The 48,700-nt window shown below is 61.5% G+C and carries 40 protein-coding genes, 1 tRNA gene and 2 pseudogenes; 30 read left to right on the top strand and 13 right to left on the bottom strand.

The window, feature by feature from the left end; translation table 11 throughout:
• The first annotated feature begins 122 nt into the window (after window positions 1-122).
• The 5 genes from ACWGTI_RS29510 (at window position 123) to ACWGTI_RS29490 (ending at window position 4,290) form a co-directional block, all read left to right on the top strand.
• Window positions 123-452 (top strand): hypothetical protein, encoded by a 330-nt coding sequence (locus tag ACWGTI_RS29510; RefSeq protein WP_454590308.1) that lies wholly within the window; start codon window positions 123-125, stop codon window positions 450-452.
• 81 nt (window positions 453-533) lie between these two features.
• On the top strand, window positions 534-1,244 hold the full coding sequence (locus ACWGTI_RS29505) for a lytic transglycosylase domain-containing protein (RefSeq protein WP_454590307.1): 711 nt from the start codon (window positions 534-536) through the stop codon (window positions 1,242-1,244).
• A gap of 200 nt (window positions 1,245-1,444) precedes the next feature.
• Window positions 1,445-2,638 (top strand): ABC transporter substrate-binding protein, encoded by a 1,194-nt coding sequence (locus tag ACWGTI_RS29500; RefSeq protein WP_454590306.1) that lies wholly within the window; start codon window positions 1,445-1,447, stop codon window positions 2,636-2,638.
• A gap of 32 nt (window positions 2,639-2,670) precedes the next feature.
• Window positions 2,671-3,375: a thermonuclease family protein gene (locus ACWGTI_RS29495; protein WP_454590305.1), complete on the top strand. Its 705-nt coding sequence runs from the start codon at window positions 2,671-2,673 to the stop codon at window positions 3,373-3,375.
• Between the two features lie 162 nt (window positions 3,376-3,537).
• Complete coding sequence (locus tag ACWGTI_RS29490) at window positions 3,538-4,290, top strand: GGDEF domain-containing protein (protein ID WP_454590304.1); 753 nt, start codon at window positions 3,538-3,540, stop codon at window positions 4,288-4,290.
• A 48-nt stretch (window positions 4,291-4,338) separates the two neighbouring features.
• Here ACWGTI_RS29490 and ACWGTI_RS29485 read toward each other — a convergent pair whose 3' ends face one another.
• Window positions 4,339-5,235: a LysR family transcriptional regulator gene (locus ACWGTI_RS29485; RefSeq protein WP_454590303.1), complete on the bottom strand. Its 897-nt coding sequence runs from the start codon at window positions 5,233-5,235 to the stop codon at window positions 4,339-4,341.
• Window positions 5,236-5,519: 284 nt separating this feature from the next.
• Between ACWGTI_RS29485 and ACWGTI_RS29480 the strand changes: the two genes are divergently transcribed.
• The 6 genes from ACWGTI_RS29480 to ACWGTI_RS29455 all read left to right on the top strand — a co-directional run bounded on the left by ACWGTI_RS29480 (window position 5,520) and on the right by ACWGTI_RS29455 (window position 9,287).
• Window positions 5,520-6,254: an SDR family NAD(P)-dependent oxidoreductase gene (locus tag ACWGTI_RS29480; protein WP_454590302.1), complete on the top strand. Its 735-nt coding sequence runs from the start codon at window positions 5,520-5,522 to the stop codon at window positions 6,252-6,254.
• A 41-nt stretch (window positions 6,255-6,295) separates the two neighbouring features.
• Window positions 6,296-6,895 (top strand): NADPH-dependent F420 reductase, encoded by a 600-nt coding sequence (locus ACWGTI_RS29475; protein ID WP_454590301.1) that lies wholly within the window; start codon window positions 6,296-6,298, stop codon window positions 6,893-6,895.
• Window positions 6,896-6,898: 3 nt separating this feature from the next.
• On the top strand, window positions 6,899-7,177 hold the full coding sequence (locus ACWGTI_RS29470) for an SRPBCC family protein (RefSeq protein WP_454590300.1): 279 nt from the start codon (window positions 6,899-6,901) through the stop codon (window positions 7,175-7,177).
• Between the two features lie 394 nt (window positions 7,178-7,571).
• Window positions 7,572-7,796 (top strand): hypothetical protein, encoded by a 225-nt coding sequence (locus ACWGTI_RS29465; protein ID WP_454590299.1) that lies wholly within the window; start codon window positions 7,572-7,574, stop codon window positions 7,794-7,796.
• 541 nt (window positions 7,797-8,337) lie between these two features.
• A complete protein-coding gene (locus tag ACWGTI_RS29460; protein ID WP_454590298.1) occupies window positions 8,338-9,090 on the top strand; it encodes a LuxR C-terminal-related transcriptional regulator in 753 nt (250 codons plus the stop codon).
• On the top strand, window positions 9,087-9,287 hold the full coding sequence (locus ACWGTI_RS29455; protein WP_454590297.1) for a hypothetical protein: 201 nt from the start codon (window positions 9,087-9,089) through the stop codon (window positions 9,285-9,287). The genes ACWGTI_RS29460 and ACWGTI_RS29455 overlap by 4 nt, the downstream gene beginning before the upstream one ends.
• A 66-nt stretch (window positions 9,288-9,353) precedes the next feature.
• On the opposite strand, the gene ACWGTI_RS29450 is transcribed toward ACWGTI_RS29455, so the two are convergent.
• Both ACWGTI_RS29450 and ACWGTI_RS29445 read right to left on the bottom strand, forming a co-directional pair.
• Window positions 9,354-9,632, bottom strand: coding sequence for a hypothetical protein (locus tag ACWGTI_RS29450; RefSeq protein WP_454590296.1), 279 nt, complete (start codon window positions 9,630-9,632; stop codon window positions 9,354-9,356).
• Between the two features lie 210 nt (window positions 9,633-9,842).
• Window positions 9,843-10,091, bottom strand: a pseudogene (locus ACWGTI_RS29445) (PIG-L family deacetylase); the annotation flags it as partial.
• Between the two features lie 14 nt (window positions 10,092-10,105).
• On the opposite strand from ACWGTI_RS29445, the pseudogene ACWGTI_RS29440 reads away from it, so the two are divergent.
• From ACWGTI_RS29440 to ACWGTI_RS29430, 3 genes and pseudogenes are all read left to right on the top strand, one after another.
• Window positions 10,106-10,429, top strand: a pseudogene (locus ACWGTI_RS29440) (AGE family epimerase/isomerase); the annotation flags it as partial.
• 263 nt (window positions 10,430-10,692) lie between these two features.
• Window positions 10,693-10,974: a hypothetical protein gene (locus ACWGTI_RS29435; protein ID WP_454590295.1), complete on the top strand. Its 282-nt coding sequence runs from the start codon at window positions 10,693-10,695 to the stop codon at window positions 10,972-10,974.
• A 250-nt stretch (window positions 10,975-11,224) separates the two neighbouring features.
• A complete protein-coding gene (locus tag ACWGTI_RS29430) occupies window positions 11,225-11,869 on the top strand; it encodes a Crp/Fnr family transcriptional regulator (protein ID WP_454590294.1) in 645 nt (214 codons plus the stop codon).
• 226 nt (window positions 11,870-12,095) lie between these two features.
• Here ACWGTI_RS29430 and ACWGTI_RS29425 read toward each other — a convergent pair whose 3' ends face one another.
• Complete coding sequence (locus tag ACWGTI_RS29425; RefSeq protein WP_454590293.1) at window positions 12,096-12,914, bottom strand: LuxR C-terminal-related transcriptional regulator; 819 nt, start codon at window positions 12,912-12,914, stop codon at window positions 12,096-12,098.
• A gap of 681 nt (window positions 12,915-13,595) precedes the next feature.
• On the opposite strand from ACWGTI_RS29425, the gene ACWGTI_RS29420 reads away from it, so the two are divergent.
• From ACWGTI_RS29420 to ACWGTI_RS29385, 8 genes are all read left to right on the top strand, one after another.
• Complete coding sequence (locus tag ACWGTI_RS29420) at window positions 13,596-15,335, top strand: polysaccharide biosynthesis/export family protein (protein ID WP_454590292.1); 1,740 nt, start codon at window positions 13,596-13,598, stop codon at window positions 15,333-15,335.
• Window positions 15,336-15,578: 243 nt separating this feature from the next.
• Window positions 15,579-16,814, top strand: a complete 1,236-nt coding sequence (locus ACWGTI_RS29415; RefSeq protein WP_454590291.1) for a GNAT family N-acetyltransferase — start codon at window positions 15,579-15,581, stop codon at window positions 16,812-16,814.
• A gap of 126 nt (window positions 16,815-16,940) precedes the next feature.
• Window positions 16,941-17,025 (top strand) — tRNA-Asn (locus ACWGTI_RS29410).
• Between the two features lie 59 nt (window positions 17,026-17,084).
• Window positions 17,085-17,699, top strand: a complete 615-nt coding sequence (locus ACWGTI_RS29405) for a 4'-phosphopantetheinyl transferase family protein (protein WP_454590290.1) — start codon at window positions 17,085-17,087, stop codon at window positions 17,697-17,699.
• Between the two features lie 201 nt (window positions 17,700-17,900).
• On the top strand, window positions 17,901-18,929 hold the full coding sequence (locus ACWGTI_RS29400; protein ID WP_454590289.1) for a TubC N-terminal docking domain-related protein: 1,029 nt from the start codon (window positions 17,901-17,903) through the stop codon (window positions 18,927-18,929).
• A 33-nt stretch (window positions 18,930-18,962) separates the two neighbouring features.
• Window positions 18,963-20,981, top strand: a complete 2,019-nt coding sequence (locus ACWGTI_RS29395) for a non-ribosomal peptide synthetase (RefSeq protein WP_454590288.1) — start codon at window positions 18,963-18,965, stop codon at window positions 20,979-20,981.
• A gap of 41 nt (window positions 20,982-21,022) precedes the next feature.
• Window positions 21,023-22,195: an acyl-CoA dehydrogenase family protein gene (locus tag ACWGTI_RS29390; RefSeq protein ID WP_454590287.1), complete on the top strand. Its 1,173-nt coding sequence runs from the start codon at window positions 21,023-21,025 to the stop codon at window positions 22,193-22,195.
• Window positions 22,196-22,297: 102 nt separating this feature from the next.
• Window positions 22,298-22,516, top strand: a complete 219-nt coding sequence (locus ACWGTI_RS29385; RefSeq protein WP_454590286.1) for a hypothetical protein — start codon at window positions 22,298-22,300, stop codon at window positions 22,514-22,516.
• A 172-nt stretch (window positions 22,517-22,688) separates the two neighbouring features.
• Here ACWGTI_RS29385 and ACWGTI_RS29380 read toward each other — a convergent pair whose 3' ends face one another.
• The 9 genes from ACWGTI_RS29380 to ACWGTI_RS29340 form a co-directional block, all read right to left on the bottom strand.
• Entirely contained in the window at window positions 22,689-23,837 is a 1,149-nt protein-coding gene (locus ACWGTI_RS29380; protein ID WP_454590285.1) for an acyltransferase family protein, read from the bottom strand.
• A 259-nt stretch (window positions 23,838-24,096) separates the two neighbouring features.
• Window positions 24,097-24,936, bottom strand: a complete 840-nt coding sequence (locus ACWGTI_RS29375; RefSeq protein ID WP_454590284.1) for a class I SAM-dependent methyltransferase — start codon at window positions 24,934-24,936, stop codon at window positions 24,097-24,099.
• Between the two features lie 13 nt (window positions 24,937-24,949).
• Window positions 24,950-26,287 carry a lipopolysaccharide biosynthesis protein gene (locus ACWGTI_RS29370; RefSeq protein ID WP_454590283.1) on the bottom strand — a complete coding sequence of 446 codons (1,338 nt, stop codon included), beginning with the start codon at window positions 26,285-26,287 and terminating at the stop codon, window positions 24,950-24,952.
• Window positions 26,278-27,555, bottom strand: coding sequence for a glycosyltransferase family 4 protein (locus ACWGTI_RS29365; RefSeq protein ID WP_454590282.1), 1,278 nt, complete (start codon window positions 27,553-27,555; stop codon window positions 26,278-26,280). The genes ACWGTI_RS29370 and ACWGTI_RS29365 overlap by 10 nt, the downstream gene beginning before the upstream one ends.
• Before the next feature lie 14 nt (window positions 27,556-27,569).
• Window positions 27,570-28,328, bottom strand: a complete 759-nt coding sequence (locus ACWGTI_RS29360; RefSeq protein WP_454590281.1) for a hypothetical protein — start codon at window positions 28,326-28,328, stop codon at window positions 27,570-27,572.
• Window positions 28,315-30,279 carry a hypothetical protein gene (locus ACWGTI_RS29355; protein ID WP_454590280.1) on the bottom strand — a complete coding sequence of 655 codons (1,965 nt, stop codon included), beginning with the start codon at window positions 30,277-30,279 and terminating at the stop codon, window positions 28,315-28,317. The genes ACWGTI_RS29360 and ACWGTI_RS29355 overlap by 14 nt, the downstream gene beginning before the upstream one ends.
• A 5-nt stretch (window positions 30,280-30,284) precedes the next feature.
• Entirely contained in the window at window positions 30,285-31,430 is a 1,146-nt protein-coding gene (locus ACWGTI_RS29350) for a glycosyltransferase family 4 protein (RefSeq protein WP_454590279.1), read from the bottom strand.
• 5 nt (window positions 31,431-31,435) lie between these two features.
• Window positions 31,436-32,230: a glycosyltransferase family 2 protein gene (locus ACWGTI_RS29345; RefSeq protein WP_454590278.1), complete on the bottom strand. Its 795-nt coding sequence runs from the start codon at window positions 32,228-32,230 to the stop codon at window positions 31,436-31,438.
• A gap of 589 nt (window positions 32,231-32,819) precedes the next feature.
• Window positions 32,820-34,442 (bottom strand): glucosamine inositolphosphorylceramide transferase family protein, encoded by a 1,623-nt coding sequence (locus ACWGTI_RS29340; protein WP_454590277.1) that lies wholly within the window; start codon window positions 34,440-34,442, stop codon window positions 32,820-32,822.
• 532 nt (window positions 34,443-34,974) lie between these two features.
• Between ACWGTI_RS29340 and ACWGTI_RS29335 the strand changes: the two genes are divergently transcribed.
• From ACWGTI_RS29335 to ACWGTI_RS29300, 8 genes are all read left to right on the top strand, one after another.
• Entirely contained in the window at window positions 34,975-36,219 is a 1,245-nt protein-coding gene (locus ACWGTI_RS29335) for a glycoside hydrolase 5 family protein (RefSeq protein WP_454590276.1), read from the top strand.
• On the top strand, window positions 36,216-37,223 hold the full coding sequence (locus tag ACWGTI_RS29330) for a glycosyltransferase family 2 protein (protein WP_454590275.1): 1,008 nt from the start codon (window positions 36,216-36,218) through the stop codon (window positions 37,221-37,223). Before ACWGTI_RS29335 ends, ACWGTI_RS29330 begins: the two co-directional genes overlap by 4 nt.
• A gap of 73 nt (window positions 37,224-37,296) precedes the next feature.
• A complete protein-coding gene (locus tag ACWGTI_RS29325) occupies window positions 37,297-37,653 on the top strand; it encodes a hypothetical protein (RefSeq protein ID WP_454590274.1) in 357 nt (118 codons plus the stop codon).
• Window positions 37,654-38,552: 899 nt separating this feature from the next.
• On the top strand, window positions 38,553-40,751 hold the full coding sequence (locus tag ACWGTI_RS29320; RefSeq protein ID WP_454590273.1) for a family 16 glycosylhydrolase: 2,199 nt from the start codon (window positions 38,553-38,555) through the stop codon (window positions 40,749-40,751).
• 107 nt (window positions 40,752-40,858) lie between these two features.
• A complete protein-coding gene (locus ACWGTI_RS29315; protein WP_454590272.1) occupies window positions 40,859-43,528 on the top strand; it encodes a type I secretion system permease/ATPase in 2,670 nt (889 codons plus the stop codon).
• On the top strand, window positions 43,515-44,942 hold the full coding sequence (locus ACWGTI_RS29310) for an HlyD family type I secretion periplasmic adaptor subunit (protein WP_454590271.1): 1,428 nt from the start codon (window positions 43,515-43,517) through the stop codon (window positions 44,940-44,942). The genes ACWGTI_RS29315 and ACWGTI_RS29310 overlap by 14 nt, the downstream gene beginning before the upstream one ends.
• Window positions 44,943-45,123: 181 nt before the next feature.
• Window positions 45,124-46,638 (top strand): phosphomannomutase/phosphoglucomutase, encoded by a 1,515-nt coding sequence (locus tag ACWGTI_RS29305; RefSeq protein WP_454590270.1) that lies wholly within the window; start codon window positions 45,124-45,126, stop codon window positions 46,636-46,638.
• A gap of 13 nt (window positions 46,639-46,651) precedes the next feature.
• Window positions 46,652-48,700: AGE family epimerase/isomerase (locus ACWGTI_RS29300; RefSeq protein ID WP_454590269.1), on the top strand; the 2,049-nt coding region annotated here is incomplete at its 3' end.

Below are 48,700 nucleotides of genomic sequence, written 5' to 3'. Positions count from 1 at the left end.
AGATCACCCCCAAAATGTAGTGGTAACACGCGCCGGCGCGCGCCTAACATGCTGACTTAATAACTTATTCTTACAGGTGGTGTTTAAGTCGGGCAAGACTGCTGGTTTCCGCTGCGACGCTGTTGCTGGCAGTCGGGTCGACAGGTTATGCCGCCGACATCATCGAAGGGCCGGTGGCCGACTATTGCCGAACGGTCGGCACGTCGAACCTGGTGCTGAACGACAACATCGTCGATCTCAAGTCCGAGGTGGTGAAGCTGATGGACGAGTCGGTGGCCGTCGCCAACAGCTCGGAATGGATCAACTCTTCGCGCCCCGCCTTCGTCTGGGCATCGGAAGCCAAGGTCGCCTGCGGCATGGCCTATGGCTATCTCAAGACGAACTACAAGGACGAAGACACCCTCAACAAGTGCGAGTGCTTCCACGACCGCATGGTCGAGTACATGAACTGACCGGAAGGGATCTGGCCGTGCCGGTTGGCTGACCCGATGGTCGGCGCACGATTGACGAGAGCGATCGCAGGAGCGATCGCATTGACCGGCTTTGGCCAACTTGCCCCGCAAGCCCGCGCGAACTGGCTGGAACGACCTGGCCTGGAAAGACCACCACCGTCCGCGTTGACGCGGCAAGCCCGCTGTGACGCTGCCCCGGAATGGACGCGCGAGACATTCAAGGCATTCGCAACATGCCAGGCATCGCTCTACGGCCTGGAGCCGGTGCTGGCGCACGCGGTGATGGAGATCGAAAGCGATTTCGATCCCGATGTGCACGGCGCCGATGGCGAAGTCGGCTTGATGCAGGTGATGCCGGGAACGGCGCGAATGCTCGGCTTTCGCGGTTCGCTCGACGAGCTTGGCGCGCCTGCAACCAACATCGCGCTCGGCATCAGATACCTGGCGCAGGCAAACAGCCTTGCCGCAGGCGATCTCTGCACCACTGTCATGAAATATCGCGCCGGGCACGGTGAAACCCGGTTCTCCGAACTTTCGGTCCGCTACTGCCGGCGCGCGCGTGCAATCCTGGCGAGGGAAGGCGTCACTGTTGCCGGTCCGCTACCGGTGGCGACGTTCGGCTTTTCCGCGTTCCCGGCAGCAGGAGATGACGGCGCCCCTGCCCAGGGGAAGCGGATTTGCGTGCGCCGGCTGTTCGTGCCCGGGCCGCGATACATGAAATGCGCCGACTATCGAAGCGCCGGTCAAGCCAAGGTGATCAAGACGCTCCGGGCAAGACTCTTCGACGGTTAGAGCAGTTCATCGTTTCGTGGAAACGGCGAACTGCTCTACCTCCTTGTTTTGACGCAATTCCGGACGGAAAACCGGTTCACACTTTTCCTGGAATTGCTCTAAACCACGGTCCGGCAAATACAAAGACGGCGAGGCAAGTCTGCCGTAAGATGAATGGGATGAGACCGGAACAAACACCCGGCGGGATATAGGGAGGCATCATGGTATCTGGCCGGAAGGGCCACACTTCGTGGACGTGGGCGATCGTATTTGCGGTTATGGTGTCAGGCTGCCAGTCGAAAGGCAGCGTCTCGGACGCCCTCGATCCGGCGGCGATCGCCGCACCTGGAGCGCCGGCCGCCGGCGCTGCTCCCAGCCCGGCCCAGGCCACGCAATCGCTCGGCACCGGATCGACGAAGGTCACGATGCTGCTGCCTTTGTCGGCCCCAGGAGCCGCCGGCGAAAGCGGCAGAAAGATGCTCGATGCGACCAAGTTAGCGATGGCCGACCTTGGCAACACACTGCTCACGGTCACGGTCGAGGACACCAAGGGCGACAGCGCGCACGCCAGCGAGTTGGCGGTGAAGGCGATCACCACTGGAACCAAGATCGTCATCGGCCCGGTCGAGCTTGCTGCCGCTCAGCACATAGCCAAGCTTTCGGGATCCCAGCGGCCGCCGGTGCTGGCGCTGGCCGACAATTTCGCCGGCGGTCCAGGCGTCTATGCAGTGCGTCTCAACGAGGCCGACAGTGCGGCCGCGGGCGCAGCCGGCCTGGCGGCTAAAGGCAGCAAGAAGTTCGTGCTGCTCGTCGCGGCCGGCGCGAATGCCGGCGCGGTTGAAAAGCGGGTCGCCAACAGCCTCAGCATCTATGGCGCGACGCTCGCCGTCACCATTCCGTATTCGGCCGGTGACGGCGGCACAAAAGCAGTCAACGACATGGGCTCACTTGTCGAGGCTCCCGATGCCATCGTCATCGCCAGCGGCGGCGATAGTCCGGCGCAGATTCTTGCGGCGCTCAAATCGAAAGGCATCCCCGGAAAATCAGTGGCTGTCGTTGGAACCAACCGCTGGCTGGAGCATCCGATCGAGCCGCTGTTTGAAGGATCCTACATCGCCACGCTCGACCCAAGCGAAACCGGTCCAATCGCCGACCGCTTCAAGACGACCTACAATTATCCTGCCGACCCCAATGTCGCCTACGCCTATGATATGGTCGCCCTGACAGCGGGGATTGCAAGTTCGGTCGGGCCCGACGGCTTCAACAAGCAGGTGCTCGAGAATCGGAGCGGATTTCGCGGATCGACCGGCTTGTTCCGGTTTCGGGCGGATGGCTCCAGTGAGCGATCCATGCCCTTTTATCAGGTTCAAAAAGGTGCGCTCAAACTGGTCGCCAAATCGACGTCGGGGTACTGAAGGGCAAGAAGCCTTGGGGTCTGCTTGAGCTGATGGGCTGGCTGAGGCGCAATCGCTTGGTGGTGTTGCCTGGAAGCCTGCTGCTTCTGACCGGGGTCTTGTTGATCATCCGAGCCGCCGATCTGCTTCCCACCGATCGGCCGGTACCAGCGCCACGTCAATCCATCGACGATAGCCAGCCAATGCGATCGGCTGCGACCGTCGCCAATACGCCATGGCGAGGACGCGCACGCAAGATTGCCCAGGACCTTATCGCGCCGCCACAGCTTGATCCGGCGCAAATCGAACGGGCGGAGCCGCGCCCGCCGCTCGGCGACCTTGGCCTGGCTGCGCCTGCGGGGATGGGGATGCCAAAGGATTGGCCAGAGGTCCTGCTGTACCAACCGGTTGCCACCTCCTCGGCGACCTTCGAATCCATGGGACGCAAGGTAGTCATCAGCGGGGTCCAGGGCATCGACCTGGACAAGACCTGTTCGTTTCGCGACGTCGCCTGGCCTTGCGGCCAACGTGCACGGGCCGCTTTCAATTCCTGGCTGCGCGGTCGGGCACTTAAATGTGTCGTGCCGCCGGAGATCGATCGTTTCGCCATTGCCGCACCGTGCAATTTGGGCAAACAGGATGTCGGTGCCTGGCTTGTTTCCAACGGCTGGGCGACGGCTTTGGCAAGCGGCATCTACGGCAAGGCGGAGGCGGTGGCCAAGGACGCCGAGATGGGCATATTCGGCCCGCCACAATAACCGACAATTCGGTGTCGCTGCCGTTACCCGCGCAGCCTTGCTTTGAAGCCAGGTTTCGGGCCGATGGTAGGCGATTGCGCCATTACTCAAATTGTATGATTCCTCGAAACTGAATGTGCAGCACCCTGGCCTATGCTAGTCGATCAAGCGGGAGATTGACTAATGATGACACCGATGGCGAATAGCTCGCCCCAGCAATGGAAAGAGGTCGCATGGCTTACCGCCCTGGGATTGGCGGGAATTTTGCTGCTCTCCATTGGCCTCAACTATCTGCTTCTGTTCTCGGAAGCATTGACGCCGTTCGGCCGCAGCATGGTCACAGCGATCCTGTTGCCGGTCATCATCGGTTGCCCGCTTCTCCTGTTCATTGGCCTGCAGCGGATCGAACTCGGCCATTATCGAAGAGAACTCAACAAGTCGGCGACCTTTGACAGCCTGACAGGCTGCCTGAACCGCACGGTCTTCACGTCGATGGTCGACAGGAGAACAACCAGGCAGGACTCGTCCGGTCCAAGATCTGGCGCCTTCCTGGTCATTCATCCCGAACACATCAGGTCCATCAACCTGCGCTTCGGGCTGGGCTGGGGTGACGAAGCCTTGCGGCTCATAGCCTCGACCATCCAGTCATCGGTGCGCAAGGAGGATCTGGTGGGGCGCATCGGAACGTCCATGTTCGGGGTCTTTCTGCCCGGTGCGACAGAAGACGACGCCAAGGAGATCGGCGAGCGTATCCGGGCGCGCGTGGCGCAAGCCTATTTCGCGCCGAAAGGAACCGAGGATGTCCTGGCCATCAGCGTCGGCGGTGTGGTGTTTGAAAACGAACTGGAATTCGAAGAGATGTTCCGGTCGGCGGAATCGCTGTTATCCGGCGTCGAACACAAGCCTGGATTTCAATTGTCGCGTCTGCACCACTAACTCAGAAGCGCCGCCTGCAGGCCGCGTCCGCCGGCGACCTGCCGCGCGTCAGTCGCGCGATATGGACAGTCCCGCGAGAAGCGGCGCGTACGCGGCGAGCCTGCGGGATACGAACTCGGTGAAGAGCCGCACGCGCTTCGTCTTGCGTGTCTCGCCCTGCGTGAGAAGCCAAACCGTTCCGTACATGTGCAGGTCGCTACCCGGCACCCTCACCAGTAAGGGGTCGGCATCTCCAACGAAGCATGGCATTGTCGTCATCCCGAGCCCTTGCCGTACGGCAGCGATCTGCGCCTCGCCGTCCGTGGTCCTGAATGGAACCCCCGCGGTGCGAACCTCACCCTCGTTGGCCCAGTCCGGGATTCCATGAATGCTTATGAAGATCCACCGAATGGGATCAGGCGTGCCCGCACGCCACGCGGCTAGTCGATCCCGGGACATGTAGACGCCGCCGAACAGCTCCGGTCCCTTCATGCCGTGAAGATTGAGCGGCAGGGTTTTGCGGTCGTAGACGACGCGGATCGCCACGTCGGCCTCCCGGTTGGTCAGATTTGCCAGCTCACCGGACGACGAGATTTCCATCTCGATGTCGGGATGCAGACGCGCGAAATCGGCGAAGTCCGGCATCAGCAGATGTGTCGCGAGGGGCGGCGCCAGCGTCACCCGCAGAAGCCCGCGCACGCTCTGATCGCGCCCGAAGACGCGCGTCTCCAGCTGGTGCGACGACGCTTCCATCTGGTTCGCGAGCTCGAGGACCTCCTCCCCCGCAGCCGTCAGGCGGTAGCCCGAAGGCAGCTTTTCGAACATCTGCGCCCCGAGGCGTTCCTCGAGCTGGGCGATGCGTCGCAGCACGGTCGAGTGGTTCACCCCGAGATGCGCGGCGGCGGCCCGCACCGAGCCTCCGCGAGCGACGGCAAGAAAGTAGCGAACGTCATCCCAGTCGATCATGGTGCAATCCCGCACCGCAAGGTGCGCCTTCCAAAGCCTGTGTCCGACACATCGAACAGCATCTCGTATGTAGGTGGCGCGGGGTGGTCATCATAGCCCATGCTGACAAGCACGGCCGAATTCCCAACGGCGGACACCGATCGTCACGGCTGGCGTCAGTCGTCCAGCCGGATCGATTTTGCACCACCGATGTGCGCCTTTCCGCACTCAAAGCCTGACCCCGGCAGACTTACTTCCAGGCTCTCGGGGTTCTTCCCCAAAAGCAGAGCCTGAAAGGAAAAGTCATGGGAAAGCTTGACGATAAGGTTGCAGTCATCACGGGTGGATCGAGCGGCATGGCGCTGGCGAGCGCCAAGCGGTTTGTTGAAGAAGGCGCCTACGTTTTCATCACGGGCCGGAGGCAGGAGGCGCTCGACGAGGCCATGAGGCTGATTGGCCGGAACGTGACCGGCGTGCGCGGCGATGCGGCCAATCTCGACGACCTCGACCGCCTGTTCGATACAGTCAAGCGGGAAAAGGGCAAGATCGACGTCCTGTATGCGAGCGCCGGCACCGGTGAAGCGGTCCCGCTGGGCGAGATTACCGAGCAGCATTTCGATGCGACCTTCGGCCTGAATACGCGCGGCACGCTGTTTACGGTGCAAAAGGCCTTGCCGCTGTTCAACGATGGCGGGTCGATCTTCATGACCGGATCAGTTGCTTCGATCAAAGGTTTTCCTGGTTACAGCGTGTACGCGGCGAGCAAGGCGGCGTTGCACGCATTCGCACGCGGGTGGCTCAACGAGCTGAAGGGCAGGAATATCCGGGTAAACGTGCTGCACCCGGGGCCTATCGCCACACCGATGCAGGACCAAGTTCTCACAGAGGAGGCGAAGCAGATGTTCGAATCCCTGATCCCGCGGGGAAAGATGGGGCGTCCTGAGGAAATTGCGACGGCCGCGCTGTTTCTTGCTTCTGACGATTCGAGCTTCGTGAATGGGCTGGAGTTGTCTGTCGACGGAGGCTTCTCGGCCATCTGAAAGGCCGGGCAATCAATATCAACACGGATCGGAGAAGTATTATGAGCTATGCGATTGTAGGATTCGGTCCGGTAGGCCAGGCCCTCGCCCGCGCCTTCGCCCGTAAGAACATCAAGGTGTCCGTCGCGAGCCGCCGGCCGCCCGAGGCGTTGGCGCCGCAGGCCCGGGCGATTGGACCCACGGTTGTCGCCAAGTCGCTGCGGGATGCACTCGAGGCCGACACAATCATCCTGGCGGTCCCGTTCGGGGAGCACCGCGAGGTTGCGAAGGCCCTGCCGAACTGGGAAGGCAAGACGGTCATCGACGCGACGAACGCGTTTGGAGTCCCTGAAGAGCTGAACGGTCTCCCGTCCTCCGCCTTCGTCGCGAAGGCGTTCACCGGCGCCAAGCTCGTGAAAGGCTTCAATCACCTGATTGCGGCCACCCTGGCTGCCGATCCGATCGTCGAGGGCGGCCACCGGGTCGTCTTTCTGTCGAGCGACGACGAGGACGCGACCGCTCCCGTGGCGGCCTTGGCCAAACAACTCGGGTTCGCACCCGTCAAGCTGGGAAAGCTCAACGAGGGTGGCGCGCTGGTGCACGCACGCGGCCGCGTTTGGGGCCAGCTCATCTTCCAGGATTTGTTCAAGAAGGAGCAGTGACCGGTGTACGACCATGTAATTTGGCCCGAGCGGCATGACCCGGGAACGTCGGCTCTCTACGCGCTCAACGACATCGGCGTGAAGGCGCCCCCTGAAGTGGTTTGGAGGCTGCTGGTCGACGCCGAGAATTGGTCGAGCCACTTTCCTACCGAAGATCAGGTCAAGGTTCTGACCGGCGAGCCGAAACTTGCGCTCGGAACTAAGTATTCCCCTGGAATAGTAAGCAACGATCAAAATGGCCACGACCACCAGCAGCCCCGGCAAGGACATTTGCATTGCTGACCGAGCCTCCCGCTTGGCTGCGATTATGCGTACACGCGAAGCCGTCCGAAGGCTCATCTTTCGGCAGATGGGTATGCCGGACAAGAGCCAAAGGGCGTAGCCTGACGCCCGCACCTGCAAGACACGGCAGGTACTCCCTAAGCTGGGTGGACACCTCGATTTGTTTAGCGCTGGCGATCCTTTCGCAATCCGGCCAACACCTCCTGCAAAGTGCTGACGTTCAATCCACGGACGTCTACTAAAGAACGCCTCGACCAGAGAAAAAGGTAATCTTACACTACGGTTGCAGCTTGTTTTGCTGCCAAATTTTAAAAACCTGTGTTAATGATGAAATCGCGGGAGCGCTGGGCAACGGGCGGGTCGTTGGAGTTCCGGCACCAAGAGGAGAAGCGGTATGACCATTCAGGTTGTACATCGCGCATTCGGCCCCAAGCAGGTCAGGCAACTCAAGGAAGTTTACGAGCGTGCGAGGGCTGTGGAGGCAAAGTACCCCGAGTCCCACATTGCCAGCAAAGCCGCCAAAAGGCTGATAGCCGCGTTCGAAGCCGTGATCCAGACCGACGGAACAGTTCTGGATGTGCAGTGGCTAAGCGAGGCTGAGCCGCAAGGAAACGCCTGAGACCAGGCCTCTATCCAACGTCCGCGAAGCTTTCGGGTATTAGGCGGCTGATTTCTGTCGACTTCAGCCACGCCGTGCCAGCGGATTCCGCATGCCCTTCCAAATCAAACGTCTCTGAAACCTGATGTGACCGCGTGTTCGCCGGGCGGAGCGATAGGGGAGCCGTTGGGCGGGCAGTGACTCCCCTATCCTGTCTCCGCGTTTTCGCTGCAGACAGGCCGCGTGAGCCTTGAGCAGACGCTGCCATTCCAATGTCCAGCCTGGCAGCGCCTCGGGGTCAGCTTGGCTACGTCTTTTTGAAGACTTAAAAATTTCTATAAAATTAACCTAAGTTAGAGACTGCTTATAAATACCTCATAGACTGTTCAAGCTGTTCTAGGTGGCGGCAGTCAGGAACTGCTAAGCGCTCCAAGCTGGGGTAATCCAGCCTGAAGCTTTCAAGTGGGCTGGGGTTATCAAAGTTCAATCCAAAAGAATGACGGAGCTCTAGCTCTATTGACCGCCACAAGGCAGATCGCGTTGGGGAAAGGCGGGTACTAGTATGGGTTCAACGGTAGGATTGCACAATTACACTTCAACAAACCAGACAGGAGTTCCGGCGAGCGGAACGGAAAATGTCCACGAAGGTAGGCAATGCCTCCTCATCCTGGACGGAAGGGCTCTAGACCGCGAGTGTCTCGCGTCGGCTCTGGAGGACCACGAACTCGGCATGGCGGTCTTCGCCCTGGGTTCGATCGAAGAATGGCGGGTGAAGAAGGGGGCGGCCCCTCCCCTCGCTGCCATACTTTTCAACCTCGGCGGTCGGAAGGTCACCGATCATGGCATCGCGGACGAGATCAGGCATATCTCATCCGAGTTCAAATCAGTCCCAGTGGTTATCCTGGCCGACACCGAGGATCTTGCACAGATACTGACGGCGCTCGAATGCGGCGCTCGCGGCTACATTCCGACTTCGGTCGGGATTGACGTGTGTGTCGAGGCGATCAACCTTGCAGCAGCGGGAGGCATCTTCGTCCCGGCGAGCAGTGTCCTTTCGATGCGGCACCTGATAGATTCAGGCAACTGTGATACGCGGCCTTTGACGGGCATGTTCACGCTCAGGCAGGCTGAGGTCGCCCAGGCGCTCCGACGCGGCAAGGCGAACAAGATCATCGCCTACGAACTGAACCTGCGCGAAAGCACCGTGAAGGTCCACATCCGAAACATCATGAAGAAACTGAAGGCGACCAACCGGACGGAAGTCGCCTACAAGGTCAACGATCTCTTCGCAGAAGGAACTCTGGCTGGAGAGTGACCGCGAGCAACAAGGCGGCCCGCCTTGGTGAATCCTGGCGGGCCGCGTTTTCAGCTTTGAAGTTTTCAGCTTTGAAGATTCAGTTATATCCGTGCATGAATGGCATCCGGGGTCTCGAGCACGCGGAAGGCGAATATCTCGTCCTCGCGCCGTTTTGGCTCGCCTGGGACGTCAACGAAGCTTGTCTGACAAGCTGATCAGGACACAGTCGCAAAGGTCCGCGGGACCTGAGCAAGGCGCCTTGCCACCGCGAAATCCGCCGATCAATCTGCAACGGCAACAGGCGCGGAGAAGGTAAATCCGCTCACCCATTTAATCGCTTCCTCGATCGTATCGAAGTTTTTGTGCTGGCCACTCAGCAGCCCGAAGCCTGTCTCAAGGAACCATTTGCCTTTCGTGCAATAGGCCGCTTCGTCGATCTGGGTAAGGACGGCGACCAACTGGTCGGATTTCCACACCAGAACACCGGATTCTCCACCCTCGACCGTTCCGATCCGGGCTTCGCTGAGCGAAAATCCACGAGCAATTTCTTCTTTGCCCACGTTGATGCTTCCCCAACTTCAAATGGATATGAAAATCCGTCGGCCCTGAATGGCTGGCCGCTTCTGGAAGTGTCTTTTTTTGAGCGGAACGTCACCCGAGGGCGACAGAGGAATTTGTTAGCAGATCGCCCGGCAAGTTCAATGGCCCTTAGCGCGATTTGTTCGTTGATCCACCGTTAGTTTTTTCGCGCGGGAATTCGTGAAAAACTGCTAGAGAATTTTGGCTTTTCGGAGCGTGAACGCCTCGGCGAAATGCTCGGGTGCCCGGCATTCCATCCCGCATAACCTTGCAAGCCCAGCGAATGTCGCGCGGTCGAACCAGTCCTTGGAGCGCTGCGTTCCGAAGTGCTTGTGGAGGAGTTCGATCTTGCGTTCCAGCACGTCTGCCGTGAGCGGCACGTAAGCGTTGGGCTGGCAAAGGTCGCCATCCCATTTCGGGATCTCGTATTCGAGCACCAGATGAATGGCACCGGCTCTCCCGCAGCTGGCCGCAATGCGAGGCCGTCAAGGCGGCAGTCGCCCTGGACGGCATTGGCGGACCGGATCTGAAACCCGAGATCGAAGCTCGTGTCGCCCGCCTCTTCCGATGGCATATTGATCCGGCACCGTTTGGCTTGTGGGTCGACAGGATTGACGAGCGCGGGAGGTCACTGGCCACCGAGGTCCCGGCGAGCATCTTCTACCACCTAGTGACGGCGTTGATGCAGTATCTGGACAAGACTGGAGGACAGGTCGAACCTTTCCCGCTGCCTGCTTTGCATAGGGGCGAGACGGTTCCGAAGCAGATTTACGGCTGACCAGAACTGGGCTGCTTTCCTCGACGGCGGATTCCCGCCGCCGGCTGTGACCCCGGTGATGCTCCGAGGGGTAGGGGAAGTGGTAGCTAAGGCGAATTCGGTATCCCCTTCCCCTGTGTCGCGGCTGCAAACCGGGATAGTATGCTTATAAGAAATGCCTAAAAGAGAGCATCGAACGCCCCCAATCCTGGAACGCTGGTCAACTCGTCGAGGCGTCGTACATTTGAGCCTGTGAACCTTCTCCGAATGGTTGAGACGCAACTATGGCAAAAAAAAAATCGCGTGCCAGACCCAGCGGTGATCTCCTGAGACTGCTTGCTACCCAGCCCAGAGCGGTTGCACTTGCTGCCCTGCACGTGAGTGAATCCGTGCTGTTGGAACTCGAAGCATCCCATCTGTTGTCAGCAGCAGAGATCAGAGGATTGCTCAAGGACGCTTCAACGACGCTACGCAATGCCGCCGATCAAGTCGACAACCGCAGCTGTGCCGTTGCCAGCGAAATAGTCGAGTCCATGCGGGAAAATTTCAAGAGAAACAAAGCCTGACCAGTGCCCGGAACGATGTCAAATCGTGGCTTCGGCAAGCAAGCCCTGGAACCACTGCAACGAAAAGTGGCGATCGCGACGCCTTGCACCCGAAAGTTACCATTGAACGGGTACTCTTCGCATCAAATCTGATGTACATAGCATCGAGGGGAAAGGAATTTGGGCGGGGTTCTAAATGACTTATGCTTCACGTCCCCCTTTGCGCGGAAGTGAAAATCGTCCAACGTACGTCGGACTTAACGACGACGATATGGCACTTATCAAGGCACTGGGGTTCACGCCGAAGCGCTACCCAGCCGAGACGGTGATCGTCAGTCAGGGCGAGGCCAGCGATCGCGTATTCATAGTCGAGTCAGGCTGGGGTTGCATTTCTCATGAGCTAGCGGGTGGGCAGCGACAAATTCTGGATTTTGCACTGAAGGGCGACATCGTCCTGCTTCAGGCCCCCGCAGGCAGCGCTCTTGAAACGTTTGTGGCTCAAACCGAACTTCTGGTGTTGGTGGCTTCGAGCAAGACATTTACCCTTGCCGCCATGAAGTCTCCTCATCTTTTCTCCCTTATTCTCGAAACGCTCGTGCACCACGGGGCAGTTGTCGCTCAGCATCTCACCAATGTAGGACGACGCAGCGCCTTGGCGCGAACGGCGCATCTGTTCCTCGAACTGAGGGCGCGGCTGGAACGAACAGGCTCCGTCACCCGCAACAGCTATGAATGCCCTCTCACCCAGTACGATCTCGCGGACGCTCTCGGCCTCACTCCGATTCATGTCAATCGAATGCTGCGGGAACTGCGCGAGCGCAAATTGCTTGAATTCCGCCAAGGCCATGTTCGCGTGCTCGATCAACCTGGGCTGACGAAGTTTGCCGGATTCGAGCAGGAATACATCGAAAGTTGAGGCATATCGGCCTCGGCGCCGGCTAACAACCTTGATAGCGGCGCCCTTCGCACGACGAGAACATTCGTGTGCGGTGTTCCGGCCGGTCGGAGAAGCATCGGACGGGGTCCATATCCGCCACGCGTTGGCGATCAACGGCCCGGCCTTGCCTCTCCCCATGTCGCCGATTTGGCAGGCGCAGCTCTAGCTTGCACACCAAGCCGGCCTGCTCAGAACGAGGAGGCGGTCACATCGGATGAAGCGCTCTCGAGTGGTACCCCTTTTGTGCTTCAATTCGCTCTTGCGGATCACGAGTGGGCTGAACTGCGATCTTTTCGTTCGTTGAGAGCCCGTTGCCGGACTCGGCAGTGAGCACGCCATGATTCATCGCCCAAACTGCTGCCTGGGTACGGTTGCGCACCCGAATCTTCCGGAGGATTGCCTTGACGTGTACTTTCACCGTAGCTTCGGCGATGTTATTTTTGCGCGCGATGGTTTTGTTAGACTCACCTTCGACCAAGCAACGCAGAATACATTTTTCTCGATTTGAAAAAGTTGATAGCTCCCTATCTTCTTTTTCTGCTTTATGATCGCCGTTTGTCAGATGATAACTTGCCAAATCATATCTCACGTCAAGCCTAATATCTTGGATAAACGTCGACGGTTGTGCGGGAATTACTGTCTGCCCAAGCATAACTAATTCGAGCGCCTTGATGAAGGTTTCGTGGGCAGCGATTTTTGTCAAATATGCGTCGGCCCCCGCGCGAAAGGCTGAAACTATATCGTTCGATCGACAGTGCTCAGCTAGCGCAACGACATGGCTGGCCGGATAAGCTGCTTTAAAGTCTGCAATTTGTGCGAATCCAGCATCCGCATCAGGACCGTCGACATCTATGATGAGCAAGATGGGCCGCTGCTGTGGTAGCGCCTTCTGCAGAAGATCGTAAACACAAGCCGCGGAGGAAAGAATACGAAACTTTTCTGCATTCAGGATTCGAATAAGGCCCTCTCGGAGTAACTCGCTCGGCCCGACAAGCAATGTTGCAAAAGACTGTCTTGTCATCATAGCCTCCTGTGATCTGCGACGCTTGATATCCCTGTGGCCCGAGTGATATTCGGCGCTCCGCGCCCCAAACCGCTATAGCCCACCCGTATACCTTACGCTGGGAAACCTCGCGCCAAGATACCCTCCTTAGGCGCCCAAATACCCTCTTTAGGCGTAGGGCAGCATCGTCGAGGGCTATCCGGATTCTCAACCCAAAGCTTGGATCGGGTTTGCGGGTAAGTGTCCTAGATGGTGCTCGGCTCATCCTCCAAGGTTTGGATGCTGAAACGGGAAAGGCCCACCTGTCCTGCGAATGCAAGTCCAGGCCGCAGAGGTTCGAGACGCCCCGTCGATAGACCGATATTTGCGGCTCGGCGCCGCGTTCGATCGCCCTGTCTCGTTCGCCATCCAGGGTTCTCCTGGCAGCACATTATTCTGCTCATTTAACGAGCTCGCCCAAGACGGTGTTTATCCGGAAGGAGTGCCCACAAAGAGATAGTTGTGCCGCCGTAGGTGAAGCGGCACGATACGGCAGAGCCTGGCTCGGCTCGATCAGTTCGGGACGGGACGGGACGGGACGGGACGGCATCATTCAAATAGCGAAAGACAGGCGCAATGGCAAAGACAGGCGCAATGGCCGTGGACACAAATTCCAATTCGGAACCGGCCACTTCCTCGTCACAAGCGCCCCGCCGGCGGAAAATGAAGGCAGTCCTGCTTGTCCTCGGAATTTCCGGGGCCGCCGCGTTGGGGGCCGTCAAAAACTGGGAGGCCATTAAGGATGCCTCCGGACCAGCGATGCAGAAGGTCGAGAATGTCTTCGGAGCCGCGGCGCAGAAGGTCGAGGATGTCTCCGGAGCCGTGGCGCAAAAGGTGTCTGCTGCTATCGATAGCTGGCAAGATCAACCGGTTCAAGCCACGGCCGAACCCTCCCGCGCGATCGTGTTGGGACCGGATGCGGCGGCCGTGACGTTGGTCGAAGGGAGCGCCGCCCCTGCCGTCCGCACCAGTGCCGAGCGCCCAAAAACCCTCAGCACGGGACCGGATGCGGCGGCCGTGACGTTGGTCGAAGGGAGCGCCGCCCCTGCCGTCCGCACCAGTGCCGAGCGCCCAAAAACCCTCAGCACGGCGCCAGACGTGCCAACCGGAAGCCTGTTCGGCGTCGGCGACCGCCTCAAGGTCGTGTTCTACGAGCGCGTCGACGTCGAAGAAGACAAATGGGGGGGCGGGTCCTCAGCCTCGGCCCTGCGCGGTATCGTGCAGCGTCCGGAGCTGAGCGGCGAGTATACTGTCCAAGAGGACGGCACGATTTCCGTGCCCTTGCTTGGCTCCATTCCGGTCGCCAACCGGTCGGCGCAACAGGTACAGGCCGACCTGGAGGATACCTTAGAACAACTGCTGGGCCGCAAAGGACTGGTCAACATCCTGTCGCTGGAGCGCTCGCCCATTTACGTACTGGGGCCAGTCAAGAATCCGGGCTCGTTCAAGTACGCGCCCGGAATGACGATCCTGCACGCCATCGCGCTGGCCGGCGGCCTCGACCGGGGCCAGGGCGAGCCGTGGCAGAAGATCGAATCCGTGCGTGAAACCCAGAGGCGGGGCGGGGCGATCGATGCAATTTCGAAGTTGCTCGCCCGCGTGGCGGTGCTGAAAGCCGAGCGCGACGGCACGGCGCCCAAGATCCCGCGGCAGTTGCTGGAGTTGGCCGGCGCGACTGAAGCCGCCAACCTCGTCAGCGAGCAGAGCGACCGGCGCAAGGCCGTCGCCACGACCCGCAAGGATCGCGAGCGCACGATCCTGCGTGCACTGGAGGCGGCCAGGCAAGATGTTGCCGCGTATGGGCGCATGGACTCCCTCGACGAACTCGTCAGGCTGCGCGAGGAGCGCGTCAACAGCATGCGCACGCTCGTGAACCGCAACGTTCTCAGCATGACGGTGATGGATCAGGTCCGGAGCGAGTTGTCCGACGCGGAACAGCGTCGGCAGGATGCCCTCAACCAGTACGCGATGGCCAAGCAGCGCCTCGCTTCGCTGGAGGCTGAGGCGTTGCAGACCCAGGCCGACCTCAGGAACGATCTGGAGGTTGAGATCGAGTCCACGGAGACCCAGATCGCGGCCAACATGCGCGACTTGAACGCCAGCGAAGGCATCCTGGACACGTTGCCGATGACCCGCGCCCAGGCTGTGAACGCGAACAGCGTAACCTATCAAATCGTGCGGCAATCGGCAGCCGGGCCGGTCAGCATCGAGTCCCCCGGGATGACCCTGTTGCAGCCGGGCGACCTCGTCAACATAATCGTGGCCGAAGGCGAGCCAGACGCGCTGGGCGGTTCGCCGGTCCCGACCTCGTCGCCGACCGGCGAAAGCTCGTCGGCCGGGTCCACTCTCAACGATGCAGGGCCTGGCAGCGAGGTGGCGGAGCAGCCAATCGGTCCGAATTGATGCCCTGCAAGGAAACTATTCTGCACGGCATGGTCTGCGTGGATGAACTGGTGGGCCGACTTGGGAAGCGCGCACAATGATCACTCGCCAACAGCTTGAACCGTTTCACGAACGGGCATGTCCGCCTCCGCCGAGTTCGAACTATGGCTTGGACTGCCCCCCGTGGGTAGTCAGGAATAGGGTCTTCACTTCCCGCGGCGGCGATACGAAACTTCTCCAAACAGGGCAAACCCCGAGCGCTCCATGGCTGACCAGCAGCGCGCCACGAGGACAGGAGTTCGTGATGTCTCAGTCATCAGTGCACAACCCTATCGTGCGGCTTCAGTAGGACAAGCCATGCGCCAGGATACGGTTATCGATGTTACCGTGGAGGCCTTGCCGGACATCGCGAGACTTGAGACCATTTGGAAGGAGCTCGAAGCCCGAGCAACTCACTCATTCTACCTGTCCTGGCTCTGGATCGGAACTTGGCTGCGGCATCTGCCGGGGGGCGCGCAACCACATGTTCTGGTCGCCCGGACGTCAAGCAGAATCGTTGGGTTGGCGATTATTTGCCGGCGGAGCGCGTGGAGTTTCGGGCCACATGCGCGGGCGCGTTGGCTACTCAATGAAACCGGCGATGTTCGTTTCGATCGATTGTTTATCGAGTACAACAACATTCTTGCGGAGCGATCCCTGGCCGATGCCACCAGGGTGGCATGCCTCGAGGCCTTAGCGCAGCACTTGCGCTACTCTGACCAGCTGGTGCTCTCCGGAATTGATCCGGACTTCGAGCTGGCCGCTTGTCGCACCGCGGGCCGGGCCGGGCTCCTTACCGATGTGAGAGCGGACGATACGGCGCGGTGGATTGATTTCGCCAAAGTCCGCCGGAAAGGCGGAAATTTCCGCGCCACCTTGGGCCGCAATACTCGGCAGGCGGTAAGCCGCGCCATGCGGTTATATACTGAACGCGGCCCGATTGCGTTCCAGACTATGGAAGTCACGTCGGAGGCGCTCGCCGCGTTTGATTTGCTCGCCGAGCTTCATCAGGCGCGGTGGGGACGCAAGGGCGCCTTTGCCAATCCGAGCTTCCGTCGATTTCACGAGGACCTCATTTCACTCGGAGTTCCCGCCGGGACCGTCCGCATCTCGCGGACGTTGGCTGGGGCGCAGACAATTGGGATCTTGTACAATTTCGTGCATGACGGCCGCGTCTACAACTACCAAAGCGGCTTTCTCTATGAGCGCGACGGCCGGCTCAAGCCCGGCCTTATCAGCCATGTTCTGGCTATTGAGGACAGCATCGGACGTGGCGATTGCAGCTACGATTTTCTGGCAGGGTTCTCCGGGCACAAGTCGCACCTGGCCAATGCGGAGCATCCCATGAAGTGGATCGCAATAAGCAGAGACGGCCCGGAGCGTCGCATCGAGGCAAAGCTGCGCGGTGCCAAGCGGGTGCTAGGGACCATTGCTACGAATGTGAAAGAGGCCGTGGCTTGAGGTGTCAACCAACAAAAAGGAACTTCTGCATCAAGTGTCTGGGGCAGCTTCTTGGGCCGGCGAACGGCGGGCTCGTCCCTTGGGAAGGCGAGGAGGACTAGGAGGCTGGATCGGTCTAATCTATGTTTCAGCGTGGCGGAAATGGTAGACGCACCGCACTGTTCAGGCGACGCCGAAAGGCTTGTAGGTTCGAGTCCTACCGCTGGAGCCATAGATTCTAAGCCCTTTCCAACCTTTTTGGATAAAGTCGAGCTGAGACCCGAGATCATAATGCCGGTTCTCGAGAATGATGGTTTGGAGGTCCTGGCATTCATGCTCGATGCGGAGCAGAACGTCATCCGCGAGATAGGTGTTTGCCTCAACGAAGAGGAACGTCGGCGCGCCGAGGGGTTGAGACTGGAGCGGGACCGCCGGCGCTTTGTCGCTACCCGTGGGCAACTGCGCCGGGTCCTCGCTTCCAAACTGGGAATCTCCCCATCCGACGTCGAACTAGAATATGGGCACCTAGGCAAACCACGCCTCTCGCACCGCATGCCTGCTCGCGATTTGTGCTTCAGCGTCTCACGATCCGGAGATGTCGCGGTCGTCGCCCTCTCGACCAGGCAGGAGGTCGGGGTGGACATCGAGGCAGTTCTCCCTGTGCCCGAAGCGGACGAGATCGCAGCGCTCTGCTTTTCCGCCTCCGAGTATGGGTCCTACACCGCCCTTTGTCCGGAAGACCGGCCGGAGGGCTTCCTCCGGCGCTGGACCCAGTTGGAGGCTATCTCCAAGGCCCTGGGGTGCGGCTTAGGACAGCCCTTTTCCTGGGATGAAGGGGATTGGGCTGTCCGTAGGTTTGTACCGAAACCTGGGTACATCGGAACGGTGGTAGTCCGGAATTGGTAGTCCGGAATTGAAGTGCCCGCGGTGCCATCATTCGCTTACGATGCACTGTGGATAAACGAGGGCACGCAAGTTCATTGCAGCGCTCCACTCACATGTCCCGGGCGCACGGAGAAAGAGGCGGCGGTTTCATCGGTGAAACCGTCGTGCTGGGGAGTTGGGATGCGGGTCGTGAATCATGAAGGCAGTGGTTCGGGAGGCCCTATGTCGGCGGACGTGATGCAGATCCCGGAGCTTCTCGCAAACCTCGCGGTCAAGGACATCAAGGTCTGGGTAGAGGGCGACCGGCTGCGGTGCAACGCCCCAGCTGGCACACTGACGGCGGAGTCTTCCGACCAGTTGCGGAACCGGAAGGGCGAAATCATCGCCTTTCTGAATATGGCCACGGCGGCGGCCCGGCAACAGCCTGCAATCGTTCCCCTGCAGTCTCGCGGAACACGCACGCCCATTTACGCCGTACCCGGGCATGTCGGCGCGCCATTCTCATTCTCGGACCTGTCGAAGCACCTAGGCGGCGATCAACCGTTTTACGCACTCCAGCCGTCTGGCTTCGATGGGCAGAGTGAGCCGATGGACCGCGTCGAAGATATCGCCAAGTACTTCGCCCGCCAGATCGTCGAATATCAGCCCACCGGTCCGTACATCATCGCCGGTTACTGCTCCGGCGCTGCAACCGCTTTCGAGCTGGCGAAAATCCTGCGTGGACGCGGAGCGGAGGTCCCATGCACCGCGCTCTTTGGCCCTCTTCACCCCACCACCTATAACAAATTGCCGCGTCTGCTGTATTTCTATGCTAGCCGTAGCGCCGACTCACTCCTGCGAGAGATGGCGAAACTGCCGACATTCGGTGCCCGTCTCCGATATTTCGGCAGTCGCCTCCGGAATCTCGGCGAGCGCGCCCTCGTGACTCCCGTTCGCAGAAGCAAAGAGCCTGTCACGACAGATCCGGTGCTGGCGAGCAGAGCTCGACTCAAATCCGCGGCGATCACGGCTTTGCGGCGGTACATTCCGACTCCGTATTCGGGTCGAGTATGCATATTCCTTCCGAACAAGGCCTGGATGCGATCGGGTGCGGCACCGCACCGATGGCTCCGAGTGGTGCCCCATGCCGAATTCTATTTCGGGCCCGAGGACTGCAACGATACCCGTATGCTGGAGGAACCGGACGCACCTGCCATCGCAGAGCTTTATCGCCAAGCAACCCAAAAAGCTGAACGATTTGACGTGATTTGATTTTTTGATTTTCTGCTATCGGGAGCGCATCTCATGAATGAAGTCCTACCTATCGCGCCGGAGGGCCGAGCGCTTCTCCTGCTGAAAGATGCCGATCATCAGGCGCTGGTTGTCGAGTACAACGCCACGGCAGCGCCCTACCCGTCGGACAGGACGATCATCGATCTCTTCCTCGACCAAGCGATGCGTAATCCTGACGCCGAAGCGATCCGCTTCGGCGACGCAACGCTGACGTACCAGCAGCTCAACGAACGCTCCAACCAGATGGCCACGCATCTGAGCTCGGCCGGCGTGGGGCGGGGTCGGATTGCCGTTGTGTTCATGGAGCACTCCATTGAAGTCGTCGTCGCGATCTTAGGCGTCCTGAAGTCGGGCGCGGCCTATGTGCCGGTGGATGCGGCAACACCGAAGGGGCGTCTCGCAACAATCCTGAAGGACATTGCCAACGGGACCGATGGGCGGGCGCCGGTGGCGATCACCCAAACGCGCTTGCAGTCCGCCATTTCCCCGAACCTTGCCGACATTTTCGTGCTCGACGCCGATTTCGGGTCGATTTTGAATCAGCCAGACTCGGCCCGACCGTCTGCTGCCACTCCGGACGGCGCCGCCTATATCATCTTCACCTCAGGCTCGACAGGTACGCCCAAGGGCGTCGTGATCGAGCACCGGAACCTGGTGAACTACATCTGGTGGGCCGCTCGGATGTACAGTTCCGGCGAACGTCTCGCGTGGCCCCTTTTCTCATCCCTCGCCTTCGACCTGACCGTCACGACGCTCTTCACGCCACTCATCACCGGTGGCCGCATCGTGGTCTATCTTGGTGATCCCGGAATCCAGAGCATGGTCGTCCTCAAGGTCATCGACGACAATGCCGTCGATATTATGAAGCTGACGCCGGCGCATCTCGCGATGATCCGCGACCGCAATCTTGGGACCACAAGGCTACGCAAGTTCATCGTGGGTGGCGAGGACTTCAAGACCGAATTGGCTCGCGATATCACAGAAGCCATCCCCCATCCTATCGAGATCTACAACGAGTACGGACCAACCGAAGCCACAGTGGGCTGCATGATACACCGTTTCGACATCGACCGGGATCAATCCGCATCGGTGCCGATCGGCGTTCCGGCCGCCAATGCGGGCATCTACGTCCTCAGCAACGCACATCAACCCACCCCCCCCGGCATTATCGGTGAGATGTTCATTGCCGGCGACGGTCTCGCGAGAGGCTATTTCAATCGCCCTGACCTCACTGACGAACGTTTCCTCACGGCCATCGATCCCCGAGATCGGTTTTCGAAGCTGCGGCTGTACAAGACGGGCGATCTCGCCCGCTGGAACTCGGAAGCGCGCCTGGAATTTCTCGGCCGTGCCGATCATCAGGTGAAAGTTGGTGGCGCGCGTGTCGAACTGGGCGAGATCGAAGCGCGGCTTCTGAAGCACCCGCACGTTCACGAATGCGCAGTCGCTGCCATCGCCACCTCGGTGGTGAAACCAACGACACAAATAGTGGCCCAAATCGGCCATGTCGAACCGCCAGCGTTCGAAGACGGCATGGCACGACTTGTGGCCTACTATGTCTCGTCGAAACCTGTGACCGTGACGGACCTGCGCGCCCACCTTGCCGAAGAACTCTTGGAGTCCATGATTCCGACACACTTTGTTCGCCTCGAACGGATGCCGCTCACGTCCAACGGGAAGATCGACCGCGCCTCGCTTCCCGAACCGACGGCGGAAAATATCCAGCCTGCACAAGACTTCGCCGCCCCCTCGACGGAGACCGAGAAGACGCTGGCCGCGCTGTGGTGCGATCTCCTCAAGGTCGAGTCGATCGGCCGTGACGACAACTTCTTTGGCCTGGGCGGGCAGTCGCTCTTGGTGATGCGAGCGGTGTCGCGCATGCGAAAGACCTTCGGCGTCGACGTGCAGCTTCGCAATCTCTTCGAGCGCCCGACAGTGGCCGGACTGGCGGAAGTGATCGACGCAATGCGCTGGGTCGCCGATTCCAGAGCCCCTTCACTCGAGGGACCGAGAGAGGAAATCGAACTCTAGCCTGTCGGACGGCCCTCCGAATGGCCTTGGGGCGGATGAAGATGATGGACAAAGCTTGGGTACCGTCGCGAGGACCGGGGCTGCCTTGGGCAGCGGGGGAGTATGAGCTCTTACGGGACCAGGTCCGCCGGTTCGTCGAGGAGGAGATCAAGCCCTGTGCGGATCGCTGGGAAGAGGAGGGATTCATTCCTCGTCCGATCCTGCGCCGCATGGGCGAACTCGGCTTCTTTGGCATCCGCTACCCGGCCGAGTATGGTGGTGCCGAGATGGACGCGGTTGCATCGACCGTCTTCGCCGAGGAGCTCGGGCGCTCGACCTATGGCGGCGCCGCCGATGCAATGCTGGTCCATAGCGACATGGCTTCCATGTATGTCTTTCACGACGGGACCAAAGCCCAGCGCGACCGCTGGATGCCGGGCATTATCAGAGGCGAGGTGATCACCGCGGTCGCCATCACGGAGCCGGATGCGGGCTCGGACGTGAAGGCCATCCGCACGCGCGCGCTCCGAGAGGGCGACTCTTACGTCCTCGACGGCACGAAGCTCTACATCACGAATGGCGTCCACGCGGATCTCTACTGCGTCGCCGCCAAGACTGATCCCTCGGCTGGAAGCAACGGAATCACGATGTTCCTCGTCGAGAAGGGCACGCCCGGCTTCAGCGTCGCCCGCGAGTTGGACAAGCACGGCTGGCGCTCCTCCGATACCGCGGAGCTCGTCTTCGACGGTTGCCGTATCCCCGCCGAGAGCGTGCTCGGCGTGGAGGGACAGGGCTTCTACTCCATCATGCGCAACTTCCAGAACGAGCGCCTTGTGCTCGCGGCCATGGCGATAGGGACGGCCGAGGCGGCGATCGATATGACCCTGGTCTGGGTGAAAGCTCGCCGCGCATTCGGGGGCGCCCTATGGGACATGCAGGCGATCCGTCAACGTCTCGCGATGCTCTCTGCGAAGGTGGAGGCAAGCCGCCAGTTTCTCTATGCCACCGCTTGGCGCATGGCGGCGGACGAAGATTGCCTGCGCGAGATCTCGATGTCGAAGGCCATCTGCGGCGAACTCGTCAACGAGGTCGCCTATGCGTGTGTGCAGTTCCACGGCGCCATGGGCGTCATGCGCGAGAGTCCGATCGAGCGGATAACGCGTGACGCCCGCGTCCTATCCATCGCCGGCGGCGCGACGGAGGTGATGCTGGAGGTGGTCGCGTCGATAACGTGAGCCCAATGCCGCCGCCACATCTCGGGGGCTGTCGGTTGCGACTGGGTTGGACATCCGGTGTGCCATTGAACGGCTCCCGACGAGGTGGCGACGGGCATGCACATGCGGGAATACGACTATTGCTCACTGCGCGCTCTGATGCTCCAAGCGGGCTTTCGCCTGATCGAGTTCCCGCTGGTGGTCGCCGGATATTGGCTCGCTACGCCGCCCTACCGGCTCCTGCGCGGTATCGAACTGGCTCTGCAACAGCTTCCGGCTCGGTTGCGGCGCAATCAATTGGCCGGCGTCCTGATGGGCATCACGGCAGTCGCCACCAAATAACAGCGCCGGACTTCAGGACGCGGGCGCGGCCGGGACTTAGCGGCGACTCCATCAGGTACCACGAGGTCGCTGGCACCGCGACGCTCAGGACCGCCGCGGTTCGAGAGGAGGCTTGGAGTCGCCTTAGGAAGTTTTCGCCCTGTATCGGACATCTAAATTAGATTACGCCGGTTCACAGGTCCGGGCCGACATCCGACTGGGCTTTGACGGCAATTCCAGCCGGCTGCCCCTGCCGACGCGACTGATGGCCGGATTGGCCATACTCACGGCGAGCGGCGTCGCGTCCCTCCAGCACCCGCTCCTTCAGTTTGAGCAGCGGAGACTCCATCAGGTACCATGAGACGGTCGGAACGCACAGACTCAGCACGATGGCGATCAGCCCTTGAGCCCAAAGGGGAATGGTTCCGAACCGCTCGACGACCGCGCTCGATTGAAAAATCTTCAGGAAAAACACGTGCGTCAGGTAGATGCCATAAGAGATCTTGCCGACGAAGCGAACGAACCTGAAGCCGCTGAACCACGCGAGCAAGCCTGGCAGCTCCGCATCGGCGTCCACCACCAGCCATGCGAAAAAGATCCCGACCGTCAGATTGAAAGTGAGGTGCCGCAGGATGCCGTTGCCCGCGACGTACCACGCGAGGGACTGGAACGCGAGGCATGTCAAGCCGGCCCACCACCAGCCCAGTCCAGGTCGGAGACGGCGTCCTTCCCTCGACGCGGCATAGGATAACGCGCCGATGAGCACACCCAACCCTAGGATCTCGAATTTGCCGAAGATCGAGAGCTCGAATGCAAACCGGTCGATCGGGGTGGCCAGAACCAACGTGCGCAACAGGAAGCCGGTTCCGATCAGGAATATCGCCACTCGCACGGCATCGCGCCCGGACAGCAGAACCAGCATGGGCAGCAACAGGTAGAACTGCTCCTCCACGGCTAGGGACCAGAACACCAGCAGGGGACCGCCGGAAGCCGCGAGGTAATTGCTCGTGTAGGTGAGATGCCAGAGAATGAAGTCGTGAACCTCGGGCACGCCCAGCTCGAACAGGACCAGCAGGGTCAGATAGTAGGCCGGCATCAGCCGAACCGCGCGGCCGATGTAGAACCTGCGGATGACTTCGCCCGCAGGGGCTTGCTCCAGTCTGAACAGCAAGTTGCGCGTGATCAGGAAGCCACTCAGGACGAAGAACAGTTGGACCCCCAGCGCTCCCGCCCCGATGGGGAAGTGCGTTCTGACCCACGGCCCGCCGAAGTGCTCGACGCCGACGAGTCCGATCGCGATGGCCCGCAGGCCATCCAATTGCGGTCGGTAACCTTGTGCCATGACCGGTGTCTCCTCAAGTCTCAGATGGCGACGCAACCGCACATGCACCCTTGACGCTGACGGCCAGCGTCCAGCCCAGGACCAGGCCTTGAAGTCCGCAAAGATTCGCCCCCGCGATCAGTCGCGCACGCAGCATCCCACCACGCCAACGCGGGAGATGTCGTGAAGCCATCCTGCTCTCCAGTTCGTTTCAACTCGAATTCAATTCGTCATGGCTCGGCGGAGTGGAGCACCGGTCTTCGAAGCTGGGTGACGCCAGTTAAGTATAGCCGACGGGACGGGTCGCTACGACCAGGGTTGAAACGCCGAATTTCCGCAAAGGCGTTTTTTCGATCCGTGGCATGAGCCGCCGGTAGGTCGATATCACGCTAGCCGGCAGCCATTGATAAAGCTCGAATACCGGCAGCACATAGTCGACCTTCTGTATCTCGAAACCCGCCGCAGCCACAATATTGCGCAATTCATGGGGCCAGTAGTTCCGTGCCGCCATAACGCGAGCCGACCACGAACTCGGCAGCCAAGGAAGCAGTGGGATAGGGAAACCGAAATTGCGGCCTAGAAACCGCATCCCATGGCCCTCGAATGGAAACCAGCGATTTGGACTCATCACGACCAGATGACCGCCGGGCCGCAGGACCCGCCAAATTTCGCGCAGCGTGGCCGCCTCGTTGGCGACGTGCTCAAGAACCTCATTCAACAATATCGCATCAACGGACGCATCCGGTAATGGGAAGTCGTCGGTGCAGCAGTGGTATTCGATCGCATCTGGCCGCCGATTAAGCTTCTCATCATTCACCAGCTTGCGAGCGATGGCCTCGTCGATTCTCGATCGTTCAGGATCGACACCAATGGCTTTCTGGGCACCCCAGGCGACCAGGGCCTCGGTGTAGCCGCCCTCGGCACAGCCGCAGTCGAGCCAGACTCCCTGCAGCAGTCCCAGGTCTCTCAACTTGCCGAGCCTGTAAGCAAGATTGCTTCCGACCGCGGTCGAGCCGCCGGGATGGGGGTAGCGTGGCGCAGTACGCGCGCGCGATAAAGAATTCTGGCTTCTCGCGATGGCCCGCAGGCCATCCAATTGCGGTCGGTAACCTTGTGCCATGATCGGTGTCTCCTCAAGTCTCAGGTGGCGACACAACCGGCGGCCCTTCGTGCACAGGGCCGGCGGCAGTATTCAGGTTCGTCGCGAAGGCCAAGATCAGGGCCGCACACGCACCCTCGATGCTTACGGCGAACGTCCAGCCCAGGACCAGGCCTTGAAGTCCACCGAGCTTCGCTCCCGCGATCACGAAGCACAGCTCCAGCAATCCACCAAGCGCGAACCAGCTAGATGCCTTGCGCATCCTGTCGCCCAACCGCGCCAGCGTGCAGGCATGAAATTTAAGCGTTGATCCCAGCAGACTGAAGCCGAGGAAGCGCAGGCTCGAACCGGCGATCTCAGGATAGGCCGGATTGAAGACCGCAAGGATCGTCTGCGAATAGGTGAAGATGAAGACGGCGCAGACCAGCGAGAAGAGCAATGACGTCATCACCGATAAAAGGATGTCGTGTCTGGATTGTTTCGGGCTCGCTCTCACTACGGGGAACAGGACCGTGGCCATGGCTGCGGGAATCAACGAGGCCATGGAGACCAACATCCATAAGCATACGAAGGCAGCATTGATGGCCGGCGACAGGAGAACCAGCACGAGGTAGGGCATGATGATGCCCGGGGCCTGCAAGGCCACGTCGAGCGCGTAGTGGTCGAAGACCTTCTTGCGGAGCGTTTGGAGCAGCTGGAAGTCGGGACGACCAACGAGGTGACGCGCACCGCCCCGCGTCAACAGGTCCACGCCGACGAGGGACGCCAGCAGGCTGGCCGCCCAGCTCAGAAGAAGTGCGGCATGAGAGGTGTAGCCGCCAAACGCGGCGGCGGCGATCAGCATCAGCTTCAACGTGCCGAATAGCACTAGCCGGATCATCCTCCCCGCGCTGCGCAGGTTGCCCAGGAATGCCTGGTCGGCCATGATGGCGAGAACGGTCAGACCGCAGCCGAGGACGAACGCAATACCCTCGAACCAGCCGCCGATCAGCGCGGTCGAGGTGTAGAAGTACGCATGCCCGAGGACGAACAACAAGGCCAGGCCGACCGCCAGGACCACCCCGACGCACGCTGCCGCGGCCACCAGGCCGCGCTCCTTGCCAGGATTGCGGACGATCTCGCCCACCAGCATGGTTCCGAGCCCCGCCTCCCCCAGCGTGCCGATAAGCCCCATCACGGACAGTAGCGCAGCGATGTTGCCGATCACCTCGGGCGGAAACAGCCGCGCCGCGAGCCACCAATAGACAAACCCGAGACCGGCCGCTGCAGTCGATCCGATTGCTAGAGCTCCGGAATTCATCACGAGCGCGGCGTTCTTTCGAAGCTCTCGGCGCACGCGAATAATGGCCGTCCCGGCGCGGTCTACCGACATGATTGCTGTCCCGAACCTTGCTGCGCCGGCACCGCGGACCTGCCGGGGGCTGGGCGCAGGACGTCCCGGTAGACCTGCTCGATCCGTGCCACGACCGCCCCGGCCTTGAGGCGCTCGACCCTGGCCAGGCTTGTCGCCTCCAGGCGGGCGAGCAAGGCGCGGTCGTCAAGAAGTGTCTGCATTGCGTTGGCGAGGGCGGGCGCGTTGCCGCTCGGCACGAGAAGGCCTGTTTCGCCATGATCGACGAGATCGGGCATGCCGCCGATGTCGGTTGCAACGACTGTCTTGCCGGACGCCATCGCTTCCATGATCACTGTCGCGCAGGCTTCTGGCCCCACCGATGGCAGCACGCCGAACAGTGAGCGCCGCCATGCATGCATGATAGCGGAATGCGGCCACATGCTGAAGACTCTAACGTTCGGCGGAAATTCGGTTGGCGTATCGGCGACCCGGCGCCCGACCAGGACCAGCGGCGGCGCCCGCTCCAGGCGGGCATAGGCTTGCAGGAGAACGTCAATGCCCTTGAGGCGCATCATGTCGCCGACGAACAGGATGAAGCCATCCCGGGGCAGCTCCCGCAGGCAGGCATCTTCCGGACCAAGCACCCCGACATCGTCGGGCACGAAGTTGGGGATGACGTCGTAAGGCGCGCGGCCTTGGGTGAGTCCGGTGTGACGAGCCACCGCGTGGCTCACCGCGATGAAGCGGTCCACCACGCGGCTAGCGGCGAAGCTCGACGCCCAGTTACCCAAGGTGGTCGCGGCTGCCTTCACCGCCCCGTAATGCCCCGTGGCGCAAGGCAGGCACTTGGCCGGCGCTGGGCCACTGCAGAGATGCGCGCCCAAGTGCATGAAGTTCTTCTTGGCGCAGACAAGGCTGTAGTCGTGGAGCGTAACCACGAGGCGCGCCCCGCTCAGACCTTTTAGTGGCAGGAAGGACGCGTAAATCCAGTTATGGGCGTGAACGATATCCGGCTCCTCCCGGGCGACCAGCCGCTTCAGGGCAAGCACAAGTTCGGGATCCGGGAAGGGTGGTGCATGGCGACGCTCGGGATCGGTGTGGAGGCCCGACAGACGCTGGAGCGTGCCGCGCAGACGATGCACGCGGACCGCGCCGTCCAGCTCGGTTTCGGGCGATCCGGGATGCATCAAGGTCCCGACGCTGACATGATGGCCCCGCTGCGCCAGCGCTGCGCCGAGATTGCGGACGTGCCGCTCCTCGCCCCCGATTACCGGAGGATAGAACTGCGATAGCAGCAGGATGCGCATGATCGAGCCTCGTTTCAGATACGCGGCACCAGCGTCGAAACGCTGCGATAGAGCCGGCTGTCTTCCGGTCGATAGAGCCGGGCCTCGGCCCTCTGGCGAGTTGCCAAGGCGGGCACCGGGATTTCTCGCGCCCAGGTGTCGCCCGGCGCGACGGCGACCGATCGGAAAACGGCCAACGGTTGCCCGTCAAGGGTGATTTCTAGGTCGAAACGCTGAGCTTGGGTCTCGGCGCTCCTGATGCCGACCGTGATCCGACCGGGCGCGCCACTGGCCGATGGCAACAACCAGAACTCCGTGTATTTGAATTCCCGGTGGGCCGCTTCGTCCCGGACGGCCAGCGCATAGGCTCCGGTCGCCACAAGCACCGCTAGCATGAGCGCGGCCCCTTGCCAAAGCCGGAGCGGCGCCAGAGCCGGCCAGGCTGGCAGATCGGGAGTGTCGCGTCGGACGGCGGCCACCAGCGCCGCGGCGGTCGTCACCGCCCAGAACCACATCGCCCAGCCGAGCGGCGTAAAGAAGCCTGTGGCGTTCAGGGCAAAGCCCCCGGCGATCCCGACGGCGAAGCTTGCTCCGACCGCGTATGTGAGGTGTTGCGGTACTGAGGTGGTCCGAACGCCAATGGCCCGCAGCATCGAGTGGCCCGAGACGAGGAACACCATGGGCGCGCCCAGGAGGGTACGGAGGAACACGTTGTCGCTGACCGCAACGGCCGCCACAGCGGCCGCCGCCCACAGGCACGCGGCCAGAAGGTCCCGCTTGCTAGGAATTCCCATGCAATCCCCTCACGTCATAGATGACGATCCAGCCGTTGTCGTATATGCGGGTGACGCCCTTGACGTCATTGAACTTGAGCAGCGCCGCGCCCGAGAGCGGTCCCTTGTGCGGGTCCCACGGCTGAAAGTAAAAGCCGAGCACCGGCGGAGCCGTGGTCAGGCGCAGGTCAATCAGCAGGAAATCGATGTCGCTTCTCGCCAAGGCCCAAAACTCGTCAGGCCCCAATGTCTCGGCCTCGAATATGCGCGCGGGATCAATGCCTTGGACGATGTCGACCCTGACGTCCTGCCGGCCGTAGCCAGCAAGCAGAAGGCGGTTGGTGCGGTCGGTGGTGAAGCGGTTGCCGGCACCGAGCCATTCCTCGGTCCAGCGCGCCGTTTCGATCCCCATCGGTTCGATCGACTCCTGATCTGCGGCCACCCTGTAGCGCCCATGGATCGGATTGAGCGAAGAGCTCATGATGCCGCCCAGGACGATGACCGTCAGAGCAACGGCCGGAGCGACGCGGCGCAACCCGCGTGGCGTGCGCCCTTCCCAGAAGTGGACGACGCTCACCGCGACGACCAGCCCGACGCCGATGAAAACGAAAGTTCCCATGCGGTTGCCGATTTGCCATCCGGCGCTGGTCAGTCGGAAGGCCACCGAGACCGGAAACCCGAAGGCCAACAAGGTGAGGAGTATGATGCGGCTGTCGTGCCAGCGGCGCTTGAGAATGTCCTGGATCGGACGCCAACCGGACCGCGCACCACTCGGCGCAGCCATGGCCAGCGACCGAAAGAATCCTGTTGCCAATCCGAGTGCCACCAGGAGGAGCGCGAGCAAGGTGGTCAGCCGCATGTAGAGGGCAATGTCCGGCACTCCGAGGTGCTCCAACGGTGGGGCGGGCCCCAGGATCTTCCTGAGCAATGCGTCGAAGCCGGACTCAATCACCGGGCCGAGATAGGCTGCGAGAGGGATGCCACGGGCCTGCACCCACAGCGACGGCAGGGCTATGGCGAGGATCGCCGCGAGGCCCACCGCAGTGCTGGTCTTGATACGCAAGGGGTCGTGCCGGCGCCAAGCCTCGAGCGCCGCCAGCGATCCGAAATAGAGGGCGGCGACGGCGGCCGAGAGGTGATGGGTGACCGCGAGGCTTGCCAACAGCAACGCAATCAGCCCGAGCGACTTCAACCTCGGTCGCCCAACGAGATCCTTGGACGCTGCTTCGACAGCGAAGGTCAGCACGCACAGCACAATGCCGAGGCTCTCGTAGGAGAACATCGAGTCGAACAGGAAGAAGGTTGAGCAGCCCATATAGGCCAGACAGGCGATGGCCGAGATGCGCGGCGATCCGGTGATGCTTTCGAAGAACAGAAACAGGGCACCGATGAACGTGCCCCTAAGGACGGCCAACAATAGAGTCCCCGCCACAAACAATGGCAGTCCCGTCAGATTGACGATCGCCGTCGTCAGGATCTCCAGGGCGGGATACGTAGGCCCGATCGGGAGAAGCGGGTTGGACAGGAATAGCCGGCGGGCCGAGATGAGATCCTCGGCTGCGATCCAGTGCAACAACTCGTCGTGACCGATGAAGCTCGTCGGGGAATAGACCATCTTGCAGTAGAACAGGGATTCGGCAAGCAGAAACAGAAAGAAGACGCGCTCACCCCGGGCTACCATCGGCCAAGCTATGCGAAGGCTGGTCGGGACGACCAGGAGGACGACACCGGCCCAGAAGAATAGCGGCGCCACGTCATACCCCCGGCGCCCGGCGGCGTGCCCAGCCACGACCAGGAGTAGAGCCGCGGCGATCGTCAGGCACAGAACCGCGATCCATCCGGAGTTGGCCCGTTGCAGCGAGGCATCGGCGCTGCCGCCGCGAAGGTCAGGACCGATAACAGCCGAGACGAACCGTATCCCGGCCCGGAGCGGGTTGATCCTGGTTCCCGCAGTGAATTGAGCCGACATCATCAGCCTCATGCCCCCGTCGCAGGAGGCCACGACATCACCCCGCCGGGGGGCAATCGGACCGCGGATCGGTTGCTCAGGACATCAAGATAAACGTCGTTCAGCGCTTGCGCGCAGGCATCCCAGTCGGGCAGCGCCAAATCCGGCACCTCCCGATGGGCCGCCAGTTCCTGGGCCATGGCGGCGGCCAGCTCTCCCGGACCGGCGTTGCACGAAATCGCCCGGCACAGGCCATTGGCGGCCAGCTCCCGCAGACCGGACGTGTCGCTGACGAGGACCGGACGGCGCAGCGACAGGGCTTCCATCACGGCGACCGGATGGGCTTCGTATTCGCTGAACAGCACGAACAGCGCGGCACTCGCCAGCAGGTCTGCCATCTTCTGCCGCTCGGATCCGGGGATACCCGCAATTGTGACCCGCTTCTCGAGGCCGAGCGTGGAGACGAGGCGCCGCAATTCTCCCTCGTACGGGCCTGTACCTACGATGTGCAGCCGCACGTCCGGTACCCGGTGGATCAGTTCGGGCAAGGCCGCGATCGCCCGGTGATGGCCCTTGTAGCGCTCCAGCCTGCCGCCCGAGACGATCAGGTGCGGATCGACCTTGACGCCGGGGCTAGGAGCCGGCATCGCGGCGCCGTTGGGGATGACCACAAACCGCTCCCGCGGCACGCCCATCCTCGAGCTGAAGAAGTCGGCTTCGAATTCGGAGACGCCGATCAGCCGCGCGGCCCGGGCTACCAGCGGCCGGAGCAGCGTATGCTGGGTGCTGCGTACGGCGTTGCGCAGCCGGGAGGAATGCCCGCCGCTGTGGAAGGTCAGGACGAACGGCAGGTGCCCGCGGACGACCGCAAGCAGCCCGATCGGCGCCACGAAACTGCTGTAACCCTGGAAGTGGACCAGATCCCAAGCTCCGCGCCGGATCGCGGTGTAAATGCCGGGGGCCACATAGAGATCCAGCTCCCTTGGCCAGGCCGGCACCCGCCGCACACGCATGCCACGCACCTCTTCCTCAACCGGCAGATCCCCCGAGGGATCGGTGGTGAGCACGTCGACCGCGTGCCCACGCGCCACCAGGCGGGGACCGACCTCCTGGATGTGAGTTTCAATGCCGCCCATGAAGGGGTAGCAGCGAGCGGCAACCATCAGGATTCGCATCAAGCTTACCCGCCGTCATCACAGGCCGTCGCGCCTCGCCTGTGCTGTTGGTACACCCGCTCACGCAAGATAGTCTTGAGGACGCGCCAGCCGTCCGGGATGGCGCGCAGATGGCTCGCTCCACTGATGCGTGGAGCCTCGAAACTCGCCACCTCGACGATGTTGAGGTGGTTCTTCAATGCCCGTACGTTGATAAGGGTCTCTATCTCGAAGCCATCGCAGTCGCAATTCAGCGTGCCGACGTGCTTGGTCCAGAAGGCTATGTATCCGTAGCATAGATCGGAGAACCAACCGCCATAGAGCAGCCGCACGAACAGGGTCAGCCCCCTGTTGCCGAACATCCGGAACAGCGACATGTCGTCGGTACCGGCGCCCTGAATAAAGCGTGAACCCTTGACGAGATCCGCGCCGGCCATCAGCGCACTGACAAAGACAATCGCCTGCTCCGGGACCATGGAGCCGTCAGCGTCCAGCATGACGATGATGTCGCCCGTGGCGGCCCGGAATCCCGCTTGCAGTGCAGCGCCCTTGCCCAGCCGGGGTTCCATGACAACCTTCACGTCCGCGCGCAGGCGGCGCGCGACCGCGACCGTGTCGTCAGTCGAACGACCATCCACGATAATAATCTCATGCGCCCAGTCGGGGATGCGCGGAAGAAGCCAAGGGAGGTTCTCGGCTTCATTGAGCGTCGGGACGATAAAGCTCACTCGGGGCAGAGTCAGTGCTCGCTGCAGTGCAAAATCAAGCGGCTCGGGCGGCGATACGGCACCGACGTGGGCGAGATGGAGACGCTCATTCATGGCAGCGCTGTGAGGTTGAGTGATGGGACCCAAGGGGCGGGCTGAACGTGCGCCAGGACTGACACTGCTGGGCCGAAGCTGTTCGCGGCAGTGCGAATGCAATGCAGGCCGGGACTGGAAAGGATTTGAGCAGCATACCGGGGGTCATGTTGTACTTCCATGACCGATGAGTTCCCCGAAAGTCCGGTGCTCCCCATCGCGCGCACGCAAATGCGCTGCCGGGCACAAATCATAGGGACCAGTTCCAATAACCGCCACATCCACGGATGTACTCCAACCATTTGCGGACCCCGGGCAAAATGAAATGAAGATTAGATGCAAGAAGATTGGTACGCTTGTGGCCGGCCCTGAAAGTACGCTTGTGACCGGCCCCTAAAGTTTTCGTTGTTGTTCGAGTATTACCGGTGAAGAATTGAAATGGAAGGGCGATGGATGGTTAGGAAAAGACGATAGATGATTAACTCTTTGGGGGTATCCCTTAAGGTTGTTTTCAGCTCATACCACCACCGCAGCTGTGTTGGCAGGCTCGAGCGCGCCCGGCTCTTTGCAGGCGAGGTACCTTGCGCTCGACCGCCTTGGCTGCGGATAGCTAACCCGGTGAGACCGGCCAGGAGAGGGGCTGCCCAAACGGTTCCGAGACCCCACTCAGTCCCGAGACCGGCGGGTCGGGCTCCAGCAACCGATACGAGGTCGTGACCTCTCGCAAACCCCGGATATGCCCGAACAGGTCGATCACCTCTAGGCCGGACCGGCGGTTGTAGGTGTGACATCCCAACGCTCCGGACCAAATGCGACCGATCGGGGTCTGGGCAAACTCCAACTCGCCCAGCGCATCGATCTGGCAGAACGTCACCGCGCCGCCATAGCCGCGCGCGCAGTCTTGGACCGGGCGTAGCGCGCGTCCGCCCTGTCGGATGACGGCGCCGGCGGGCCGACTGAGCCTGGCATCGAGCAGGACCGGGTTGGCGGCATGGGGCGTCCAAGACCCGGTCAGACTCTCGGCATGGTAGAGGCTCAAGGCATCCCAGGACGTGGACCTCCACAGCCTTGGGCTGACGAAAAACCAAAAGCCGCCCTCATGCCAGAGCGGCGTGGTATCGTAGCCCTCAATGCCTTCCATGAGGAAGGCCTCCCGTGTCCATCGGTAAGGGAACTCCACTGCCCTGTAGAGGCAGACATTCCTGGCCGCTCCCGATTCAGGGATCATCCAGATCTGACCATTCTGCTCGAACACGAACGGGTACGAGAGGTGATGCGGTTCCTCCACAACGATCCGGGATGCACCGGCTGTCCCGTCCCGGTTCACTGCCACGACCGCAATGCACCCCCGGTTCTTCGAGTAGAGGTACTGCTCGACAAAGATGAAATCCTGCCCTTGGTGTCGGAATGGGAACGGGTCGGCAAGGTAGCTGTCGGCATTCCCGGTGAGCATCCTGAAGGCTGCTTCGCCTTTGTCGAGCAGGCTCGCCGATTCGTCGAAGCGCCAGCCAATCCCCCACATCCTGCCGCCCCTCGCCAACGCGTCCAGACGCCGGATCGCCTTCGATGCAACCGTCCCGGTCGCCCTTGCAAGCGCCGAAAGCGCGCCAAACGAAGGTACTGCCGTCCGTGGACCGGGGCTACCGGACGCAGCTGAACCGGTTTCCTCGCACAGGGCTTTGAGGATGAGCGGCACGGCGCAGGAAAGGGCGCTGTCGAGACTCGCTGCGAACACTTCACGGTCTGCACTAGCCGGACGCGCCGTCCAAGGCCGCAACGGGCGCGCCGTGTCATGTAGGTCGATGAGAAGGTCCTGATGATTCACCCAGGCCGCCATGACTCCGATCTCGCCGGGTACGCCGTTGAAGACCGGGGTGAGCACGCGCCGCCCCGCCGGGAGCGACTCCTCCCCGCTCAAATCGATCACCACATCCACTTGGTCGGCCGGAGGCGGCCGCAGGGACCGCAGCGCCGCCTCGACGGGGTCGATGGCGCCTTTCCCGCGAACGCCATAGACCAGTCGTTCGAGTTCGAGCAGCAGACGAGAGATCAACGGTAGTGGGCGGCGGCCGGCCGCGAAATCGCAGGAGACTTCGTTGCCGGGGACCTCAGCAAGCGCTTCTGCCAGCCAGAGGTGCCACCGCAGTAGCCGCGACGGATCGAGACTCAAGCAAATGCGCATTGTTGTTCTCACGACGGATTTCGAAATGGCGACAGCTTTGACGAGAACCACCTCGAGCGGTGCGCCTTGCTAGCTGTCCGCCGCGGGCTCGCGAGCCAGGGAGGCGGATAAAGAGCGACAGCGCGCGGCCACATCGCAAGGGCAATGCACCAGTGCCGGCAGCGGATCGTCCCGGCGCCAGAAGCCATCCACCACGACAGAGCGAGGCGGGATCGGCTTCGCGCCACCAGGAAGGGCCGCTCGCCGATTCGCCTCCGGAGATCGCGGAGGAAGACCACTAAGCTATGGCCATGCTGGGCGTCTGCGAGGACCGGGCGGGCGTATCGCGACCACAGCGCCGGGTGCTTGCGGTCGACCACACCGAGCCCGTTCAGTTCCCCACTTATTACTACCGCGCGGACTCGCCAATGCGAAGGGCCGAACTCTTGGTTGGAAGCGATGTCTGACAACACGGGTCCGTTCTCGAGCGACCGTAATCGGCCAAGCACCACTATGCCCGATTGACGGCCGGGCTGTGCGAGGCCAGAGGGGGTAATCCTTAGGGGCCATTGCACTCAGCGCGCGGCGAGAGCCACATGCAGGGATGATAGTCGGCTGGCAACGGGCGAAATACGGGGTGCGCAATGCCGGATTGCGTGTGCTGGTGTTCGCGTTGCTATTTGTTCCGGCAGCCGTGAGTTGCGCGGACAACTTGTCGCCAGCGTCCTTCATCAAGACCTCCGGCACGGAGTTTACGGTCGACGGCAAGCCATTCTTTGTGACCGGCGTGAACAACCACTATGTGACTTTCGGTTCGCAGGATGAGGTCACCCGCGTACTCGATGACGCGGTGGCGATGGGCGCCAATGTGGTCCGCGTCTTTCTCCAGCCGGTGATCGGGTCCCTCGACGGAAGCGTCGCTACGATCTGGGATTGGCGAGTTGAAGGCGATGCCAGCAATCTCGCGGTCAAGGGCACATACCTGCTCTACTGGGATCCGAGCCAAAACAGGATGGCAATCAATGACGGCGCCAACGGCATGCAGAAGGTTGATTTCCTCATCGCCGAAGCCGGCAAGCGACACCTCAGGCTCATTATCGCCTTCCTGGATTTCTGGGCCTACACGGGTGGCGCCCAGCAGATGCGGGCCTGGTATGGGAGCCGCGACGAGTCCACATTTTTCTTTGATGACCCGCGCACGAAGCGGGACTACAGGGCCTGGGTCCGCTACGTCGTGGAGCACGTCAACCTGCTCACCGGGCTCGCCTACCGGGATGACCCGACCATCATGGCCTGGGAGCTGATGAACGAAGGCAATGCGCAGCCGGAGGCCTTGCTGTTGGCCTGGACTGGCGAAATGTCGGCTTACGTCAAGTCCCTCGATCCCAATCACCTTGTCAGCTCAGGGAATGCCAACATTCTGGTGAAGCTGGCAGATTTGACGATCCCGACTCTCGATTTCGGGACCTGGCACGGCTACCCGCTCTATTACAAGCTGACGGTCCAGCAATTCAACGACATGATCAACGAGTTCTGCCAGTTGGCGGCCCGCGCCAAAAAGCCGGTCCTTCTGGAGGAATTCGGCTATGCCCGCTCCAATCGGGACTCCGCCGAGGCTTACGCCATGTGGGTTGATACGCTTGCCCATAATCCCAGCTGCGCTGGTTGGATGGTGTGGCTGCTGGTATCGCGGCAGGACAGCGGACGCTATCCCGTCGACGAACACGACCAGTTCGATATCCGCAATGATGGAAGCGTGATCTGGAACATCCTCAAAGCCGCGACGGCCCGGGCGGCGCAGACCCGCGCGACCCGCTTGGCCCCAGAAACCGCCCGGGAAGTCCAATGACCGAAGCCTCCGTTGTGATCTGCGCGCACACTCTCGACCGCTGGGACGAGTTGAAGCGTGCGGTCGGGTCCGTCCGCACCCAAACGCATGCCCCACGTGAAATCGTCGTGGTCGTGGACAACAACGAGGCCCTGCTAGAGCGCGCAGCGCGCGAGATTGCGGGCGTCACCGTCCTCGCCAATGCCAGGCAACCTGGCTTGTCGGGCGGGCGCATGACAGGAGCGGAATACATCACGGCCCCGGTGATCGCCTTCCTCGATGACGACGCCGTCGCCGACCCGCACTGGCTGGAGGAGCTATTGGAGGCCTATCGGGATCCGGCGGTGTTGGGGGCCGGCGGTCCGGTTGAGCCGCTGTGGCAGGTGCCGCCGCCCTCCTGGTTGCCCGGCGAGTTCCACTGGGTCCTGGGCTGCACCTACGCCGGCATGCACGTGCGGGACGGGCGCATCCGCAACCCGATCGGGGCCAACATGTCGGTGCGCGCCGACGTGCTGCAGCGCGCCGGCGGCTTCGCGCCGGATCTTGGGCGCCGCAAGCTCGGATTCTCCGTCAGCGGCCGAGCAAGGATCGGCGGCAAGGCTGAGAGCTGCGAGGAGACGGAATTCTGCATCCGGGCCGCCGGCCTGTACCCTGGGGGTTATTGGGCGTATCGGCCAGCGGCGCATGTGCTCCACTCTGTGCCGGCCCAGCGCACCACGTGGAAATACTTCGTCCATCGCTGCCTCGTCGAGGGCACCGCCAAGGCGGTGTTGACGGGTCTCGCAGGGCCCAAAGACGGCCTTGGAGCCGAATGGCACTACGTCCGGGAGGTGCTGCCGCGCGCCGTGGCGAGCGACCTGAGGGCGGCTATGCACGGCAACGTCGGCGCCGCCCGGCGGGCCGGGGCGATCATGGCGGGCTTTGCCCTTACCGCGTTCGCCTACGCCACGACGCGCCTCGGCGGGGTCGCCGGCGCTTTGTCACAACATTTGCTGTCGCGGGTCCACGCGGCCCATCGGAGATAGCTCATAGGAACCAAAACTCCGCGTTCCACAGCGAGGCTGACTGCTAGAATGTTGTCGGCGATGGGGACAAGCGATGCCGCATTATCGGGTCTACGTTCTGAACGAAGACGGCCAATTCATGGGCGGGGTCAACCTTGCCTGCACGGACGACGATGCGGCGAAAGAGCACGCCAGGCGGCTAGCAGACGGCCACGAGGTGGAGCTTTGGCGACTGGTTGCGCGGTTCAAATTTGACAATCCGCGGGGCCGGCCCGCGGCGACCAAGCGCCGCCCTCGCGCCCTGGGGCCACGTTTCAGCCATTTCAACAAGCCGCTTAAGCGATCGTATTTCCCCTGGATGGGGCTGCGATTGAACGGCCTGTCCGGTGCTGGGGGGCCTGCGCTCGATAACGGAGCCAGCCTTGCACCTTCGATCATTGAAAGCGGATGATGCGGACATCGCCGCCGGGACTGGAGCGTGTCAACGCCGCAAGGCGACCTCGGCCAGGTGCATTGACGCGCAAAACGGCACGGTCAAACGTCCGCGCCGGCAGCGCCAATAGACTCGTCCCCACACAGCATCCGAAGACATCCGGCCGTGCTTCTGGAGGACCTCATACGCGAACGACCCGCTCGAACCAACGGGCGTCCAAGCCGCACAACATTTCAGCCGACGCCCGCGGTTTTGGTAGGACGTCCGGAAGGCTGTCTCGGGGACGCCTGTTCGATCACGTTCCATATTAGAATGTGTTTATAAGTTATATTAGGAATGTGTTAATAAGCGTTAACCAAGCCTCATTCTCGCCGCAAACCGTGGTAAGGTCCGGCTGGGTTTCGTACATCGTCCTCGAATGATCAATTCAGTAGGTGCAAGACGGTGTGGGCGAATAAGTAAATGAGCGGAAATGCCTGTGTTTTACTTAGGGGCGCGGGTGAAATGAATAACAAAAAAGACGCAATAAACTAAGGAACTACCGTGCCTATACTAGACAGCAAGCTCGGCGGATCGTCCGCCGGGAGAGATGCGCTCAACTTAAATTCAGCCGCGGCTCGAACCGTCGAACATCTTGCGCGCATTGTCAGCAACACCCTTTGTGGGTTCAAGGGCGAAGGCCCGACGAGCATTCCCGTCGACAACACTCGCCACCGATGGCGTCGACAATACTCGCCACCGATGGCGAGTTCAACGTTTGGTTCGCTCGACAACAATGTCTGGGGCGAGGACTTCCAAATCTCCACGACTTTGAAATCCGTTCGCCGTGCCTAGCTGCGAGCACATGACATGTCGCGCGCCTTGGCGATGCGCGGCAGTGGAATTTCCTGTTTTCAACGCCAAAGAAGGATCACGGAATGGCTCTTTCCGCACCTGCAGGCTTTGCTTCTAGCGACCTCGTCTTCGAGGAAAACTTCTCCGGTACGGCGCTCGATAGCGATTGGCATACGTACATCACCAGCAATGCCGCCAACGGCTGGGCCTGGAACAGCGATGGATCAGGTGGAAGCGGCCCGGGCGGGGCGTATGCTGCAGACTACGATTTGCCGAGCCAAGTGTCCGTGAGCAACGGGCTGCTGGATCTCAACGCGATCAAACAGCCCGTCAGTGGTATGAACCAGGGAACCGCACAGACATTCCCGATCACGTCTGGCGCGGTCAGCAGCTATGGCAACTTCGAATTCAATGGCGGCTATCTTCAGATCAGCATGAAGGCGCCGAGCGGCAACGGCGCATGGCCGGGCCTCTGGCTGATGCCTGGCAAAGGCGCAGGCACCAGCGGCGACAATTTCGAGATCGATATGCAGGAGGGTGGATACACCGGTTCGGGACCGGCAAACCAGGCGCTCTCCTACCACCTCCACACGCCGTCAGGGGAGTTCGGCGGCGTGGTCGATACCGGCATCGACCTCACGGCCGGATTCCACACCTACGGCATCAACTGGGACCCCGGAAAATCGATCACCTGGTATCTCGACGGGAAACAGATGGCGCAAGTGACCAGCGCGCAGGTGCCGATCCCGAATGAACCGATGCAGTTGATTATGAGCAATCAGGTCGCGAATTCCAACGTGGCCGGATGGCACACGGCTCTCGATAGCTCGACCCCATCGTCGATGCACATGCAGATCGATGGCGTTCAGCTCTATCAGAAGGCGGGCAGCGGCGGCACCGTCACGGGTGCCAACGTCACTCCCTCGACAACACCATCGACCCAACCCCCGACGACGCCAACGATCCAGCCGGCGGTGACGCAGGTCGCCGCTTCACCGGCAGCGGGAATCGAGCATGCCGGCGATGCCATCACATTGACGGTCGCCTTCAACAAGGCCGTGTCCGTCACGGGCACGCCCGCACTGTCGCTCAATGATGGCGGAACGGCCAGCTATGTCAGCGGCTCGGGCACCAGCGCGCTCACCTTCCGCACCACGGTCGCTTCGACCGACAAGGATACCTCGGCACTCGCCGTCACCGGGGTCAATCTTCCGAGCGGCGCGAGCATCAAGGATGCATCCGGTGTTGCGGCGAACCTCTCGGGCGCGATGAAGACGTTCTCCGGCCTCCAGATCGATCCGGTCTTGCCGGCGGTAACGCAGGCCACGGCCTCGCCAGGAACCGGCACCGAGCACGTCGGCGACACGGTCACGCTGACACTCGGCTTCAACGAGGCCGTGGCGGTGTCGGGCACGCCGACACTATCGCTCAACAATGGCGCGACCGCCACCTATGTGGGCGGCTCCGGAACGAGCGCGCTCAACTTCCGCACAACGGTCGCATCGACGGACACCAATACCTCGGCGCTCGGCATCACCGGGGTCAATCTGACGAACGGTGCGAGCATCAAGGACGCAAGCGGTGTCGCTGCGAATCTTGCGGGCGCAGTGAAGACCTTCTCCGGTCTCCAGGTCGCGACCTCATCGACAGCCCCAACTATCCCAACTATCCCAACTATCCCAACTATCCCAACCATCCCAACCATCCCAACTACCCCGACCACCCCGTCATCGATCGCGCCGGTACTCACCATCGCGGATCCCACGCTCAACGTGAACGGGGGAGGCGGTACGGTCGACCTGGGGGTCAAGGTAACAACGACCGACCCCAACGATGTCGTGACCGTGAACATAACGGGCTTGCCGAGGTACGAGACGATCACCGACAAACTCGATGGTAGGACGTTCAGGGGCGACAACATCACCTTGACGGCCGCGCAGGTCGACAGCGGATTGACGCTGCAATCGAACTACAGGGGCTCGGCCCATCCGGTGGCGACACTCAAGTTGACGGCAACGGCGAAGGATCCGGCCACCGGCGCGGTCGCGACAGCCTCGCCGCAGACCATGGCCATAACGGATCCTCGGCCTGCGGCCACCACGGCGGATCATCGGCATGCGACCCGCACGGCAACAGCGTCACTGGCAAGCCACAGTTTTGCGCTGCTGAACCAGTACCTGGCCGGTCACTCCGGCCGGGCCGATCACGGTCAGATCGTGGCGTCCTTGTCGAATGGAGCCAACTGGATTCAGGACGGGTACCTGATCAGACCGCACCATTGATCGCCTCCGCACCAAGGGCTTCAGCGCCTGGTGCGGCACCGTCAAGTTCGCGAATGCTGAGAAGGAACATCGAACGCGGAAGTGTATCCGCGAAGGGTTAAGCCAGAATGGCGATGCAGAACGAGAATGCCCACGCCGCAGACCTGGGACTTCGAGCCCTGGCTCTGTTCCTGCGCTTTCATGGCGTAGACGCTAAGCCCGATCAGATCCGCGATCGCTGCGGTGGCGGCGATGCGATCGGCATCCGTGCGATGATTCGCTGCGCCCGCGGGCTCGGGCTGAAGGTCGGCTCGCGCAAGACAAACTGGAAGCGACTTGGGAGTGTCCGGCTCCCCGGCATCGCGTCGCTGCGGAATGGCGGGTTTCTGCTCCTTGGAAAGGTCAACGACAAGGCAGCGGTTGTGCTTGATCCAACCTGGTCCCGTCCGAAGCAGATCACGCGCGCTGAATTCGAAGCAATCTGGGATGGCCGTTTGATCTTGGTTGGACCAGGGACTGTTGCAAATCGTGTGGTTCATGCATTCGTCAAAATCAGTTCCCGCGGGCGTGACCTGGCGCAAGGTGTAGGCAATGCCTTGATGCGCGCTCGCGATACCTTGATGCGTGCGCGTGTCGCCGATCGACGCGATCTGGCGCCTCAGTCGGCGAGCAACGATTCTGAGAATGACGACTCAGGGCTGCTTGCCCTGGCGATATTGCTACATTGCCATGGTATCGCGGCCGATCCGGGTCAAATTCGCCACCGGATGGGCGCGGCGCGCGCAGGTGTCACTGAAATCCTGCGCTGTGCAAAGGATTTCGGGCTCAAGGCTAAGGTACAGAGGACGAACTGGGAAAGGCTCGCGGTTACTCCGCTGCCGGGGATCGCCGTCCTACGGGACGGTAGATTCCTGATCCTTGGCAAAATCCTCGACGACAAACTCATCGTTCAGCGCCCGTCGTCACCGCAACCCTATTCTTTGACGCAGGAGGAACTCGAGGCCATCTGGGACGGCGACATCATCCTGATGACACGGCGCGCGGCCCTGACGGACCTCTCTCGTCGATTCGATATCAGCTGGTTTCTCGGCGCGGTCCACAAGTATCGCCATCTTCTCGGCGAGGTGCTGGTCGCATCGTTCTTCCTTCAGATATTTGCCGTCATCTCACCGCTGTTCTTCCAGGTGGTCATCGACAAGGTGCTTGTGCATCGAAGCATGAGCACGCTCGACGTTCTGGTCACTGGTCTCGTCGCGCTGACCGTTTTCGAAGCTGTTCTCGGCACGCTGCGCGTCTATCTGTTCGCGCATACGACGAACCGCATCGACGTCGAGCTCGGCGCCCGGCTGTTTCGTCACTTGATGGCGTTGCCGATCGCATATTTCCAGACACGCCGCGTCGGGGATTCAGTCGCACGCGTCCGCGAACTCGAGAATATCCGCCAGTTCCTGACGAGTTCGGCGCTCACGCTTGTCATCGATCTCGTCTTCACCGTCGTCTTCCTTGGGGTGATGTTCTATTACACGACGTTCTTGACGCTGATCGTTCTGGCGTCGTTCCCATTCTACATCGGCATTTCTGCGGGAGCTGCACCGCTGTTTCGCCGGCGCCTTGATGAGAAGTTCGATCGCGGCTCGGAGAATCAAGCTTTCCTTGTCGAGACCGTCACGGGGGTCGAGACGCTGAAGGCCATGGCAGTCGAGCCGCAGATGCAGCGCCGCTGGGAGGAGCAGCTCGCCGCCTATGTGACCGCGAGCTTCCGCGTGCTCAGCCTGAACAATACGGCGAGCCAGGCGGTGCAGATGATCAACAAGCTGGTCGTGGCCGCAACCCTCTACTTCGGTGCCAGGCTCGTGATCGGCGGCGACCTGACCGTCGGCGGGCTCGTCGCATTCAATATGCTGGCGTCACGAGTGAGCATGCCGGTGCTGCGGCTCGCGCAGATCTGGCAGGATTTCCATCAGGCCCGCCTGTCGATCGATCGTCTCGGCGACATCCTCAACACCATTCCCGAGCCAAGCTTCAATCCTGGCCGGGCCGCACTGCCGACGATCCGCGGGCAGGTGACATTCGAGCATGCGACTTTCCGCTACCGCATCGATGGCCCCGAGGTACTGCACGACGTGTCGTTCAGCGTCGAGCCCGGTCAGGTCATCGGTATCGTGGGCTCCTCGGGCTCAGGCAAGAGCACCGTCGCCAAGCTGATACAGCGGCTCTATGTGCCGGAGAGTGGGCGGGTTCTGGTCGATGGCGTCGACCTAGCAATGGTCGATCTAACCTGGCTTCGACGCCAGATTGGCGTTGTCTTGCAGGATAACGTGCTGTTCAATCGCTCCATTCGCGAGAACATCGCCCTCGCCGATCCGGCTATGCCCATGGAGCGCGTCATTGCGGCGGCATCGCTCGCCGGCGCTCACGATTTCATCCTGGAGTTGCCTGAGGGCTATGACACCATCGTGGGCGAACGCGGCAGCAGTCTTTCCGGTGGGCAGCGCCAACGCGTCGCAATCGCTCGCGCACTCATCACCGATCCGCGCATCCTCATCCTCGATGAGGCGACCAGCGCTCTGGACTACGAAAGCGAGCGCGCCATTCAGCAGAACATGAAACGAATTTCTGCCGGCCGAACCGTCTTCGTCATCGCTCATCGGCTCTCGACCGTGCGCCACGCGAACCGGATCATCACGATCGAGCATGGCCGTATCGTCGAGGACGGTACCCATGATGACCTAATCCGCTCGAACGGGCGTTACGCAAACCTCCACTATCTACAAGCCGGCATCCATGAAGTCCGCTAATCGAAATGTCGTCGAGTTTCCCAGAGCCCAGCTTCGGCGCCGCGAGCACGAAATTGCGTTTCTGCCGGCGGCGCTCGAAATCACTGAATCGCCGCCGTCACCGATCGGGCGCGCGATCGGGGCGAGTATCATCGCGGTCTTCTGCTTCGCGCTGGTGTGGGCGTCGCTGGGCACCGTCGATATCGTGGCGACCGCGACGGGCAAGATCGTGCCAGACGGGCGCACCAAGGTGCTCCAGCCATTCGAAGCGGGCGTTGTGCGCGCTATCAACGTACGCGATGGACAGAGCGTGAAGGCTGGCGACGTTCTGATCGAGCTCGATCCGACCATGACGGAAGCCGACCAGGAGCGCCAGAAAAGCGAACTCCTTTCGGCCGAACTCGACGTCGCGCGGCTGCGCGCGGCGCTCGCGGAGGATCCGCTTGCTGCTTTCCAGCCGCCGCAGAGGGCGAGCGGCGCGGAGATCGAGATGCATCGTCAGTTTCTGATCAGTCAGCTCGCCGAACAGGACGCCAAGCTCGCCGAGATCGATCGCCAGCGAAATCAGAAGGAAGCGGAACGATCGACCACATTGGCAAGCGGCGCGAAGCTCGAGGCGACGATACCGGTGCTGCAGGAGCGAGTCGACATTCGCAAGAAGCTCCTCGACGAGGCACTTTCTTCGAAGGTCGTCTATCTCTCCGAGTATCAGGAGCTGGTCGGCCTTCAGCAGGATTTCAAACTTGAGCAGGGCCGCCTGCGCGAAGCCGATGCGGCCATCGCACTGCTAAAGGAAACGAGGGAAAAGACCGCCGCGGAGTATCGGCGCGCGACCTATGACGCACTCGCCAAAGCCGAGCAGAGGGCTGCGAGCGCTGAGCAGGAGGTGATCAAGGCAGAGCGGCTCACGAAGCTCCAAGAATTGACCGCGCCGGTCGATGGCGTCGTGCAACAACTCGCCGTTCATACGGTGGGGGGCGTGGTGACGCCTGCTCAGGCACTGGCCGTGGTGGTTCCGAGTGGGAGTCATCTCGAGATCGAGGCCATGCTCTCCAACCGAGATATCGGTTTCGTCCATCCGGGACAGAAGACTGAAATCAAGGTCGATACATTCAATTTCACCCGCTACGGGCTTCTTCATGGAGAAGTGCTCAGCGTGTCATCGGACGCCATAACTCGCGACAGGCAACAGAGCGCGTCGAACGACCCTGCGTCGGGCGTATCGCAGAGCGAAAGTGAGCCGAGAGGTCAGGAACTGGAATATGCCGCACGCGTTTCACTTGACCGTACGGACATGCAAGTGGATGACAAACTCGTCAAGCTCGGTCCCGGCATGGCGGTGACAGTCGAGATCAAGACTGGTACGCGCAGTATCATCGGCTATTTTCTCTCGCCGCTGGCGAAATATGAGCAGGAAGCGCTACGAGAGCGGTAAAAGCCGGCTTCCAGCCGACGAATTTTGTCCTCCCGTTGTCAACTCGAGAGCGCGGGGTGTGTTCCTATTGGATGAGTGGGCGCGAACAGGGCGTTAGGGCTACCCCCAATTCGTCAAGGGCCCCGCGTCTGGCAGCGTGCTACGACTGTTCCGCGCAATTGCAGAGCGGAAAACCGCAACCGTGAACATAATCGGCCAAGCCACGCCAAACACATTCACCTTCGAAACCAGTGCTCTCATCAAAGCCACTGGCTTCCGGGAATACGATGCGCGCTGGTGGTTCGGGCATCCAGGCTCGGACAAAGAACCCGAACTCAACCTGATGGGCGTGCAGGCGATCGGCATGGGGCTCGGCACCTTGATCCGCCGAATGGGTGTCGGCCCGGACATCGTCACCGGCCATGACTTCCGCAGTTATTCCATGGCCATCAAGATGGCACTGGTCTCGGGCCTGATGGCGGCCGGCGCGCGCGTCAAGGACATCGGTTTGGCCCTATCTCCCACAGCCTACTTCGCCCAGTTCGCACTCGACGCTCCGTCGGTGGCCATGGTGACGGCCTCCCACAACGAGAACGGCTGGACCGGAGTGAAAATGGGGGCGCAAAGGCCTCTGACATTCGGCCCGGAGGAGATGACAGCTCTGAAAGCGCTCGTGCTGGACGGCGATTTCGATCTCATAGGCGGGGGAAATTATGAATTCGTGCCGGGATTTCGCGAGAGGTATATCGAAGACCTGACCGCCGGAAAGAACCTCCGTCGAAAGCTGAGGGTGGTGGCTGCCTGCGGCAACGGCACCGCGGGCGCCTTTGCGCCGCAGGTGCTGGAAGGCATTGGCTGCGAAGTGATCCCGCTGGACGTAGAGCTCGACCACACCTTTCCACGCTACAACCCCAATCGCGAAGACATGCAGATGCTGCAGGCTATCCGGGACAAGGTTCTGGAGGCGGGTGCCGATGTCGGGCTCGGCTTCGACGGCGACGGCGACCGCTGTGGCGTGGTCGACAACGAGGGTAACGAGATATTCGCCGACAAGGTCGGCGTCATGCTGGCGCGAGATATTTCCGGGCTGCGCCCGAAATCCGCCTTCGTCGTCGACGTCAAGTCGACGGGACTTTTCATGACGGACCCCGTTCTCGCGCAAAATGGTGCAAGGACGGATTACTGGAAGACCGGTCACTCCTACATCAAGAGGCGCGTCGCCGAACTCAATGCCATAGCTGGTTTCGAGAAGTCAGGTCATTTCTTCTTCAACCCGCCGATCGGACGCGGCTACGACGACGGGCTCCTCACCGCGATCGCCATCTGCGAGATGCTCGACCGCAACCCGGGCAAGGCACTCGCCGACCTTTACAGCGAGCTGCCGCTGACCTTCGGCACCCCAACGATGTCGCCCCACTGCCCCGACGAGGTGAAATACGGGGTGGTCGCGAAAGTTGTCGGGGAATTCACAAAAATGAAGGGGGATGGGATCGAGTTCGCCGGCCAGCCGCTGGCCAATCTCGTCACGGTGAATGGGGTGCGTGTCGTTGCCCAGGACGGCACGTGGGGCCTGGTCAGGGCCTCCTCGGACAAACCTGAAATTGTCGTCGTGGTGGAAAGCCCCGTGTCGCCGGAGCGACGTCGCGAGATGTTCGAGGCTCTCGATGCGGTGCTGCGCCGCAATCCAGAAGTCGGGATCTACAATCAGACATTCTGAGAGGAACTGGACCATGCCGGACCGGATCGTCAGTTTTGTCATGAGCGGCGGCGTTGGCTCACGGCTGTGGCCGCTCTCGCGCGAGGACAATCCCAAGCAATTCCATGACCTTTCGGGCGACGGCTCCATGCTCGCGAAGACTGTCCGACGCCTCAAGGCGCGGCCGCAGGGTGAGGCGCCGATCTACCTGATAGCTTCCGAACGGCACGCCGACCGCGTTATCTCGGACATCGGTCCGCTCGGCCTGAACGGGGGCAAACCGATTTTCGAGCCCGTTGGCCGCAATACAGCCGCAGCGGTCGCCATAGCCACCCTGCACACGATCTGCGGCCATGGCGGCGACGCGCTGGTGCTTGTGGTCCCCTCCGACCATGAGATATCGACCGAAACGCAATTCTGGCAAACCGTTGACGCGGGCATGCCGGCCGCCGATTCAGGAAGCATTGTCGTGTTCGGCATCAAGCCGACGCACGCCGAAACCGGGTACGGCTACATCGAGGTTTCGCCTAATGGTGACGGAGCTGCCGCCGTTTCTCGTTTTGTCGAAAAGCCCAATGCAGAGACAGCCGACCAATATGTGTCTTCGGGACGATTCTACTGGAACGCCGGCATCTTCCTGTTTCGGGCCGACACGATGCGGCAAGCATTCCTCGATCTCCGACCCGACATATGGGAAAGCGCTGAACGTGCCTACAAGACCGCACGGGCCGACGTGTCGGGCATTTACCTGCCCCACGGGTTCTACTCCGCCGTCCCGTCGACATCGATCGACTACGCAGTCATGGAGCGTGCGCGCGGGATCGCGATGGTTACGGCTTCCTTCCGCTGGAACGACCTTGGATCGTGGCAATCGCTGCTCGAAGCTAGCCCGACGGACGGCGATGGCAATGTCATCATGGGCGACGTCGTCGCCATGGATTGCGGCAGCTCCTACCTCAGGAGCCAGGGCAGGCTGCTGACCGTCATCGGAATGAAGGATGTGGCGGTGGTGGCGACACCGGACGCGGTATTCGTCGCTCCCGTCAGCCACAGCCAGAACGTGAAGAAGGTCGTCGAGCAGTTGGAGAAGAGCGGACGCCTCGAAACGAAGTTCACGGCGTCGGAAGACCGGGTCATCATCAGCGGGGCATGGCGCAAGCGCGTCGAGCACTGGCTCTTCGAGGAAACCCTGCCGCTGTGGTCCACCGCAGGTGTCGACGATGCGCATGGCGGCTTCCACGAGGCTCTCGGTTTCGATGCAAGGCCATTGGGCAAACCCAAGCGCATGCGGACGATGGCTCGCCAGATTTATGCTTTCGCGGTGGCCAAGGAACGCGGCTGGGACGGACCTGCCGACAAGCTGATCGACCACGGCATCGACTTCATCGCGAAATACGGCCGGACCGACCGCGGCGGCTGGGTGCGCACGCTGAATGCAAACGGCAGTGTGGCTGACCCGACGGAGGATGCCTACGACCATTCCTGCGTGCTCCTGGCGCTTGCCCATGCTCACCGATGCGGCCATCAGGATGCCTTGCGGCTTGCGCAAGAGACATTCCGTTTCGTCGATTCCCATCTTGAGGACGACAGCCTGAACGGTTTCCTCGAGACCCCCGGCTGGAAGGGAGTGCGGTTCTCGAATCCGCACATGCACATGCTGGAATCCTTCCTTGCCTGGCATGGCGCCACCGGCGACCGTGCATATCTGCGTCGAGCAGCACGCGTCATCGATCTCTTCCGGTGCCATTTCTTTGACCAGGAGAGCTGGACGCTCGGGGAACGTTTCGACGTCGATTGGCTGCCGATGCCGGGTGACGAGGGGCAGTGGACCGAACCGGGGCACCATTTCGAATGGGCCTCGCTCCTCGTCGATTTCGCGCGAGCGAGCGGGCAGAAGGACTTGGCAGCCTACGCAAGGAAGCTCTATTCGTCGGCGGTCGCCAGCGGATTGAACCGAGCCACGGGTCTGGCCTATGCAGCGGTATCGCGGCAAGGATTGCCCCTCGACCGGCTCTCCCGCAGCTGGCCGCAATGCGAGGCCGTCAAGGCGGCAGTCGCCCTGGACGGCATTGGCGGACCGGAT

This window comes from Mesorhizobium sp. ArgA1, from assembly GCF_053714375.1.
The sequence above is the reverse complement of the archived record's forward strand: the minus strand, read 5'-3'. Positions and strand labels throughout refer to the sequence as shown.

Coding starts and splice junctions, on each gene's coding strand:
- ACWGTI_RS29405 (WP_454590290.1), top strand. CDS start 17,085: ATGCCGGTTCTCGAGAATGATGGTTTGGAGGTCCTGGCATTCATGCTC.
- ACWGTI_RS29485 (WP_454590303.1), bottom strand. CDS start 5,235: ATGATCGACTGGGATGACGTTCGCTACTTTCTTGCCGTCGCTCGCGGA.
- ACWGTI_RS29370 (WP_454590283.1), bottom strand. CDS start 26,287: ATGTCGGTAGACCGCGCCGGGACGGCCATTATTCGCGTGCGCCGAGAG.
- ACWGTI_RS29315 (WP_454590272.1), top strand. CDS start 40,859: ATGGCGATGCAGAACGAGAATGCCCACGCCGCAGACCTGGGACTTCGA.
- ACWGTI_RS29465 (WP_454590299.1), top strand. CDS start 7,572: ATGACCATTCAGGTTGTACATCGCGCATTCGGCCCCAAGCAGGTCAGG.
- ACWGTI_RS29350 (WP_454590279.1), bottom strand. CDS start 31,430: ATGCGAATCCTGATGGTTGCCGCTCGCTGCTACCCCTTCATGGGCGGC.
- ACWGTI_RS29425 (WP_454590293.1), bottom strand. CDS start 12,914: ATGATGACAAGACAGTCTTTTGCAACATTGCTTGTCGGGCCGAGCGAG.
- ACWGTI_RS29365 (WP_454590282.1), bottom strand. CDS start 27,555: ATGCGCATCCTGCTGCTATCGCAGTTCTATCCTCCGGTAATCGGGGGC.
- ACWGTI_RS29375 (WP_454590284.1), bottom strand. CDS start 24,936: ATGGCACAAGGTTACCGACCGCAATTGGATGGCCTGCGGGCCATCGCG.
- ACWGTI_RS29435 (WP_454590295.1), top strand. CDS start 10,693: ATGGCAAAAAAAAAATCGCGTGCCAGACCCAGCGGTGATCTCCTGAGA.
- ACWGTI_RS29395 (WP_454590288.1), top strand. CDS start 18,963: ATGAATGAAGTCCTACCTATCGCGCCGGAGGGCCGAGCGCTTCTCCTG.
- ACWGTI_RS29320 (WP_454590273.1), top strand. CDS start 38,553: ATGGCTCTTTCCGCACCTGCAGGCTTTGCTTCTAGCGACCTCGTCTTC.
- ACWGTI_RS29330 (WP_454590275.1), top strand. CDS start 36,216: ATGACCGAAGCCTCCGTTGTGATCTGCGCGCACACTCTCGACCGCTGG.
- ACWGTI_RS29325 (WP_454590274.1), top strand. CDS start 37,297: ATGCCGCATTATCGGGTCTACGTTCTGAACGAAGACGGCCAATTCATG.
- ACWGTI_RS29495 (WP_454590305.1), top strand. CDS start 2,671: ATGGGCTGGCTGAGGCGCAATCGCTTGGTGGTGTTGCCTGGAAGCCTG.
- ACWGTI_RS29400 (WP_454590289.1), top strand. CDS start 17,901: ATGTCGGCGGACGTGATGCAGATCCCGGAGCTTCTCGCAAACCTCGCG.
- ACWGTI_RS29355 (WP_454590280.1), bottom strand. CDS start 30,279: ATGATGTCGGCTCAATTCACTGCGGGAACCAGGATCAACCCGCTCCGG.
- ACWGTI_RS29385 (WP_454590286.1), top strand. CDS start 22,298: ATGCGGGAATACGACTATTGCTCACTGCGCGCTCTGATGCTCCAAGCG.
- ACWGTI_RS29310 (WP_454590271.1), top strand. CDS start 43,515: ATGAAGTCCGCTAATCGAAATGTCGTCGAGTTTCCCAGAGCCCAGCTT.
- ACWGTI_RS29490 (WP_454590304.1), top strand. CDS start 3,538: ATGATGACACCGATGGCGAATAGCTCGCCCCAGCAATGGAAAGAGGTC.
- ACWGTI_RS29415 (WP_454590291.1), top strand. CDS start 15,579: ATGGCTGACCAGCAGCGCGCCACGAGGACAGGAGTTCGTGATGTCTCA.
- ACWGTI_RS29380 (WP_454590285.1), bottom strand. CDS start 23,837: ATGGCACAAGGTTACCGACCGCAATTGGATGGCCTGCGGGCCATCGCG.
- ACWGTI_RS29345 (WP_454590278.1), bottom strand. CDS start 32,230: ATGAATGAGCGTCTCCATCTCGCCCACGTCGGTGCCGTATCGCCGCCC.
- ACWGTI_RS29390 (WP_454590287.1), top strand. CDS start 21,023: ATGATGGACAAAGCTTGGGTACCGTCGCGAGGACCGGGGCTGCCTTGG.
- ACWGTI_RS29430 (WP_454590294.1), top strand. CDS start 11,225: ATGGCACTTATCAAGGCACTGGGGTTCACGCCGAAGCGCTACCCAGCC.
- ACWGTI_RS29480 (WP_454590302.1), top strand. CDS start 5,520: ATGGGAAAGCTTGACGATAAGGTTGCAGTCATCACGGGTGGATCGAGC.
- ACWGTI_RS29360 (WP_454590281.1), bottom strand. CDS start 28,328: ATGGGAATTCCTAGCAAGCGGGACCTTCTGGCCGCGTGCCTGTGGGCG.
- ACWGTI_RS29335 (WP_454590276.1), top strand. CDS start 34,975: ATGATAGTCGGCTGGCAACGGGCGAAATACGGGGTGCGCAATGCCGGA.
- ACWGTI_RS29475 (WP_454590301.1), top strand. CDS start 6,296: ATGAGCTATGCGATTGTAGGATTCGGTCCGGTAGGCCAGGCCCTCGCC.
- ACWGTI_RS29420 (WP_454590292.1), top strand. CDS start 13,596: ATGAAGGCAGTCCTGCTTGTCCTCGGAATTTCCGGGGCCGCCGCGTTG.
- ACWGTI_RS29460 (WP_454590298.1), top strand. CDS start 8,338: ATGGGTTCAACGGTAGGATTGCACAATTACACTTCAACAAACCAGACA.
- ACWGTI_RS29500 (WP_454590306.1), top strand. CDS start 1,445: ATGGTATCTGGCCGGAAGGGCCACACTTCGTGGACGTGGGCGATCGTA.